A 57,671-nucleotide genomic window follows, 5' to 3' on the forward strand; every position below is an offset into this window, starting at 1 on the left:
GCAAAGTCAGTATCTTGAATACGGCTACGTGATGCAGATACGTTCTCAGAAATATTAGCAAGGTTACTAATTGTATGACCAAAACGGTTTTGCACCGCACCCAAGTCAGCACGCTGACTATCAATCATTGCAATTGCACCATCAATTACATCTAACGCATTTTGAGAACCCGCTTGCGTTTCAATATTCATCTTACCAACATTATCTAAAGTAGATACATCACCAGTTGTATTAGCACCTAAAGTAGTATCACCAGACGTAACTGAGAATGCCTGCGTAGAGGATAACCTTACTGTACCAGCTGTCACAGCCTTATCAGCTCCACCGCCAGTTAATGTAATACCTGTAGTCGCACTTGTTGTGCCATCATAATCGACACCAGTAACAACTATTGTCCCAGCTCCAGAAGCTCCGCCCTTGAAGTCTGTTATTTCAATATCATCACCAGACTCATCTGTTAATATCATTTTCCCGGCTTCAGATACCGCAGCAGAGATACCGGTTTCACCTGAACGCTCGTTAACGGCACTTGCTATAGCAGCCATATCAGTACCCGACGAAGGGTTTGCTGAAATAACACTACCATTTAACTTAAACGAAAGTGCGCCACCGCCACTTAATGTAGATAGCTCAACTTGCGTTCTCGCATCGGCAGTTACACCTGTAGATGACTGTGCTGCATTTATTGAATCTGCAATTTCTGCAGCACTTGCACCAGCAACATTCCCAATAAGTGTATCCTCACCATTCTTACCTACTAAGGTCAAACCACCTGATGTAACACTATTTGCAGTTGCTGTAGAGGTTAATGCTGATGCTTCACCTAAGCCCGCAGATGCACCTTCAAGGTCAAAAGATTGAACACCAATATCGCTAGCAGCAATACTATTTAATGACACAGAAATAGTTTCGTTTGCATTGGCGCCCACTTGAAACTGCTTAGTACCAAAATTGCCATCTAGCAATTGTTGCCCACCAAACGATGTTGTGTCAGAGATTCGTGTCAACTCAGTTTGTAAAGCTGATACTTCTTTTTGCAGTGCATCACGGTCAGTTGCAGAGTTTGAACCATTTGCCGATTGCAGAGCAAGCTCTCGCATACGTTGTAGTATGTTAGTAGACTCATTCATTGCGCCTTCAGCGGTTTGCGCCATTGAGATACCATCGTTAGCATTTCGCTGAGCAACGGCTAAGCCATTAATTTGCGATGTTAAGCGGTTTGAAATTTGCAGGCCTGCGGCATCATCTTTTGCGCTGTTAATACGCATACCCGACGATAAGCGCTCCATTGAAGTAGCTAAGCCTTCGCCAGATTTAGTTAAGTTACGTTGTGCGTTTAGTGACGACACATTAGTATTTACTGTTAATGCCATTTTACCATCTCCTAGGTTTAAACAGAGTGTGGTTCAACACGATTTAACAGGAACCACTGTTCGATAATTTCTTAAAATAAGAAAAGCATTTACTGTGCCAACTTTAATTTATTTTTAAGATGTTGTTTTTAAATGAAAATATATAATTTATTGAATTGTAAATAAAGAGTGAAGTTGTTTAGAAAGGAGTGACAATTTTTTGCCGCTTTAAAAGTAGGTAAAGCGGCAAGGTATTTCTGCTTATAAGTAATCGAATAATGAAAGGTTAGTTAAACGGCCAAAAGTAGCTTGCGATGCTTGCAGTGCCGTTTCTTGTTTGGTTAGTTCGCTAATAGCTTCTGCCATATCAACTTCAACTAAGTTAGAGCGATTACTTTTATTTTGAATATCGAGCGCTAAGTTTGAATCGCTTACTCTTTCAAGTGCGTTCATACGTCCACCTAAACTTGCTTGGGTAAACACGACTTGCTCACTCGCGTTTTGTAATTGCACTAAGCCATCAGCAAGTACTTGCTGAAAGTCATCACCTTCAAGTGCGCCATTGTTAAGGCCGGTAATAAGTGCTTGCAGTGTATTAAGTACGTTTTCTTTATGTGGTTTTTCAAGGCTAAAATCGAGTTGACCAGGCGCACTACCCTCAAATTGAATTTTCATACCTGCAAATTCAATTGTATCATCTGTAACTTCACCAGTTTGAGGCGGGGTAAGCGACATACCATCTTGTAAAATTTCATATGTATCTGGATCGTTTGTTGTTGCACCAGCGGTTGTGACTACACTAAAAGTATTTGCTGTAGGTGAAACTGGAGTCGCTGGATCGGCATTGTATTGAGCTTGATGGAACTTATCGAACTCGGCTTGGCCATCAACATAAACAGTGCCTTTAGTAATATTATTTGCAGGTGTTGTTGTTGGTATGTCTGCTTTATTATCGAGTACATTTAGTCTGGCATCTGTTTTTTCAAACGTATCAAAGCCGTTATCACTCGCTTTAATTGATACACCTTCTGCTATAGTTATTTGGTGCTGACCTTGATCGCCTTTATAGTTATATTCACCTGATTCGAGCTGATAAGGCTGCGTGCTGTCTTGGTAGCCTGAAAATATAAATTTTCCGTCTTCTGATCGGGTATTCATTAAGTTAGCTAGCGTTTGTTGAATGCCACTAAGTTCTGATGCAAACGTTTTTAAATCGTCTTTAGTGTACACACCATTACCAGCTTGAATAGTGAGCTCTTGCGCTTGTTGAATATTACTGTTTATACTTTGTAATACGCTTTCTTCAGTTTCTAGGCGGCCATTTAGCTGGTTAATATTTTTAGTGTATTGCTCATTCGTTTGTATTTTATTTGAGTACAGCATAGCTTGGGAAATAGCAGCTGGTGCTTCTGAGGTGGTTAAATACTTTTCACCTGTTGTTACTCGCTCTTGAGCATTTGCAACACCTTGTTGGTTGTCGAGTATTTTATTTATGTTGTTTTGGTACATTAAATTATTAGATAAACGCATAATTACCTCGCCGCATTTAATAAGGTGTCAAAAATTTCTTGAGCTGCTGCTAAAACTTGTGCTGATGCTGAATATGATTGTTGAAAACGCAGTAAATTCGCGGCCTCTTCATCAAGGTTTACTCCAGATAACGACTCGTACCATGCCTCAGATTGCTGTGCTAGTGCGTCAAATGCAGCCCCACTTGTGATTGCTTGGCCAGTTATAACACCTATATCACTCACTAATCCTGAATAAGCTTGGTTGAACGTTTTATGGTTGTCGGCCGTTGCTGTTGTTTCTACATTTAAACGGACTAACTCGCCATTTTGTAAGTCAGCTAATTTTAAACCATTACGGTTATCATCAAAGCCGCCTTCGTTAAACTCAAGTGTAAATGTGTCGCCTGTTGCTGGTGTTCCTTCTATATCAAAGTCAAAACCATATGAATCATAAGGAGCGCCCAGACCTGCTAAAACATTTTTACCCGGTGGCGCTATCGTTACTGCCACATCAGTGCCACTACCATCGCTAATTAAATAATCATTGGTACCTGTAGCTTTAACAAGTGTTATTTCACCGTTTGTTAAGCCTGGTGCTGAAGTAAAACCACCGGAGGTAACACTTGTTACTTCTCCCGCTGAAATAGTAGCGGTGCCTATATTATTTAAATCGTTAGCAGTACGGATTGGCGATGCTAGTGCTAAATCTTCTGTGCGCCCTGTTGCAAGTGTAATACTTGAAGCGGCATCTGAATTAAGCTTTATTTGAAACTGATCTCCCACGTTACCTGTTTTGGTTGTATCTATATTTAATTGTAGTCCGAAAGAGTCTTTTACCGTTGCTAACACTTCTGGTGTTGTAGCTGTTGCCGCTTGATAAGGGACTGCATTTCGAATATCGTCTGCATTTATGATCCCATCAGCTGGGATATCTGCAACTGATGGATCACCTAGCGGCTCGCCTTTATTATCTACTGGTTGAATAGAAACCGATGTTGCACTGGTATAAGTAATAATAAAGTCACTAGCAGGAAGTTCACTGCCTTTACCGGGCTCTACCGTTGCAGTCATACCAGCATCACCAGTATTCGCTTGATACGCATAAGCGCCAACGGTAGGTATATTAAAAATATTACCACCTAGCTGACCTGTTGCATCCATACCCAATTTGTTTTGTTCGTTAAATGCATCAGCTATCGCTAAGCCCATTTGGCCAATTTGGTTTTGCGCAGGGACTAATATGTCATCTCTAAAAGCAAGTAAGCCGCCAATTTTTCCTTTAAGCTTGCTTACATCAACTTCAAGCGGCACTGCTTTGCCACCATTAACGTCAAGCGTGAATTCTTTAAAATTAGGATCGGGGTCGCCTGTCATCGAAAATAAGTTAAATGCACCATTTTGCATAACCACTGCTTCGCCTGTGCCCATAAAAACGAGTTTTTCGCCATTTGGACCATCAAGCGTTTCTATGTCTATTAGCTCTGATAAGTCGCGTATTGCTTTATCGCGTTCGTTATAGGTAGAGCTGGCATCTGCGGCGTTATTAGTGCCATTAACTGCCGCAATATTTTGATTTAGCGTACTAATACTTTGAATTAGTGAGTTTGCTTCATCTGAAAATATTTCGAGCTGCTCGTTCACTACACTTTTTTGATCAAGCACGATGCCCGAAAGCCTATCCATTTGATCAATTAAGCTTTGCGCATCTGTCATTACTAATGAGCGGGCAACGTTAGATGACGGCTGATTTAGCGCTTCTTGCACGTTATTAAATAAAGAGTTAATTCCGGTCGAAAGGTTGTTCGACTCTTCAGAAAAAATAGTATCAACTCTATTTGCCTCAGTAATAAACTGATCGAAAAACGATTTATTAGAGGTGTCACGATTTAGCTGTGACTGAGCAAACTCGTTTAGTAATCGGTATGTTTCGCCTCGCCCCACTTGGTTATCAACCATAGTGGTAAACTCTGTACGCTCACGCACATAGCCTACGGTATTTACATTGGCGATATTTTTACTTGTCGTTTGCAGTAGCTCCGAGCTTGCTCTAACCCCAGAACTGGCAATGTTTAATAAATTAAACGACATGTTACTCTACTCCTTGGCGGATCACGTTTGCCGCAATGTCTTTTAGCTGACTGCTATTGAGCACTTTTTTTATTTTGCTGGCATAATTTGGATCGGTTGCATAACCTGCTTTTTGTAATGAATCTAAAAAGTCGTTTGGTTTTGCTGTATTTTGTAATGCTTCTTTGTAGCGTGGGTTTTGCGTTAAAAAATCAACGAAGTCGTTCACGCTATCTTTAATTGAATCGTAGGCTCTAAAGCTGGCTTGTTTTTTAACGGGTGTGCCTTGTTCAAACTCAAGCGTTACTTTACTTGCTTTGTCACCTTCCCAGCTTTTATCTGACTTAATATTAAATAAGTTATTTGAGCTGCCACCGTCACTTTTATTAATAATGTGTTTACCCCAACCGGTTTCAAGTGCCGCTTGTGCAACCATTACTGCAGGGTTTAAACCAATTTTTTGCGCTGCAGTTTTAGCGTGTTCCCACACTGAACTTACAAACTCTTCTGCATTTTTAAATGTTGGGCTATCGGTTTTAGGCTCTGCAGTATCGACTTTAGGCTCAGCAATATCGGCTTTAGTACTCTTAACGATAAGATCGGGTTGCTTATTTTTTTGCTCATGAGGAAGCGCGGATCCGACTTGTGTATCGCTAAAAATATCGTTGGTTGTTCTAAGCACCGAGCCTGGCATAAAGTTTTTAGACTCAGGCGATAACTGCTGAACAATTAAATCGGCAAGGCCTAATGAGCCATTTGATGAAAGCTCTGTTGAAAGTTGCTGATCGTGCATTTCTTCAAAAAACTTTACGCCACTTGAATTAAATGGACTGTCTTTATCTTCAAATGCTTCGTTAGCTTTGCGCATTCCTTTGAGCAACATTTGCGTAAAAATAGCTTCAAATTGTGCGGCCGCTTTTTTGAGCGCAGCTTTGGAAGCATCAGTTGATGCATCGCCACTCGTTAAGGCTTCTTTACGAAGTGAATCTAAGTTGCCTAAATCAAAAAAGTTTTGTTTATCGAGGTGATTAGTTTCCATCGGCTTTTTGACACAAAATGAATAATGCAGTTAAAAATGCAAAAATTGAGCCACTACCGATAAAACAAGGAAGATAAAAATAATAAACTTAAGTTGCTGTAAATAAAAAGCCCTACATATAGGGCTTAAGTAATACGTTATTTATTGGCTTGGGTTATTTATATAACAACGAGCTGTCCGTTAATTGCGCCGGCTTCTTTTAGTGCTTCTAAAATAGCCATTAGGTCACCAGGCGCTGCGCCTACTTCGTTAATTGCGCGAACTAAATCGTCAAGGCTTACACCTGGATTAAATACAAAGGCGCGCGAGTCGTCTTGGTTTACATCAATAATACTTTGCTGTGTGACAACTGTATCACCGTTTGCTAGCGGGTTTGGTTGTGACACATTTTGTTGTTCTGCAATTGTTACTGTTAAGCCACCGTGAGTTATAGCCGCAGGCTGAAGCTTAACGTTTTTGCCAATGACAATGGTACCGGTGCGCGAGTTAACTATAATTTTAGCGGCCATGTCAGCTGGTTTAAATTCTAAGTTTTCGAGTGTCGATAAGTACGATACACGCTGGGATGCATCGCGTGGTGCTATAACACGAATAGAAACAGAATCTATTGCTTGTGCGCTATTTGGGCCAACTAAGTCATTAATTGTTTTTTCTAGGCGTTTTGCCGTTGTAAAGTCTGGGCGGTTTAAGTTGAAGGTAATGTAATCGCCTTGCATAAATGGGCTTTCTACAGTGCGTTCAACTGTTGCGCCATTTGGTATACGACCAACTGTAGGGGTGTTAATTACAACCTTACTACCATCAAGGCCTTGTGCGCCTAAGCCACCGACAATTAAGCTACCTTGTGCAATAGCGTACACGTTGCCATCTACACCCTTTAAAAAGGTTTGTAGTAAAGTACCGCCACGTAAACTGCCTGCACTACCAATAGAAGAAACCGTAATATCTATTGTTTGTCCGGGCTTTCTAAATGCAGGTAATTCTGCATGCACAGCAACAGCGGCAACATTTTTAATTTTAGGACTTTGAGTTGAAGGTAGCGTAATACCAAAGCTGTTCAACATGCCTCTAAAACTTTGTTGTGTGTATGAGTTTTGCTCGCCAGTACCTGGTAAACCAACCACTAAGCCATAACCAACTAATTGGTTAGAGCGTACGCCTTCAACCATAGACACATCTTTTATGCGCTCAGCACTGGCAGTAAACTGCCAACCTAATAACACAACTAAACATAAAGCTTTAAGGCTATTCATGTTGTTACCCTCTAAAATGGAAACAGCGAACTGCTAAAGAAACGTGTAAGCCAACCAGGACTTTGCGCTTCTTGCGTTTGCCCTTTACCTGAGTATTGAATACGTGCATTAGCAATACGGTTTGATTCAACCGTATTATCGGCGCTTACGTCTTGAGGGCGTACTAGCCCTTCTAAACGAATAAACTCTTCGCCGGTATTAAGCGTTAGCCATTTTTCACCGCGAATAACTAAGTTACCATTAGGTAAAACGCGCATTACATTAACCGAAATATCGCCCACTAAGCTGTTTGACTGGTTTGATTTTGAATCGCCCGTAAACGACGAATCGCTACCAATGCCAAACTGAATACTATCGCCACCTATATTTACAGGTAGACCACCTAATCCAATAACGGGGTCTAAGCTTGCGTCGGTTTCTTTGTCTGTTTCTGTTTTAGCGGCTTTTGTTGCTTGAGTAGACTCTTGCAATTTAACCGTAATTATATCGCCAGTACGTAGCGCTTTTTTATCAGAATATAAGTCGTTTGATGTATGAGTATTAAACAATGAACCTGTGGCTACCAGCGGCTCTAAAATAGGCTCAGGGTACATAGGTGCGTAGTAAGGGTCGTCCTGCACTACTTCACTATTTTGCGTAGACATACAGCCACTTAAAAATAATGTGCCCGCTGTAAATAAAATAATATTACGCATAATTCCCCCTACTCTATTAAAGCTGTTGATTGATATAACTCATCATTTCGTCAACGGCCGAAATTACTTTTGAGTTCATTTCGTAAATACGCTGAGTTTCTATTAGATTTACTAGCTCTTCAGTTACATTTACGTTTGATGTTTCGAGCGAGCCTTGAATAATGCTACCTAACCCTTCAACGCCAGGATTACCTTGTACCGGCGCACCACTTACAGCGGTTTCGGTATAAAGGTTTTGACCAATTGGCTCAAGACCCGATGGATTAATAAAATCACTAATAGTAAGCTGACCAATGACCACGTTATCGGCTTGGCCTGCAACACGTACAGATACTTCGCCGTCTTGCGAAACCGTAATTGATTGCGCGTCATCAGGTACATTCATTTCTGGCTGAATAACGTAACCTGCGCCCGATGTTACAATTCGGCCATCGCCATCGGTAGTAAACTGGCCGTTGCGCGAGTAAGCAATATTGCCATCTGGTTGCAGTACTTCAAAAAAGCCTTCACCAGAAATCATCCAATCTAGTGAGTTTTCGGTGGTCAACATGTTGCCTTGCGTAAACTCTTTTTGGTTAGCTACAACTTTAGCACCCGCACCTAACATTAAGCCCGATGGCATTTCGGTATCTTGCGATGAACGACCACCTGGTTGATTAATATTTTGATAAAGTAAATCTTCAAATATAGCGCGGCTTTTTTTGTAACCTACGGTACTCGCATTCGCTAAATTATTTGAGATAACCGATATATCGGTTTGTTGAGCGTCTAGCCCAGTTTTACTGATCCACAATGCTGGATTCATAATCGTGTCCCCATTTTAAAGTTAAACTATGCGTAATAACTGATCTTGACGCTCGTCAATTTCTTCAGCTGTTTTCATTAATTTCACTTGTAATTCAAATTGGCGCTGGTGGCTTATCATGTCGACCATTTCGTGAACAGGGTTCACATTCGACATTTCAAGCGAACCACTTAAAACTTTTACATTGGCAGAGGTATCTACAGTTACATTTGCTTTTGGTCTAAATAAACCATCGTTACCTTTTTCGAGCTGTGAGCTATTTGCTTCTACTACTCTAAGCGTGTCTATTTCTTCTAAAAAGTTAGCTGGAGCGCCTTGTGGTCGAACTTGAATAGCGCCATCTTGGCTAAACCCTATTTTTTCGACTGGGACGGGTAAAATAACAGGTCCCCCTTCGCCAATAACTTGACGACCATGGCTGGTTACGAGCATGCCTTGAGCAGTAACGTTTAACGTACCCACTTTTGTGTAAGCTTCATTACCGGAGGCATCTTGCACAGCAAGCCATGCGTTATCGCTCATCGCGATATCTAAGTCGCGCCCGGTTTGAACAATGCCACCCGATACCATGTTTGAACCCGGACGCTCTTGCATTGAAAATACACGTGTAGGCAAACCTTCGCCAAACGCTTGCATTGAACGCGCCTGCGCAAAGTCAGCTTTAAAACCCGTTGTATTTGCATTTGCCAAATTATTGGCTTTTAAAGCAAGCCCTTGTAGGCTTTGCTTAGCGCCAGAGGCCGCAATGTAGACCATTTTGTCCATAGTATCGACTCACATAAAAAATCTCTGAACTTATAAATGCAAAATAGGTGCCAGATTAAATTTGACGCAACATTGAGAGGTATTTAGAAGGGCTTACAAAGAGGACTTATAAAAAAGGCTGCAAAAATGCAGCCTAATATATTTAATGGGGTTTAGCTTATCGAATCTGCAAAATACTTTGCTGAATAGTTGAGTTAACTTCAAGCGCACGTGAGTTTGCTTGGTAATTACGCTGTGCAGTAATTAAGTCTACGAGTTCATTAGTAAGGTTTGTATTTGATTGCTCAAGCGCTGATGAGTTAATTCCACCAAATGTACCCGAACCAGCTTCACCCGCTACAGGTTCACCTGAATCAATACTTTGCTTCCAGCTTGTATCACCTACTTGTGATAACCCTTGTGAATTTGGAAAACGTACCATAGCCACTTGGCCTAGGAATGTTGAGTCACCATTACTGTAAGAAGCGACAATTTTACCGTCTGTTCCTATATCAATTCCGGCTAAACGACCAACCGTTGAGCCATCTTGATCGAGTGCTTTTACTTCAAAACCACTTGAATACTGAGTTGGGATACGTCCTGCCGTGTTATTTTCATCGCGCCAGTTAAGCTCAATACCAGTACCAGGGAAAGTTGCACCATTGTCTAGTAATGTTGATAAACCAGCGCCAGAACCCGCTGGTAGTAATATTTCATCAAAAGTAGTTGTATTTGTATTTGCCACACCACCTGTTGTTGATGGCAAACCACTTGAGTTAAAACCTAGGGTAGTCAGTGGTGTATAAGGTGTCGTTGTTTGTTCTCCACCAGTTGTGCCATCAACTACTTTGCCATCGAGTGTTGCGTATACTTCCCAACTGTTATCTGTACCACCTGCTGCGGCATCATCTTCTTTAGCAAAAAAGTATTGTAAGATGTGCGGCTCACCTAGTGAATCATATACTGTTGTTGACGTAGATGAGTTATAAGTACCACTAGACGTAGGGTCAAAATCTAGACCTGATGGATCCGCCGTTGCATCTAAGTTAAACGACAAAAATACATTTTCTGTTGCGCGAGGAGAACCAGACGAATCAGGGATTTGAATTGGATCAGTTGTGCTCAAACTTACCGACGTTGTATCACCTGTAGATGAATCAACAGGGAATGCTTGTAAAAAGTTACCTTTTGCGTCAACCATAAAGTTATCTTGGTTAAGCTTAAATGCACCCGCACGTGTATATGTTAAATCTTGCGAAGATAAATCGTCGGTCATCGCAAAATAACCTTCACCAGTGATTGCTAAATCAAGTGAGTTATTTGTAAATTGTAGTGAGCCTTGGTGAAACTGCTGCGCAACCATGGTTGTTTGCACACCGTCACCATTTTTAGTCTTACCAGAGCTAAACACTGATGAAGCGTAAACATCGGCAAACTCAGCGCGTGACTCTTTAAAACCTGTGGTATTAACGTTTGCAATATTATTTGCCGTTACGTCTAAATCTTTTTGCGCGGCAGCAAGGCCGGTTAATGCAATATTGAAGCTCATAATTCACCTCTAACCTGTTAGTCTGTGGCCTGCTAGCAGGCGAAAAATACTAAAATTTATTACGCGATTTCTGCTACATCTGTCAGCCTAACCGCACCTTCTTTAGTGTTAATAATAATGCCACTTGAGCCATTAATATTAACGCTTTCAATGTTCTTGAATGTAGCAATGGGCAAGCTTGAAAATTCGCCGTCAGTACTTCCTTCGGCGGTTACTGAGTATTCACCTTCAGGTAAACGCTCACCGGCTTCATTTTTGCCATCCCACGCAAAACGTACTGCACCTGCTGATTGAGAACCCATATCAATAGTTCTCACTAGCTGACCTGATGCATCTGTCACTTTAATTTTTAAGTTATCAACGGCTTCTTCTGCCACTGCAGAGCCTCTGGCATCACCCGTTTCATTTAAATCCAGGGTGTTTGACTCAAGTAAAGCTTGCTTGCCAACAAGTGTTGATGCTTGCAATGCTGAATTTGATGTCATAGAAGACGCTAAGCTATCAAAATTTGAATTTAAATCGCTGATGCCTTGCGCCATTGTGAAACTAGTCATTTGCGCAATCATTTGATCGTTATCCGCAGGGTTACTGGGATCCTGAAACGATAATTGCTGAGTTAACAAAGAGAAAAAGTCTTCTTGTGTTAACGCATCACTCTCATTGTCGCTGGTCGCTACTTGCGATTCTTGCCAGCGTATAGAGTCTAAATAGGATGAAGATGTACTAATATCGTTACTCATAACCTACCCTCGGTTACCGCTGCCCTAGCAACAGTGTTTTACTTAGCATTTGCTTTGCTGCATCAGCAACTTGCACGTTTGTTTGGTAAGAACGAGAGGCAGAAATCATATTTGCCATCTCCTCTACAACATTGACGTTGGGTTTATAGATATAGCCATTTTCATCCGCACTTGGATGGTTTGGGTTATATTCAATTTGTAATGGTGCATTACTTTCAACAATGCCCAAAACCTTAACACCAACTGCGGAGCCCTGTTGGTTACTTACTGATGCTGAAGCCTTTGTTAGCTCAGCCGCAAATACAGGTTGGCGCGCTCGGTACGTTTTGTCTTGAGATGAACTAATGGTATTAGCATTAGAAATATTACTAGCTGTAGTATTTAAGCGAACGTTTTGTGCGCTCATACCCGAACCTGCAATATCGAAAACATTATATAAACTCATAATTTTTATCCTTGACTACCGAGAGCTTTATTCAGGCCTTTAAATTTGCCGCTTAAAAATTGCAAGCTGGCCTGATACTCCATAGCATTCTGTGTATACAAGTTTCGTTCCACTTGTATATCAACCGAGTTACCATCACCTGTATCTGATTGATTTGGCATACGAAATGATTCTGAACTGCCCATACTATGAGTACCTCCACCAATGTGTTTATCATTAGTTCTTACCATAGTATTGCCGCTTTGCTGGGTTGACCTTGCCGCTTTTAATGCAGAGGCAAAATCAATATCTTTTGCTTTATAGCCAGGCGTATCAGCGTTAGCTATATTAGTTGCAATTAATTCAGCTCGCTGTGAACGGATCAACATGGCTTGCGGATGCACACCTAATGCTTTATCAAAACTGATAGCCATAACCTTCTCCAAAAAATTGACTTACCCATGAATAAAGCAAAAAATAAGCCATTAATATTAGGAAGTGTTATATTTTTATAAGACTATGTATCTAAATAGAAAAACGACGCTTGGTGCGTCGTTTTAGGGAAATGAATTAACTTAGTTATTTCTTTTGATAAATGATACCGGGGTTGCATCTAACCATATCAAATTCAGTACTTAGACCAGTTAGGGACTCTGACGCTCCTAAAAATAAGTACCCTTTTGGGTTTAATGCTTGTGCAAACTGATTAATAATTTTAGCTTTTATTTCAGGCGCAAAGTAAATAAGTACATTACGGCAAAAAATAATATCAAACTTGCCCATTAACGCGTAAGAATCAAGCAAATTCAGGTGCCTAAAACTAACTTGTTTTTTTATTGTATCGTTTACTTGTGCCATACCATTGCCGCTGTCTTTAAAAAACTTTTTACGACGCTCTGCAGATAACCCTCTGGCAAGTGCAAGCGCGTCATATTCTGCATTTTTACACATATCAAGCATGGTATTAGATATGTCGGTACCAATAATTTGTGCACCCATACGAAGCACACCAGGTTGCTTAGTATTAAATTCAGCTACTGACATAGCTATTGAATAGGGTTCTTGTCCTGATGAGCTGGCAGCAGACCAAATTTTTAAAGGCCTTCTTAAGTCTTTAAACTCAGGAAAAAGCTTATTTTGGAGCAACTCAAACGGGTATTGATCTCTAAACCACAACGTTTCGTTTGTGGTCATTGCATCAACCACTGCGGCTCTTAATTGCCGCTCGTGAGGCCCGAGAGTTTTACTAACCAACTCCGATAAAGATCCCACATTAAATAGAGTCATTAACGGAGCAAGTCGGCTTTTAACTAAATACTGTTTGTTTTCACCTAAAACAATGCCGCATTGCTGCTCTAAAAACGAACGAAACTGGTCGTATTCACTTTGCTGCAAATCTTTATTATTCAAGTTAGTAGCACCTATTTTTGTTAATCACAATGAACCCACTTTTTAACCGCTGTTGCTAATTCGTCTGGGTTAAATTTAGCAATAAAGTCATCTGCCCCGACTTTTTCAATCATAGCCTGGTTAAAAACACCACTCAAAGAGGTATGCAAAATAACATGCAAAGGTGCAAGTTTGGGATCTGCTTTTATTTCAGCTGTTAAGGTATAGCCGTCCATTTCTGGCATTTCAACGTCTGAGATAAGTAACGCTACTCGCTCAGTAATATCGTTTTTACAATCAAGCTCTGCTATTTCTTTTAATCTTATAAGTGCTTCTTTACCATTTTTGGCAAGCTCTGTTTGCACGCCTAACGGCTCTAGGGCACGTTTAACTTGATTACGCGCAACAGCAGAGTCGTCTGCAATAAATACGATACGTTCGCCTAAATCTTTTTGAATATCGCCGCTTTGTGCAACTTCAGCACTTACTTCTGTGTTTACTGGGCAAATTTCGTTGAGAATTTTTTCTACATCGAGAATTTCGACTAATTCATTTTCGATTTCGGTCACTGCTGTTAAATATGAATAACGTCCGGCGCCTGATGGCGGTGGCATTATTTTTTCCCAATTCATATTTACAATACGTTCAACTCCGCCCACTAAAAACCCTTGCACAGAGCGATTGTATTCAGCAATGATTATAAAGCTGTCTTTAATGTTGTCGATTGGGCGCCCACCTACAGCCATTGATAAATCAATAACCGAAATAGTTTGACCACGAATATGTGCAACACCACGAATATACGGATTAGATTTTGGCATGCTTGTTAGTGGAGGGCATTGCAGCACTTCTCTCACTTTAAATACATTAATACCAAAACGCTGACGCCCTCTGAGCTTAAATAAAAGTAATTCTAGGCGGTTCTGCCCAACCAACTGTGTGCGTTGGTTTACTGAGTCTAAAATGCCTGCCATTCAAATCTCCTAAAGAAAACAAATAATACGGAACGATAATTGCTTTCTATTTATAAAGCTACATAACATCGCGGGTGCGTCTACTTTTTGACGCAAAATATTTATACCCTGTTTTAAACCATAAGCATAGTCGAAACATTATGAGTTTGTTAAAAAAAATCAGAAGATACAGTGTTTTTTATTTTGTTACTAGCTTGTGCTTTGTATTCCCTTTGCAAGCTAAAGTGTTTAGTAAAGATTTATTACAAGACATGGCCGTTGCTTATATAGCTAAGCAGATTGGTACATTGCAAAATACTAATACTCAATTAAGTGCACTGCCTTTAGATAGTCGCATTCCTGATCGTGTCTGTAATACTGAGCTTGAATTATCAACATCCGATGAGCCACCATTTAACCGCCAAGTAACCTTACAAGCCAAGTGCAATGATGCGCAAACGTGGGCTCAATACGTTCATGTAAGAGTTGTTGAAATGGCTCCAGTTGTTGTTGCTACTGCTAATTTAACCCGCGGTGAAGTAATAACTAAATCGCATTTAAGTATTGAAATGAAACCAACTCACTTTGTACGAATACAGTACTTAGATGACCCCACAATGCTAATAGGCAGCAGAAGTAAACGAAATATTAGAAGTGGTATGCCAGTATTACTAAACCAAATTTGTATGGTGTGTAAAGGTGACTCTGTTAATATTTACGCCAACCTAAGAGGCCTTAGAATTAAGACCACTGGTATTGCTTTAGAAGACGGTACTTTGGGCGAACAGATACAAATAAAAAACAAAAAATCAGGTAAAGTTTTAAATGCGCGAGTAGATGGTGTAGAGTCTGTCCAGGTGAATATTTAATTTAGATTTATACTAAAGTATCCTACGTATATGCCGATAACATGGCATAAGTTGGGTAATATACGGGTTTATTATTATGGTTAATCAAGTTAATGGCAGTAATCAACAAGCTAATGCGTTAACAAATGCAAAGCAACAACAAGTTGATTTAAAAAAAGATAACGCAAATACACAAGCGACGCAGACTCCTTCGCCTAAAGCAGCAAGTGACTCTGTAAGCTTGACGCCGCAAGCGCAGCAATTAAAAACGCTTCAAGATAAAGCACAGCAATCGTCTGGCTTTGATAGCGATAAAGTTGCTGAGCTTAAAAAAGCAATAACCGAAGGTAAATATCAAGTGGACAGTGAAAAGCTTGCTAAAAACTTAGCTGATTTTGAGTTTAACGTGTATGGCTGATCATAATAGTTTAATTAGCGTAAAACTAAACCAACAAGTAAGTTGTTTAGACTCTTTGCACGCGCTATTAAACGACGAGCTTACTGCTATTGCCTCACGACGTGGTGCTGGTTTAAAAGAAATTACCCAACAAAAAATGTCTTTTTTAACTAAGTTAAGCACTCTAGATAAAGAGCTAAGTAAGCTAATTGCCAGTAACGATACACAAAATCCTGAAATATCTGAGCTAATAAGCCAAGTTAAAACTCAACTTGCGCAATGCCAAAAACAAAATAATGTTAATGCTCATGCTGCCCGTCAAGCGCAACTTAGTGTTAAACAATTAAAAGAGATATTAATTGGCGCACCAACGTCAATGACCTACGACCAAGCCGGTAAATCTGTAAATACCGAGAGTAAACTGGTTCGTAATTTAAAAGCTTAAGCCCAAGATTTTACATTAAAAAAGCCTTATTGATTTATCAATAAGGCTTTTTTAATGTCCTTTATTCTTAAATTTCGTCATAAATAATATCAATTTTCTTAATAATGTAAGCCCCCTTAATAAATAATTAAGAGGGCTCTATTAATATTAAATATCCGTTTGATTATTACTACTTTCAATTAAGTGTTTAATCATCTCTTCCGATTGATTTTGTACATCAACCGCAGGTGCTGCTGCATCAATGCTTCCCCCGCTTTGGGCTGGAGTATAAGCAATTGCAGAGCCTTCATCCTCAACCAGTGTATTTAGCGCTATAAGCTGCTCTGCATCTTCATCAATGATTACGTCATTAATATTAAGCGGTTTTGCACCGTTTGATCTGGTGTTGATAGACCACTCAAGTTACCTAAATCAATCGTGTCAGTACTTAATACGTTGTTGCTTGAAAGCAGGTAAAACCTTTGTTATTGAACGATCTAAAATAAGTGGCAATAAAATACATCTGTTGAGCACTACGCAATCTGCTTAAAAATTAATCCTAACAACAGCATAGCACTCAATATAAGAGGATAAGATATTTTGAATAACTTTTTTAATGATTAGTAATAAGTTACTTTTTTAACTTCGCGTGGCTTTACTTCACCTATGTATAAATCGTGCACACGCTTCATATTAAGCTCAAGCTCGGTCACGTAAGTGTCATCTACTGCGTAAGTTTTAATTATTTGTGCACCTTTAATAAGCCCCTGCACTTTACTTTCTAAGTAATCGTCTTGAGCAATTGAACCTTCCACCGTTGTTCCGGCGGTAATTTTTTGCCCATATACTTGCTCAGTAAGCTCGCGGTAAGCCTCAAGCTTAGAAGCCTTAATTGCCATAAGTTGTTTTTGCGACGCGTTAGCGCCTTTTTGCAAGCTAATAGGTGCATACCCTATCGCTTTTAAAACGGGGTAATTATTTGGCTCTACATATTTATATTCAACATGCTTATCAAAAACGCTGCTACAACCACCTAAGGTTAAACACCCAAGTGTAATAAGTAATGAAATTGCTCGCATAGCATTTAGCCCTTGTATAGTAATTAGCAGTACATATGCACGTTTAATGCCATTTATAGCATTACTAATAATTACCAAATAACATTGGTACAGTCCTTGCTATACCTGGTTAATAGCTAACGTTTAATTGGAGTAAAAGTATGAAGTCGTTTTTATCATTGGCATTTGCAGGGTTAAGTGCAACGGCATTATTAACTTTCTCCCCTTTTACTAAAGCGCAGTGGTATGAATCAACAGGCCATGCGAACGTTCAAAATGGTGATACGAGCGCAGCTAAATCTGCCGCTATAAAAGATGCGATTACACAAGCGCTAGTGTTCTCTGGCGCACGGGTTAGCTCTGTACAAACCCTGGTAGATGGCGTGTTAATGCAAGATCAGCTAAAAATTAGCAGCCACGGCGAAATTCAAAAAATTGAACTGATCAGCGAAAATAAATACGACAATAAATTTGCCGTTACATTACGACTCGATATTTTTTCTCAAACAGAGCAATGCCCACAAAATAGTTTTAATAAGTTTGTGGCCGTTACACAAAGCCAACTTGTTCATCGTGAACACGCCAAAATGGGTCAAATATTTGACGTAAGCAAAGCGATTAGCAAAAATATTTTTACTTCCCTGCAAAAATCAAAAATGAGCGCAGTACCTATTGCTTACTATAATAATGCAATAAGCGTTGATAAATACTTTTCGCAGCAGCACGACTATTCAAATGCCCAATTAGAAGAAATATCTTCGCGCAGTAACGCTCAATATGTTCTGCTTAGCCAAATAACCAGCCTTTCGACTAGCGACAAACTCAATAACGATTATGCATTTTGGCAAGACGAGGCGTATGAGCGCAGTTACAACATTGAGTTTGCACTGTTTGATGGCACTACCTATGAGCAACTTTGGCAAAATAGTTACCATACTCAAGCAATTTGGCCATTTGAAAAAACAACCATAGTTGATGTTAATAGTGATAGATTTTGGCAATCGCCTTATGGGCAAAGCATAACCGATATCAACCAAGCAGTAAGTTATGACATTCAAGCAGCCATGGCGTGTTTACCTACTCAAGGTAAAATAATGCATATGGAAAATAGCAAAATCGTTATTAACTTGGGTAAAGCTCATGGGTTAAAAAAAGGCCAAATGCTAAGCATTGCGCACCATAACTATTTAACCGACGCGGCAGGTAATGTTATGCCGCACACCATCACCACGCTTAATAAAATTCGCGTAGAGCAGCTTTATCAGCAAACCGCAGTAGCAGTCAGTATTGATGACAAACCGCTACCTGGCGTGCAAATTAACGATGTAGTAGAAATAATCAGCCAAGATCTTTAGAGTTTTTTACTCAATTTAGCTTTTAAATTAGGGTGAGCCGATAACCACTCGCCCAATTGTTCTACACCTGATAAATGCGGATAATGCTTTCTGCATGCAAACACCACATTACGCTGCTGATTAGGGAATATAGGCAAGTAATCAATCCCTACACGGTCGGTACATGCCAACTTTGGTACAAATGTAATACCGTCATCCATAGCCACTAACGCTAATAATGTTTCTAAACTATTACCTTTATACTGGTTAGATACATCGACTCCTGCAGAAAAACAAAACTTTTGGGCTTGATCTTTAAAGCAATGGCCATCACTTAACATTAATAGGCTGCATCCTTGAAGATCGCTCAGCGCTACTTTTTTATGCTTAGACAGCGCGTTATCGTGTGATACCGCCACTAAAAAATCTTCTTTGTATAAAGCAACCGTATGGTAATTAATAAGCTCTGGCACATCGGCTAAAATAGCAAAGTCGAGTTCACCCTTGTTTAAAGCTTCTAAAATTGTTGCTGTTTGCATCTCAATAAACGAAAACTGGCTATCAATAAATGCCGCTTTCATCGATGTTAGTAACGCAGGCAACAAGTAAGGCGCAATGGTAGGAATAATACCAATAGTTAATTTACCTTGTAGAGGCTCGTTAGAAGTAGCAGCAAGTTCTTTGAGTATTTGCGTTTGCTCTAAAATAATCTCTATTTGCGTCAACAAACGTTCACCTTTTGCTGTTAAGGTAACTTGCTTGGTTGAGCGATCAAACAAAGTAACGCCAAGCTCATTTTCGAGTTTTTTTACTTGACCACTTAATGTAGGCTGGCTTACAAAACATGCATCGGCAGCTTTGCGAAAATGTTTATATTGCGCTATTGCTTTTACATATTCAAAATCTTTTAAGTTCATATTCAGCTCTACGTGATAGTTTATAACTATCAGTTTAATACAAACAAACGATTGGAACTATATTTAATTATTCACCATAATGGCTATCAACAAATCAAGAGGAACAAAAATTATGTTAAACAATATCGAAGGTCAAACAATCCCAAGTGTTACATTTGCAACTCGTCAAAATAACGATTGGAAATCAGTAACAACAGATGACATTTTTAAAGGTAAAACTGTTGTAGTGTTTTCACTACCAGGTGCATTCACACCAACATGTTCATCAACTCACTTACCACGTTACAACGAATTAGCAGGCGTACTTAAGCAAAACGGCGTTGACGAAATTGTATGTTTATCAGTAAACGATACCTTTGTAATGAACGCATGGGCTGAACATCAAGAAGCGCAAAACATTACTTTATTACCAGACGGCAACGGCGAATTTACTGACGGCATGGGCATGTTAGTAGACAAGAACGACCTAGGCTTTGGTAAGCGCAGCTGGAGATACTCTATGCTTGTTAAAGATGGCGTGATTGACAAAATGTTCATCGAACCAGATTTACCAGGTGACCCGTTTGAAGTATCTGACGCAGACACAATGCTTGATTACATCAACCCTAAGCAAGCTAAACCAGAACCAGTAAGCATCTTTACTAAACCAGGCTGTCCTTTCTGTAAAAAAGCAAAAGAGCTTCTTGCAGAAAAAGGCTTCGCATATGAAGAGATTGTTATGGGTGCAGGCGCATCACTAACAAGTCTAAAAGCTGTATCTGGTCGTGACACTGTTCCACAAATTTTCATTGGTGGTAAACACATCGGTGGTTCAGACGACTTAGAAAAATACTTTGCTTAATTAATAAGTAAATTAAATACCTAACGTTAGTAGGTAAAAAATAGGGGCTTTTATGCCCCTATTTATTAGAGGAAAAAATACTATGAAAGAATTGCAAACCGATGTTGTTGTTATAGGCGCAGGCACTGCTGGTTTAAGTGCTTATCGTAATGCTAAACAGTTCACACAAAATGTATTAATGATCGAATCAGGCCCATACGGCACCACATGTGCACGTGTTGGTTGTATGCCAAGCAAGTTATTGATTGCAGCCGCAGAAGCTGCACACGCAATTGAAATGGCACCTGCATTTGGTGTTCATAGCTCAAAGCCTGTCATTGATGGCAAAGCAGTTATGGCACGCGTTAAAAGTGAACGAGATCGTTTTGCAGGATTCGTAGTAGAAGCCGTAGATGAATTACCAGATGGTGATAAAATTCGTGGTTACGCTAAATTTTTAGACACAAACCGCGTACAAATAGACGACCACACAATTATTACAGCAAAACGCTTTGTAATTGCTACCGGTTCACGCCCTTCGTACCCTGGCGTATTTAATAACTTTGGCGACAAACTTATTATAAACGACGACGTATTTGATTGGGATGATCTACCAGAATCAGTCGCTGTATTTGGCCCTGGTGTAATAGGTCTTGAAATTGGCCAAGCACTTAGCCGACTAGGCGTAAATGTAAAACTATTTGGTGTAGGCGGCGCAATTGGCCCACTTACAGATCCAGTCGTAAAAGACTACGCAAATACTGTTTTTGCTGAAGAATTTTTTGTAGATACCGACTCAAACGTATCTGACATGATGCAAGTTGGCGACAAAGCACAGCTAACTTACACCGACAAACAAGGTGAAAAACACACCGAACAGTTTGACTACGTACTTGCAGCCACAGGCCGAGTACCTAACGTAGATAAACTAGGCCTTGAAAACACAGGCATTGAACTTGATGAACGCGGCGTACCGCACGCAGACACACATACAATGCAGTGTGGTGAGTCAAATATATTTATAGCAGGCGATGCGAGTAACATGCTCCCATTGTTACACGAAGCATCAGACCAAGGTGCTATTGCAGGTCAAAATGCCGGGCGCTTCCCAGATGTACGTATAGGTCTGCGCAGAGCTAAAATTGCAGCTGTATTTAGCGACCCACAAATAGCAATGGTAGGCGAAAGCTACAAGCAAATTACTGACCGATTAGGCCCATGCGGTTGTTTTGAAGTAGGCGAAGTCAGCTTTGAAAACCAAGGCCGTAGCCGAGTAATGCTTAAAAACAAAGGTCATATGCGTGTATATGCGGAGCAAGGCACAGGCTTATTTTTAGGTGCAGAATTTATTGGCCCACAAGCCGAACACATCGCTCACTTACTAGCATGGGCTGTACAAAACAAAATGACCGTACCAGAAATGCTTGATATGCCATTTTACCACCCAGTAATTGAAGAAGGGTTACGTACCGCCCTTCGCGACTTAAATGCCAAACTTAAATTTGGCCCAGACATTGTAAATTCATGTATGGAATGTGGTCCAGGCGCATAACCTATTTACTACACATACAAACTTGCTAAGTAAAAGCCAAAACTAACGTTTTGGCTTTTTTTTATAATTTTTTTAAGCTGACCTCTCAAAAAAAAATTTAGCTGTTACACTTAATTGATAATTCAATTAAAAAGATGGAATAGCTATGCCCAATAATAAATTTAGACTAGTCACTCGCAGCGATTTTGATGGCTTAGTTTGTGCCGTATTGCTTAAAGACTTAGACCTAATTGACGATATTTTATTTGTTCATCCAAAAGACATGCAAGATGGCAAAATAGACATTACCGAAAACGACATTACGACCAACCTCCCCTACGTTGCAGGTTGTCACATCGCATTCGATCATCACCTTAGCGAAACCGTTCGTAACTCTAGCGACATAAAAAATCATATTATTGATCCAGAAGCCCCATCAGCAGCTCGCGTAGTTTATGACTATTATGGCGGCGCTGAAAAACTTTCAAATATTTCTGTTGAAATGATGGACGCGGTAGATAAAGGCGATGCTGCTCAGTTTTCAAAAGACGAAATATTAAACCCAACCGATTGGGTATTAATGAACTTTATTATGGATGCTCGAACTGGCCTTGGTCGTTTTCGCGAGTTTAAAATTTCAAATTACCAATTAATGATGAAACTGATTGATGCGTGTAAAGATCAAAGCATCGAAGAAATCCTACAAATGGAAGACGTAGCCGAGCGTGTTGCTTTATATAACGAGCATAACGAAAAAGCTAAAGAGCAAATTTCTCAATGCGCTACCGTTCATAAAAACTTAGTGGTTCTTGATTTAACTCAAGAAGAAACTATTTACGCCACAAACCGATTTGTTATTTATGCAATGTACCCCGACTGCAATATCTCGATTCATAAAATGTGGGGCCTTAAAAAACAAAACGTAGTGTATGCCGTTGGTAAATCAATCACTAACCGCAGCTCAAACACGAATGTTGGCGAACTGTGCCTTAAATACGGCGGTGGTGGTCATTTAAATGCAGGTACTTGCCAAGTAGAAACAAGTAAATCTGAAGCAGTGCTTAGTGAGTTAATCGATACGATTACAAGTGATGGCTAATATTAACTTACAATAACCAGAGTCATATAATAGCTCTGGTTATTTTAGTAGAGTGAGCTTTAATCGCTCTCCTTTTCATATAAATTTCTGTAATAATAAAAGAAATAATGACCTCATGTTAGATACTAAAAACTTCGAAAAAACACTTTATCAAGATACCAAAAAAGCGTTTAAAAACATTATACAAAAATACGGTAACGATCTTTATGTAATGGGCTTTTACCACACAGGTAGCTACTCACTACTTCCAATGTTTAATACCTTATCGGATTTAAAAAAAGTATTTGAAGAAGAGTACGGCAATGATGTAAGTAGTTTCTACATGGCTAAATGGAATCCAGAAGACTACCCCACGTTTGAGGATTATTCCGAATACTTTGATGAAACAACTCTAGAGTGTCAAAAACTAGAAAACAGCATTGATTTGTTTCAATCAGATATAGAAGCAATGGATAATTGGCATCAATGGCTTACAACCATGGAGAAAGTGCTCATACAATTAGATACCGAAGGAATATTTTCAAATGGTATCGAACGCGAAAAAATTACTTTAGCAATACTCGCCTATGATGAAGAAGAAAGTATTCAATTTAAAAGAATCAAACGACTTAACCCACCAGCTGTTCTAGCACAAATTCAAACTGACTTTGAAGCCATGATTACAGAGCGTGAAAAATGCGAGCAAGAAGCTTTAAACGCCTTCAATTAAAAAGTGCAACACTACTACATATACGCTATACACAAAGTATAAGGGAGGGAGGTTAAAATATAACTCATTGATTTAATTGGTAGCCCCTGCAAGAATCGAGCTTGCAACTGCCCCTTAGGAGTGCATTTTATTAATGTATTCCTATAAACCCCAATGAACAATCAAAAACAAAAACACAATTAACCTGTTGTTTTATATTAATTAAAAAACACAAAAACAATACACTATTGTTCTTCCTTGTTCTTTGCGGCACAATGCACCTGCTACATATGTGCTACACAGGAAAAGCCGCATGCCAATCAAAGCAAAAATAACATTGTCGAGTATTAAAAGCTTAACGCCAGCAGATAAACGATTAAATGATACAGAAGTCACAGGTTTCCATGCGCGCATTTCGAGTATTGGAGCAATATCCTACTTCTTGTTTTATAGGCACAAGGGTAAACAAGTAAATTATCACTTAGGTTATGATGGGCAAATTACTCCAGCACAAGCTAGAGACTTAGCTAAAAATAAAATCGCTGAAGTAACTCAAGGGATTAATGTTCACGAAGTAAAAAAGCAAGACCGCATTAAAACTAAAGAATCAAAGCTATCTACCTTACAAAACTTTTTAGAAGAAAAGTACTTTCCTTGGCTTTTATCTCGTAACCCCAAAACAGCAGAGAAAACAAAAAAAGCATTCCTGTCAGCATTTAACAAATTTATGGAATTTCAACTTTCAGCGATAACAGCATGGGAAGTTGAAAAGTGGCGTAATAAACGTTTGGCTGATGGGATTAAACCAGCAACTACAAACCGCCAAATAAATTTAATTAAAGGCTGTTTGAGTCGCGCTGTTGAATGGGAAGTAATTGATAGCCACGATTTACAAAAGGTTAAAGCTCAGACCGTAGATAACGCAAAAGTGCGCTATTTATCAAAAGATGAAGAATACCGCTTGCGTGAAAGCCTTGCTAAGTTCGATATTAAGCATCTAACGACTATCGTTATTCTTGCTATAAATACAGGTATGCGTAAAGGCGAAATTCTATCGCTTAATTGGAATGACGTTAACCTAGAAAATAAAGTGCTGACTGTAGATTTTCAAAATGCTAAATCTGGTAATACTCGCCACATACCTTTAAATACGCAGGCGTTTAATGTTTTGAGTGATTGGCAAAAGCTATCGGGGAATATTGGCTATGTGTTTAAAGATAGCAATCAGCAACGGATACTAGATTTTAGATACGATTGGGCGACTTTATTGGAAGATGCAAACATTACCGATTTTAGGTTTCATGACTTACGCCACCACTTTGCAAGTAAGCTCGTAATGGCAAGCGTAGATTTGAATACAGTTCGAGAGTTGCTAGGTCATAGTGATTTAAAAATGACGCTAAGATATGCACATTTAGCGCCAGAACATAAAGCAGCGGCAGTTAATTTGATTGGATAGGCATATGATTACTTAAATATTTACTATTATTTAATACGTCTTTTTATAGAGTATGCAGCCATATTCCATGATTGATATTTATTTAATGCTGTCTCCACTATTTTATCAATAGCGGCTCGTTCATAATTATCTCTATAATAATCAACATCTTTTTTTCCTTCAATTTCAGAATTTAAACAATGTGCAATCATTCGAGGGTTAGCAACGCCTCTTGTCGTCCATTTTTTTATGCAATACGGATAAGCTATAAGAAAATAAAACTCTCTTTCTGAATACTTTTTATTGAGCTCATCTACCTTGTCAATTCCACTAAGCTGCCCTTTTAAACAATGCTGATACATTCGATTATCTAGCTGGCCTCGTTTAGTCCATTCCTTTTTACATATTGCCATACTATTTGATATATAGTTATTGCTTGGTAGAGGTTTTTGATAGGTTAATCCCATTTCATTAGCCTTTTTAGCCCGACGCACTTCTCTTGCTCTATCTTCAAGTACCGCGATCTCTTTGGCTTTTTTCAGTAATGCCTTTTCTTTGGCTTCTCTTTCTAACGAAAGCTGCCTTAACTCTGTTTTTCTTACCAACCTAAGATATTCTAGATGTTCTATTACTTCCTTGTTTATTTTATTGAATTGATCTTTTTGAGTCGCCTTTTGTTCATTACATTTAACGAAAAGTTGAAAGCTTTTGTTATTTGATAATTTTTTAGGTCTGCATTCTTTAGATGGTTTGTAATAATTTTTCCAATCAAGTTCAATTTGCTTGGTTATCTGCTCTATATTCGAAGAGTTATTTAAGTTTTCGACAGCGTAAGTTTGATTAACGGTGAGCGTAAGAGCACACAAATAAATTAATTTATATTTAGAATATGAGATCATTATTCGTCCTTGATCAATAAAAAGAGAAATCTAACAAAGTAAATTATTACTATACCCTAACAACTCAGGGTACTAAGAAAAAATTGTAAAATATTAATTGGCATAACTATCTTTATTACTGGTCATAAATTCAAAGATAGCAATCAACAACAGATATTAGATTTAGATATGATTGGGCGGCTTTGTTGGAAGATGCAAACATTACCAATTTTAGGTTTCATGACTTACGCCACCACTTTGCAAGTAAGCTAGTAATGGCAAGTGTTGATTTGAATACAGTTCGAGAATTACTGGGTCATAGTGATTTAAAAATGACGCTAAGGTATGCACACTTAGCGCCAGAACATAAAGCAGCTGCGGTTAACTTGATTGGTTAAGGCTAATACGTAAAGTTGCGTTAAATTCACCTACTTAATACAATTTCAGGGTTTTTTCCAAACGCTGAGGGGTTATAACTATTAATAATTTTTCTCAGCCATTCAGGGTTAAAACTAATATGTTCTAGTAATTCATATCTCTCAACCAACAATCTGAAATTATAATAATCGTCACTATCATCAAAAGCTATACAATTAATTGCGAGCAATTGAGTTATTTCTTTATTGAGAAAAGAACGAACAATATTAGAATAAAACTTTTCAGTTGCAGTTACCTCGCACTTGATAGCATCTTTAAAATTAAGAGGTGTACTTTTAAAAGAGTGATTTAATAAAATAAACTTAAGTAAGTGATAAAGTATTCTAAAGTAATGACTGCAATCAATTGACTCTTTTCTCATCATAGTCACCTGTTTTTTTATTTGTTCCTCATCAGATATCTGCGCATCAAAGCCTGCTCCATTTTTTATAATTTTAGTGTATAGACTTTTTATTTTTGAAGGTTGAGGTATACCTTTAAATATCGTTGTTTCATTTAAAGACTCAAACACAATATTAAATTGGCCAAGCAATGAATGAAAAGTATCTTCGAAGCGTTTCTTCTCTTGAGTTATAGCCTGTTCTTTTTGAACAGCTTCAGTTGCCTTTAAAACACTCTGCGTCTCTGATAGTTCTTTTTTCTGGATAAGAATTGACTGAGTTAACCAGTAAAATGCAAACAACGCTATAACAGGACTCAATATTCCACCAAAAAAACTACCAAAAGCTCCCCAGTCCGCCGAGTTTAAAGATATCGGCTGCTGGTTTTTTAAATAAAACCAACAAAAGTATGATAGTGGGACTAAGAATATTACTGCTATTGAAATATTCTTAGCTATCTTCACGCCTTTTTCTAATTTCTCTTGATCCATGTTATTTATCCGTCTAGATATGAAGTAATTCCTTATTATTTTGATATTATTGCATTAGTTTATTAAGTAACAAAGTTAAAAGGACTTAGATTGTGATTGAGAAAGAATATTACCGATTAGATGAACTAGAAAAACGGTTCGATTTATCCTTTAGTGATGTGCTTTATTTAGTTGAAAACTCAAAGCTCGATTTAGCTTTTAGACTCGCTGATAATAAATTCATTATCGGTGGCTGGGCGAAGGGTAATAGCTTTATTGGGTATGCCTCTGTCAAATATAGTGGTTTTGCAAGTATCACTCAGAAGGATCAGCTAATACTCCTCTCAAAGCATAAAACTAACTGTAAATACTTTTGGTTACTGAACAAAGATAAGATAGTTAGCGCAAATTATGACTATCCTTTTGAATCAAAAACACCTAATGCCTTTTTGCATACATGGCAACCAAAACAGCCAAGCGATATTAACTGGGACAAAATTCCTGCAAAGCTGTTCCCAAAAGAGCAAGAACACACTCTCCATTCGTTTAAAAATGCGATGACTAATACTTTTAAAGCATTAGGTGCAGAACAATCTAAACCAAACGAATATGAAAAAGAATTTGATGCCAGAATACCGAAAGTACAATTTTATTCAGAGGGAATTAATTTTGAGTTAGCCGATATTTGTATTTTACATTCTGAACTAGTCAAAGCGGGTATTGCTGAATCGAAAAAAAATATACCACAAGAAATAACACCACCACTTACGATACCTAATCAAACTCCAAAAACACGTTCTGATGATTTTTACGATTTATTAATTAGGCTTGTTGGTGCAGAACCAGAACTCACAGCAAAAGGCTATTGGCGTAACCTTGAGCGCGAATTAGATGACCTTCAAGAGTACAGAGTATTTGATAAACATAATTTGCTTATTGAAATATCAGCCACTCATATAAATTGGAAAGATAGAAGTGGTAAACCAAAAAAGCCAATGAGCTTTAGTTCTTTCTCAAATAGGCTAACTAAAGTTAGAAAAGAACTTTTTCCTAACAACAACATTTAAAATTCCCGTATAAGCTCATTCAATTCCTGAATTAGCTCATTTAAAAAAAACTGCATTGTAAAACACCTCCTGAAACGTTAATAACTCAGGAGGCACTTATGCCAACCACCACAAACAAACGCGCATTATCAGAAATAGAAACAGCCGAATATATCGGTATGAGTCGCTCTTTCTTACGTCAATCACGTATGGAAGGAAACCGCACTAACAGAACCCCTGCCCCGCCATTTATTAAAATTGGCCGTACTGTTCGTTATTTAAAAGATGATTTAGATAACTGGTTAAATAACTTTTGTCGCTTAGAGCATTTAGGTCAAAACCCTAATGGAGGTAATCATGCCTAAGTTAACTAAAGAACAAACTCGACTACTAATTTGGTTATCGTTAGAAAATACTTATTTCGAAATTTGCCGTGAAATTGGTTATTCATATCGGCAAAAGAATGGGCTACATACCTATGTTAATAAGCATGGCCAGCCATTTAAATTTGATACGCGTACACTTGATAAACTCGTTGATGAAGAGCTTGTAACAAGTGAAATAATTTATCATTTTGGTGTTAAATATGAACATTACTTTTTGACCAAAAAGGGTCGTGTTTTTGTGTTTGCTTACGCTAACCCTAAATAACCAATGAGTACCTTTAGAGAAACATTAATTGCAAAAGCGATTAATGAACAAGACGATATTTTAACGCCGTATTTAGAACTCGTTGATAAGTACGATGCGGCGTTTTTAACGAAAAGATTAGCACCATTTTCCAATAAAATTAAAAGCACAATTTTAACTGATGCTTTTAACAAGCCTAATAACTTTGAGCGCAATCGCCATGTTTTAGATACGACGAATAAGCTTTATAAACTCTTACCTAAAAAACTCGCTCACCTATTTTTTTGCTTTGATGATGATATTAATAACATAGCGAAAAAGTGTGCAAACTATTGTCGCCAGATTGCTATTAACCCCGAAAAAGTTAACTTCCTTTACTACCAAGCTAAAAACAAACAGCGAAATGATAGCGAACTAGAGCGAACCGTTTCGCATGAGTTTCGTAGTAATGAAATGATTGATAGCGAAACCAATAGCGAAAATTCCGCTGTGTTTCGCTCTGCTAATACCGAAATTAATAGCGAATTCGCTGATGACAAGCAAAAAGCCCTTTTTGATTTTTTATCAAACTACGCAATTAAGTTTGGTGTTTCGCCTATAGAGCCTAAAAACAACATAAAAATATCAGGCTGTATAAAACGCTATATCGATAACCGTTGGTGGCTACGAAAGTTTCGTAAACTCATTACTCAAGCAAACGAAAAAGCAGCCCTGCATTTAAATTTCGTAAACAGAAAAAGAGAAATCTATGCGAGCAATATAACAACTCAAAACCGCATTACTCAGCGCCAACGAAATGACGAACTACTAAGTTCAACTTACATACTTAACGAGCATGGGCAACGCTACTCGTTAAAAGAAATATCCGACCTAAATGTATCAAACCCAAAGATACGAAAAGATGAATTACTATGTCGTGCAAGAGGTTTTGAAGACCTAGCGAAAGAGCTAGGTCATGAAGCACTTTTTATTACGGTTACATGCCCTTCTAAGTACCATCGTGCTTTTTCTAAATCAGGAGCTGCTAACCCTAAGTGGGAAGGTTTTATGCCTGATGAAGCAAATAGCTATCTAAACCACCAATGGCAAAAAGCCCGTGCAGAGTTTAAACGTCAAAATATTGCGCCTTATGGTTTTCGTGTAGCAGAGCCACAACATGATGGTACACCGCATTGGCATATGCTGTTTTTTATTGAGAGCGAAAAGCTAGACGCATTAAAAGCAATTATTCGCCATTATGCGTTAGAAGTTGATGGTGACGAAAAAGGCGCAGCGGAAAATCGTTGTGACTTTAAACAAATAGACCCAAACAAAGGCTCTGCAACTGGCTATATTTTAAAATATATAGCGAAAAATATAGATGGTGAAGGTGTTGGCGAAGATAAATTCGGTAACGATTCGCTACTGGTAGCGCAACGTATTGATGCGTGGGCATCGTGTTGGTGTATTCGCCAGTTTCAGCAAATTGGCGGTGCTAGCGTTTCTGTATGGCGCGAATTAAGACGTTTACGCTCTATGTTTAATGACAAAAAAGATAGCCTATTAGAACAAGCTCGCTTTGCTGCTGATAACAGCGATTGGAAAGGCTACATACTTGCTATGGGTGGTTTACACACAAAACTAAAAGATAAACCTATCAGGTTGCATTACGATTTAAACATCGTTGAGGAAACTGGCGAATGCTTACAAAGCTATTACGATGGTGAACTCATACTCAAAGTAAAAGGCTTGTGGTTCGCTGGTAAAGCTATAATCACAAGGCACTATTCATGGAAGGTAGAAAAAGCATAACCTAAAGCTAGAACGAGTTAGCTAAAGCTCCGTATTATCTAAAAAGAGCTAAAGCTATCTCATTTAGATAAAATTACAGTTAGATACAACATATCAAATAGCTAAAGCTACATATTGAGCTTTAGCTCATATCAAACACCAATTCAAAGCCAAAATAACATTTAGCTAACCACTTACCAGAATGGCAAAAAGGATCTTACTTGGAGTTCTGTAAATAACTGTACTTATATAATAAGCAATGATATTTGTAGTATCACTGGATACTAAATGTCAACATCAACTAATATAAGGATTTATTGTGTTAGACCAGTCATTTTCAGCTCAAAATTTTTATACAATATATAAACAGGAGAATAAAAAGGGGAAAAACATTATCGCTGATTTTTTCCCTGAAGCGGCTGCTTATCACCTTAAAATAAAAAGAGTACGCAATCTAATAAGTAAATCGTACTCAAATAAAAGAAGCTCATCCCTCCCTTGGTTTGAAATACGCATTAGTAATCTGTATTTACTTTTGAAACTATTGAAAAAGAAACGTAATACGATAATTATGGATTGTCTCAATGAAATATCTTGTAATATCGCATCAAAAAAATCAGACTTCAGAGTTAATAAGTCTTTAAAAAAAAGAAATGAAAAGGATACTTATCAACTAGATGGAACGGCTGAATCATTCTTTACAGAAAAACAAATTCAAAGAAACATCAAATATACTTACCAAGTAAAACAGAATGACAGGGATTTAATAATCCCTCAGCTTAAGTCATGTCTTAATAATAATTATCCTATGTATATAATACGAACAGACATCAAGTCATTTTACGAAACAATAGATCGTGAGATTTTATTAACTAAATTAAATAAGAGCTCAATTTTAAGCCTAGTTAGCAGAAAAATAATAGCTAAATTATTACATTCATACGGTGTAACTTCAGGTGAAGACAATGGAATACCTAGAGGGCTTGGTATTAGTGCTTACTTATCGGAGCTTTATTTAAAAGAATTCGATGAAAAAGTTAGAGGGATTAGCAATTTAATTTTTTATTCACGCTATGTTGATGATATTGCGATAATAATTTCACCACATCCTACAGATAATAAAGAAAACTACTTACAACTAATTAAGGGATTTTTGAACGATGACAACCTCTCAATTAACATCCAAAAAGATAAAACAGCTCTATATTCAATTCCAGAAGATAAGTATGACTTTGATTACTTAGGGTATAAATTTCAAACTAATGGAAGAAAATTAAAGCTTAGCATCTCTGATAAGAAAAAAGAAAAATATATTAATAAAATAAAACAAATATTCGATAAATATAATAAAAGTTGCATTAGGACACCTGAAAAATCCAGACGAGAATTATTGTTAAGACTAAATTTTCTTACTTCTAATACAAGGCTTTCGAACAATAAAGGTAATGCTATTGTTGGTATATTTAATAGCAACAAATGGGTCACAGATACTACTTTCCTTAAAGCTTTAGACGGTGAACTTTCCAAAGCTATCTCTGGTATTAACAACAAAGGTTTGAAAACAAAGTTATATAAAAAATATAAATTTGTTAACGGTTTTGAAAAAAGAAAATTTGTTAACTTTAGTTCTAAGGACTTTTCAATTATCACTAAAGGATGGAAGTGATGAAAAAATCACTAAGAATCAAAAACTCAAAAGTACGTGCAATTTTATCGGACACTTTACCTTATGAAACACCCATAACATTTTCAAACAGATTTTTTTATGATTTCATTCATAAGCACCACCTTGCAATTGAAAATAATGAAGCTACTTGGACTAATACTTGTGAAGCCTTAGACAGTTTAATTTGTATTTTTCTAGGTATCGGTTTTAATGAATTCACTAATTTTAATGGTATTAAAAAGGTAAAATATTCAAAGCAAAAATTTGTTACAATTCCATTTGCATATGGTATCAGACATAAAGATAAGAGCTTTCGCAGACTATCCATTATCCACCCCAGAAACCAGCTTGAAGTAGCTAATTTTTATAGTAAATATAAAGAGTTAATTATATATAACTCAAATATTTCCAACTACAGCTTAAGAGCCCCAGCAAGAGTTGCAAGTACAAGGTTTTATGATGATGAAAAAAAGAGCGCGTCTGTTATTTTATCAAATACAATGGATCGTAATAATGATAAAAATTATAAAAATTTAAAGTCATTTTTTGGATATAAAAAATTGAATAATATTCATCAATTTTTTGAATCTAATGAATACCATAAATGTGAAAAAAAATATAACCATATGTCTCAATTAGATATTACCAAATGCTTTGACTCTATTTACACTCACTCAATAGCTTGGGCTGTTCTTGGTAAAAGTAATGTTAAGCATTCAATGGCAGAATCTGGTGGTCAGTCAGTATTAAGTAACACTTTTGCTGACGATTTTGATCGGTTGTTGAGGACTCAAAATTATAATGAAACAAACGGAATACTAATCGGCCCTGAACTATCTCGAATTTTCGCTGAAATAATCATTCAACGAATTGATTTTAATCTAGAAAAAGAGCTTAAAGAAAAAGGATTCAAGCTGGGTATTGATTATAATATATATAGATATGTTGATGACTATTTCGTTTTTTATAATGAGGAATCTACTTACAAAGACATCTTTTCTACGCTAGAAATGATGTTAAGTGAATATAAGCTTTTTATAAACCCAGAAAAAGAAGTGGTTTACAACAAACCTATAATTACTGAAACAACTATAGCTAAAAGAAAGATATCACAATTTTTGAATGACAAGATCAAACTGGAATTGATTGAGTCTGAAGTCACAGATACTACACAAGAACCCATATTGACAGCCAAAATAAATATCATATCAAAGACCCTAATTACTGATTTCAAAATGATCATTGCTGAGAGCGGTGCAGAATATAAAAGCGTAATTAATTACACATTAACAATAATAGAGTCTGGGCTAAAAGCAATTTTAACTAAGTATGATAAAGCGACATATTGTCAGAATAGCTACAGATACCTTTTATCTTCTATTCACTCATGCATTGAGTTTTGTTTTTTTATTTACACAGTCGCACCTCGAGTAAATACAACAATAAAGCTAAGTCGCATATTGAAGTTAATTATTGATTTTTGTAGGAGTGACCTTATTAAGTTTAATGACATGCATCAAGTATTTACTTTGATTTCTGAAAATATACATTTTGTGATTGAAAAATATGAAAGTAAAACTTACACCCAAGTTGAGACCCTTTATCTGTTAACTGTAATGTCTGAATTAGGTAAAGACTATTGGTTAGAGGAAAATTTACTTATAAAGTATTTTGGTGGTACTGCACAAAAAGATAAAAGCGACGGCTTTCTTTTTCAAACAAATTTGAACTACTTCTCTTTAATGGCAATTGTATTTTATACTAAGAATAAAATTAGATACCATAAAATTAGAAATGCAGTAAAGGTAACCATTATTAAAAAAATTCGCTTGAGCAAACCAGTTTTGAGAAATGACACTGAATCTTTTTTACTATTGATGGACAGCTTGGCTTGCCCATATTTCAACCGATATTTTAAAATGTATATTTTAAAGCTTTATGGGGTTAAGAGTATCTCCTTGAGGAAAAAGATAATTGCACAAGATAATCAATGGTTCACTAAGTGGAATAAATTTGAGTTTGGAAAAGAACTTGACGCGAAGCAAAGCGACAACGTATATTAATTAGGCTCTACATCACTCCTACCGTTAAATTGCTGTAGGCAGCGCCACACACTCGTAGAGTACAGCTTGGGTCCTATGTATGGAGATAGTTGTTTTAGCGGTTTAGGAGTGAGCCGCTAAGTTAATTTTAACTTATAGTTACGAGTATAATTATCTTACGCTTTATCTTAAAAAATTTATTTACGTACTCCACAATATTTTTACAGCAATTTACCCTCATTTAAAATCTCCCCGCAGTAAATATAAAAGCTTATAAGTGAATTGCGCTGCATCTCAAAAATCTTACATATCTATCTGTAATACTCAAAGTGTTATGAATGGAACTCATAAGTTTAATTTAGTTTTGAAGATATCAATGAAGAAATAAAACTCTTGGTAAAATTTTTTAATCAACTTGCTACATATGTGCTACACAGAAATTAAAGAAAGAGACTGAAAAACATAACTCATTGATTTTACTGGTAGCCCCTGCAAGAATCGAACTTGCAACTGCCCCTTAGGAGGGGGCCGTTATATCCATTTAACTAAGAGGCCACAAACAAGCTGTGTGCTTAGAGGTGTGAATTATAACGGCATCTGGTTTTTTATATCAAGCGACAACTGAACTTAATTGCTTGATAAGTATATATCTTCTTTATTTAGTACATAAATTGGGATTAGTTTTCGACTACTCGCGACGATTTTTTTTGTATGCGCGTTAATTACACGTGTATTTACAACAACAGCATCATGGCGATAAATTAATGTACCCGCTAATACATGGCTCGCCATTTGCTCTTCACTAAGATTTTCAATATCACGTGAAAAAGCAAAATCACCACGGCTATTTACATCTATTGTTTGGGTTGTTTTAAAATCAACCACGCCATAACCAAACTTTTGTAACTGATGAATTAACGTCTCAGATATTTGATTACCCAATTGATTGCTTTTAGTAAGCGATGAATCAAGATCGACCAAGGTAGTAACGGCAATATTAATATTGGCGTCGGTATCACTTTCAAACTCAAGCGTATCAACCAAATCTAGTGCCATTTGCTCTACATAGTTAGCAAGTGTTTTATGGTGCTTAAGTGGTGTAAATTGATTGCCGTTAACATCATCTTGAGTTGATTGTTGCTCGGCTGTTTTAAGCATGCTTGCTAGGTCATAATTTACTTGTGTGGTTGAAGATGCATTCATTTCAGCACTTTCACTATTTTGAGTAAAGGCACAACCAGTTAAGTTAGCTAAAGCAGAAAAAATGATAAAGCGGTTAAATAATTTACTATACATAATTATCTCACTTGCTTGCTTGTTTTAACATTATGCCATCAGTGCGATAGCTACTATTAAGCGCATCAACAACCGACTGTGGAATAAACCCTTGTGCAGAACCTACCACGGCCTTACTTTCTAGCCCAACAATACGTGCATTGACAAGTACACCACCTTGATGGTTTACAAGCGTACCGGCTAGTACATACTTAAAGTTTTGATCTTGATTTAGCTCTAAATAGTCGCGACTAAATACAAAGTCGCCTGTTGAGGTAACACGCATATAATCAGTTGTTTTAAAATCAATAACTGGTACACCAAAGCTGTGTAATTCATGCATGAAGCTTTCTGCAATTTGGTTTCCTAGTAAGCTACCATCGTTGTAGTCTTCATCTAAAAAAATAAAACTCGAAACAGCTAACGGTGTTTGTTCACTTACGTACTGTAAGTTTTCAACCATGTCTTGCATTATGCCGCGCACATAATGGTTAATATTTTTGCGCATTGGCGGTGTTGCTTTTGTGTAGTTATCTTGTGGAGCCATTCCTGACTGAAATAAGTTATCGTCAGAAACAGGTGCTGCAACGTCGCGTTGGTTACTCACCAGTTGGTTGCTTTGCTCACTTTGTGGTGTTGTGGTGTCTGTATTCATTGTGCCTAGTATTTGAGAGCAACCAAAGCCCAGTGGTAAGCATAATGTAATTAATAGGTTTTTCATTTTGTGCTCCAAATTAGTATTCGCTTCGGTATAAAAGTCCGTCACGCTGCTGAATTTTCTCATTGCCCCACATTACATTAATTGGGATCTCGGTACTTCCCGCAGAGAGCACCTGTTTATTTTCTATATTCACAAGCCGTGCATTAACTATGTATGCATGCTGCTGGCGAGTCACTGTTCCTGTGATAACTAAGTCAATATTTTGGCGATTACGTAATTTACTTAAATCGCGACTTAAAATACTGTCTGAGTTTTCTGATAAAGAGAGGTTATTCCCAAGTCTGTACTCAACGGTGTGATAACCCAGTTGAGTAAATTGTGTAAGCAGACTTTCTTGGATCTGCTGACTTAAGCCTGAGGCCTGCCCTATCACTAATTTTGTATCTAGTGCATCTGCATAAAAGAAGCTACTAACGCCAACACGTGCATTAGCATTTAATGCTCCGTTTAGGTGGTTAAGTTGCGACGTTAAATTAACTACATAGTCATTAACCGTAAAAGGAGCCATGGCTGCTTTAGGTGCATCTGTAGGCACACTTAGTTCTGGCGGTGGCACCAAGTTACAAGCAGCTAAATTTAAAAATAATAAAGGCAGTAAAAGGCGCATAATTGCCATCCTCTTCAAAACATACTGAGGATGAAGCAATTTGTATGCCGACTTAACTATTGTGCGATAAAGGGCTGATCTACGTAATAGCTAACTAAACAATTTATATTTTGGCTCTTTAAATTTTGACAGTCAGCCATAGCGTTTTTTTTGTCTATGTATGCGCCTAGCTTTAAGCGGTTATACATAACTCCTTTTACATTTATTGTTTCAACATTCATCACAAAGTTATCGCCTAGTAAGCTAGGAAGCTTTTTCTGTAGTTGCCTAAAAGCTAAAGAGAGTTGTTCTTTTTGCGTTATTGAAAGCACTTGTAAAGCAAATCTGGGATTAACTGGTTTTGTTACTTGTAAATTGGATCGATTAATTGTGTTGGTATTAACGATTTCTGCTTTTATTACGGGTGTGTTTTTCTGCTCATTTTCTTTAGCTATTGTATTGAGTTGCGATATTAGTAAGCTTAAGTCGTCTTCAATAAGTAATAAACGCGCAAGTTCTGGCTTCATATTTTGCCACTGCTGGGAGCTCATTTTTAGAGTTTCAAGTTCTTGCTTTGTTATTTTTACGTAGCTTTTTTCGTCAGTTACGTTGGTCTGAGTAGCACTACCATCAATTGCTTTATTATTCGCACAACCATAACTTAGCAACATTGCACTGATTATAAATATACATTGAACTCTTTTCATCCTAATTCCTTTAATGGAGTATTTTATGTGTTTCAACAACACACTTTAATCCTTGCGCTTTTACTGAGTCGCATACAGAAATAAGCTCTGGCGAACTGTTTGTTGCGTACGCTAAGGCTAAAATAAATTTATTTTTAGCTTTATCATGCATATAAAAAGCTTCTTGCTGCTCTATTCGTGGTGCTATTAAACGGTAATAAATTTTTAAGATATTTAACGAATTAAAACTTCCTGCATTGGCAATGCTTCCAGTTGTTGCACTGAGCGCCTTTAATGTTAAATCAACACCCATTACTACATCTCCTTGAGGCGATAAATTAACTATTATATTTTGAGTGTTTTTTAGCTGCTTGCGTTGTTTATATTCATCATCAATTACTGCTTTATACTGCCCCGGTTTAAGGTCTGTAAATAAATAATAGCCATCATATGCTGCTTGAGTTTGTGCAACTTGATCCCCTTTCTCATTCAACAGCGCTATATTTGCAAAGGGTTGGATCTGTGTTGTATCACCTTTTTGTTGATAAACAACTCCCTCCACTTCACTTGCATTATTTAATGCGAAGTCCATATTCTCTACAAAACCAGCCCTTGGGGTAATAGAAAAACCCTCATTGGCTGGTATTAAAAACGGATCTTCAAAACTATTTCTATCAAGTATTATATCTGTTGTACGATTTGCTGGCATTGAAGTTAATAGCGCAACGCCGTGTTCGTCTGTAATTGCTTGACGATAATTGTGAACGCCTTTTACTTTTACGCCGGCAACGCCGTGCTCATCATCATCCATAATACCGTTATTATTTTGATCTAAGAATACGCGTAACATTAAGCTACCCGTGTTAGTTAAGCTGCGCTTAGAGACAAAATATGTATTGTGTTCAACATCAAAACCTAAGCTAAAACGGCTATAAATACCGAGCCGCCAATCATCGTTACTGTTGTAGTTTAAGTTACTCGTTAAACTAAACTTGTCGCTTTGCCAATTGAGCCCTAATTCGGCCGATTGAATATTATTACGAAGTGAATCAGTTAAAGTAAGTTCCGCTTGTAAATCTCGGCCCAAGTTGCGGCTAAACTCAGCCTCGTAACTAACAAGCTCACTTACTGGCGATATACTATAATCTATACCAAACCTTGTGTAGGTTCTCCCAAAGCGCTTTTGAAAACGTGTTGTTCCAAAAGTACTCTTAGAGCTATCGTCTTGTTGCCACAGCAATTGGTTACTTAGTGCAAATCCTGAGTATGAGTAGTTGAACTGGTTGCGTACTTGTTTAAAACGCCCTCTAATATCACTATCGTTATATAGGACGTTATTTTGATAAGAAAGGCGTCCATAGGTATTATTCATTAGCCCACCAGCTAAATTTATTTGGTAGCTGTTAAAATCTTGCTGCTGTTCGTCGGTACGATTTGTAGCGCTAAAAAGTAGTGATTGTTCGGCAATTTGAGTTCGGGCTGTAAATTCAAATTCTTGTTCATTGTTATTATTTTTTTCAACATTCGCATTTAATAATAATCGGTCAAACAAGCTTATGTTGGTACCAAATGCATACTTAAGTAGATCGTCATCCGTGTTTTTTTGACCTGATGTAGCAGTGTATACAGATATATTATCTGTAAGCCCTTGCTCATATCTACCCGCAACTTGCCAACCCTGACCCTGCGAGCTTGAAACATTGTTATTTAGTAACTGCTTGCCTTGTTCAGTAACCGACAATTCATAGTGACCTTGTCCCTGCTTAAGTTGATTTCCGTCCACAAAGTAATATTCACTTTTACGCTCAACTTGACCTTGAGGCCCATAAAAAATAAGCTCAAAATTATTAGCTCCAAATAATAGGTTTATATTATCAAAAATATAACGCCCATCTGCGAGGCTAAGCTGCTGGTCTATTAATATTTCATTACGATACAGCTCTACATCCCAACCTGGCTGTATAGCACCGCTTAAGTTAACTTGATTATTGACTATTTTTCTATTGGTTACATTATTAGAAACTTTAACACCTCGGGCATACTGACTACTGTAGCTATTACCCACTTGCGTGGCGATAACATCACCAAAAGATATTTCAGTAGGCATGAAGCTGTTTTTTATTTCTTTGTCTAAGTTTTGCTTTGTAAACGTTAACCTAGAGTTGGTAAGTAAGTCAGTACTTCGTCCAGACAAAAAATACTCTGCAGATAAATACGCAAAGTCTTGAGTGCCTAAAAGTGAATAGTTCGTAGAATGTCTATCATCGCTCGCGGTAAAATTTAGTTGTAAGTCGGCAACCGGAGAAGATAGCGCTTTATATGGGCTAGCTTTCCATGGCAGCGTAGGTGGCGATCTTTTGTTAGGTGATTTAAGGTTGCGCGACTGTCTGTATCTTTGTTGTTCAACCGGTAAGGGGCTCTCTGAGCTTATAAGTAATTCTAAATCTGGGTAATCAATATTAAACTCTAGATTTAAAGCATTATGTAAACTTTGAATATCTACATAAATATCATCTTCAATGGTAATTTGATTTTTTGCTAATAAGTAGCTCTGTGTAGGACTAGTAAATACAGCGGGTGTAACCGCTGCATTTAGAAAAAGAGGTTGTTGATTTGCTCCAACACCTTGAGCAATTCGATTGCTAGCATCAACATTCATTGCAAATTGTAGAATATCAAATAAGTCGCTTAAACTAACTTGTACACTTTGCTCGCTTTTAATTGCTGCAACTTCACCTAAGTAGTATGAGTTTAAATAAAGCGAAAGTATTAATAACTCGCCTGTGGCGATTCGCTGTTGCTGATTTTCTTTGTTTTTATAATCAATTACTTCAACGGGCTTAGTTAGCTTTAGTTCAATTGCGCGTAGTGTTGTTAAAGCATCCCCCACGGAAGAATTAGGATTAGCTATTACACTATTACTAAGCAAACTACTTATGCTTAGTAATAGTGCATACAATAAATTATTTAGCGTCATTCACTGTTAAAACATTAAGTGATTGTGAGGTTAAAGGCAGAGTGTATTGTGCAAATGTAAGGTCTTTATATTCTTGACTGCCTTCATATTTAAAAATGACTTTTCCTGCTTTATCTAAATTTTTGTCACTAAATAAACTAAGGGTTACAAACGCATTATCCACTTCAGGATAAATACTTAAATTACCAATTTCTGCAATTTTAACTTGCTCGTTATTACTATCAACAAAGTAAGCACTTAATTTACCGTAGCTACTAAACTTACCTTCTCGTTTTATATTCAATAAAAACTGAGGACGTTGATTGCTTTCATTTAGCACTAGCTTAGCTTGCTCTATGGCAACTTCTGGCTGTTTCATGCCTTTACGTAACAAAATAGGAATGCTGTAGCTCATAATCATATTAACTTTTATTGAGCTTGTTTTATTAGTATTTTCACCAGGCAATGCTTGAAATAGAAGATGAGAGCGGTACTCACCAGAAGCTAGGCCTTTAGGTTTACGTATTGCTATTTTTACTGTTTGTTTTTCACCAGGTGCTAAACGCATTTGTTTTGGTGACAAACGTGCCATTGAACTTAAACTTTCGCTTGTAGCCTCTGCCAACTGTATGTAGCCACCGCTAGGTTGCGCTTGCTTCTCACTCCATAAAACACGATATGTTTGATATTCATCACCCGTATTAATTACGGTAACTTTAGCGGTTCGTTGACGTTCATCAAAACTAATACGGGTTGGAGAGATAAGTAAATTTGCGTATGCATTTTTTCCTAAAATACATACACTCAGTGCGAGCAGCACTACAACTTTATAAAGCATGTTTTTCCTTTAGTAATCAATCGTAATTTCTAATTGGGTGTCAGTAATAAAACTACCATCTAAGTAACTTTGGCTAGTCCCTGTCGTTATTAAACGGCCACCTACTTTGAGTAAAAGCTCTCCAAACTCATCGCTAGTTTGCGTTCTTGGTAAATCCACTAATACAACCGAAAACTTGGCACTATTAGCTCCAAGTACTTCACTTTGCAATGTAGAGTCACTCATTTTGTTAAACGATATTTGAGTAAGCGGAGGTAAATCGGTAAATAAAAGTTCTGCGGGATTCCCCTCAGTTAATACGTAAATACTACCAAATGTGGTTGTTTCACCTTCATGGCTAATGGTTATAGAGCTTAAAGTATTATTTTGAGGGATAACTAAAGTGCCAAAATTAAGCGCTTCTTGTTGTATGCTTGCGCTATAGGCTTGCTCGCTAAACATTAACGAAAGCCAAGCAGAAACATACAAAAAGCGCATTGTTTGTTTAAACACTAATTAATATGACACTTCAATATTAAAGCTACCAGAATACTCACCATCAGGGTAATCCACACTTGATGCGTTTGATGAAGTAGAAAGAGTCGCGCCTATATTAAATGATACAGCGCCATCAACGCCAGCTTGTAGGTTGGGCGTAGCACTTGTATATAATCCACCAGCATTAGTACCGCTCGTTATAAAGTAAGTCCAAGCACCTACAGTAAAATCAGGTTCATTCAACCCTTGACCAGCTAAAGGTTGTACTAAAGTATTTACTGGGTCGCTAATGGTTAAAATAGAATTTGGTACTACATCTGACACACTAAAAGCACCCGCTTCACCACCTTCAATTATTGATATAGTTGCCACATTACCAGCAGCGTCTTCTTGCGAGGTAACATTAGTTGCATCAGGATCAGGATGAACTGTAAGCGTAGCTTGCAGATTGCCTGATGGATCTGAAATAGCACGAATAGTACCAAAATTTAAATCGTTATCTTTTGTGAGTACTACAGCATTTTGTACTGTTACTTTCGCTTCAAATGACTCTGTAGCAGCATAAGTGCTAAACGAGCTGACCACGGTGGCTACAGCTAATGCAGATAAATAAAACTTCATGCTAAATCCTTATAAGAAAATGGGCTTTATCAAATATTTGCCCAACTATAGTTAGTATCGACTATTAGTACAAATACTTTAATACTATATAAGTTTAAAAGGCCTAATTTATTAATTATATTGGTTTTCCGACAAAAGCAGCAATATTACATGCTTGATCAAGCTGATTAGCTAAATAACAAAACGCACTTACTTGAGCATCGTTTTTAAATGGACCTACACGTAATCCATACAAAGTCATATTATTATTTTTACGTTCAAACATAGTAAAATTAAATTGAGTAAATGCACTGGGGTATAATTGCTTAAGCCTTTCGACTCTTGCTTTAACAAGCTCTGGCTTTAAATACCAACCAAGCTGTGCTCCAATTTTAGTTTCATCTGTTAAGGTGAGTTCTGAATTTTGTAAGTTTGGTGTTTTTACTTCGGGAGTGTTATTTAGTGCCGTCGGTTCCAAATTCTGTGAAGGCTGATTACCATAGGTGATATCGGTTTTACTTTGCATGAGTAAAGGAGGGTTTTCAGTTAATTCACTTCGAGACGATAACGCCATAATTAACAGCTGTAAATCATCTTCCATAGCAGTTAAACGACCAATGCTTTCTTGCTGTAAGTGCCACTGCGAAACATACTCTTTTACTTGTTTATCAGTTATTAAAGAATGCTGCACGCTCTCGTTATTTACAGTTGCGCTGCTACATCCATATAAATAAAAAGATAAGAATAAAACTGATATTAAATGACAAGACTTAAAATACCGCATTGCAAAAGCACTCTACTAACCAAGATAATAAATCAAAGCAAATTTTGCGCCACTTTATAGCAACTTTTTAATTAAGTAGTCTATTTTGAAGTAAGAAAAGCCATATCGATAATAAGGCAAAATTTCATCATTTAGTTGGTATCACTAATTGCTGCTGCATTGCTCTACCTCCTGCATTCATGCAGTCGTATATCAAAAATTATTAGCAAAGTTAGCGTCAGGTCTAATCCTTCAAATTGATTAGGTATTATTGCAGATTGATATTACATACTGTGAGCTACAGCTTTACTGGCTTATCGGTGTAGTTACTTACTATGCAATCGAGTTTATATAACTTGAATACGTCACAGTCTGCTTTTGCATTTTTAAAGTTTTGGTAAGAGCCAAGTTTTAGCCTGTAAAACATTTTGTCGTTTATTTTGGCGGTTTCTACGTTAGTCAATATTTTGTCTCTAAACAACGGCGCTGCTTTAGTATTTAGCTCTTGCCATGCTTTAGCCACACCTTGCTCTGAGTCAACCGAAGCTACCTGTAAAGCAAATACATGTTTAGGTTTATTTAATTTTACAGTTTGTTTTTTATTACTGTAATTTTGTTTAACTTGTTGGCGTGATTTAACATTACGTGTGTTTCGTGGTGAGCGTACAGACTTGCTGCTATACCCTTGATTAGACTGCGCAATAGCTTTGCTGTTTATAATATCAATATGATTTACGAGGTAAGTTATTTCTTTTTCTAATCTTAAAATTCGCTCTATGCCTTCACGAGCTTGTTGCCACTGCATTGCGGCATCTTTTAGCTGAGCAAGTTCAAGGGCTGTAATTGATACGTAGTCAGGCGAGTTACTTTGAGGTTGTTCATCAATGGTTTTTATTTCAGGCGAGACGCTGCATGCTGTACCAAATAAAAGCATTAGCAAGCTAAGTAAAAGCCCAATGTTATTTTTTTTATATATAAACATGTATTAGTTGTCCTGAAAGCAGTGTTTTTACACTACATTTCAGTTAAACATTCTCACAAGAAAGCGTTTAACTTTATTTAAGCTGTGAGCTATAAAACTTAGCTCTTCGCATGCTTGTCAGTATTTCGTAAAACACAATGCTGCATACTCCACCCCTTCCTTGAGAGCATTATTTAATACAAATTCAATGCCAATTAACACAAACTTTACAACATAAATAACAATATGTCTGTAATGACTTAAAAACTTTTATTTTAGAGCTATTCCTTTCCTTACTTCTATCCTAATAAAACTCATGAAAAAGGCGCCGATATAGGCGCCTTTCATGTTTTCGTTAACTGTTAAATCAGTTTTTTAATAAATGATTTTAATTCATCGGCAAATTCATCGCGACGAAGTGCAAACTCAATCGTTGCTTTTAAGTAACCAATTTTACTTCCACAATCGTGGCTACGGCCTTTTATAGCGTATGCATCTACTTTTTCGTGTTCCATTAACATCGCAATTGCGTCAGTTAATTGAATTTCGTCGCCTGCACCTTGCGGAGTTTTTGCAAGTAACGGCCAGATATTTTCGCTTAATACGTATCGACCCACTACAGCTAAGTTTGATGGAGCTTCATCTACTGGCGGCTTTTCTACCATATTAAGAATTGGCGAGCTTTCACCTTGCTTTAAGTCAACATCACCTAAATCAACCACACCAAACTGGTTCACTTGTGCCATTGGTACTGGTTCTACCATAATTTGGCTGTGCTTAGTTTTCTCAAAATTAGCGATCATTTCTGCTAAGTTATCTTTTTTAAGATCGCTCTCTACATCATCAATAATTACATCTGGCAAAATAACTACAAACGGTTCGTTACCAATAATAGGCGCTGCACAACTAATAGCATGGCCTAAGCCTTTTGCTTCACCTTGGCGTACGTGAATAATGGTTACGTCTTTAGGGCAGATTGCTTGCACTTCGGCAAGTAGTTGCCGCTTAACACGCTTTTCTAAAGTAGCTTCTAGTTCAAAACTTGTATCGAAGTGATTTTCGATTGAATTTTTACTTGAGTGCGTTACTAACACTATTTCTTTAATTCCTGCAGCAACGGCTTCGTTTACTACATATTGAATTAAAGGACGGTCTACCACTGGCAGCATTTCTTTAGGAATTGCTTTAGTGGCTGGTAACATACGAGTACCAAGGCCAGCTACTGGGATCACTGCTTTCATTTTATGTTTTCCTTAATCTTTTATTATACTGAAAATGGATATTGAATCGCTTCGTGGCATTGATAGCCTATTACTTCAAAGTCGTCTCGTGTTACCCACGTTTCTATGTCTTCTAATGATTTAATTTTTGGATTAATTTTTAACTGAGGTGATTCAAATGGCTCACGCGTTAACTGCACGTCTCGCATCAGTTCAAGTTGGTTTTCGTAAATATGTGCATTAGCAATTTTATGATACGCCTTACCCGCTTTGTGGCCGGTAATTTGAGCCACTAACGCAAGCAACACAAAACACTGAATTTGATTGAAATTAAGGCCGAGCGGTACATCACAGCTTCGCTGGTATGACGTTAAATATAGCGTATCGCCAAGTAGCGAAAAAGTGTGCGTATGCATACACGGGCGCAAACAACCAAGCTCAAACTCACCTGGATTATAAAACGTGATTATTTCACCACGGTCATCAATGCCATTTTTTAAGTTATTAATAACTTTGGAAAGCTGATCAAGCGTTGAGCCATCTGGACGTTGCCAACCACGGCCTTGTACGCCATAAACACGGCCCATGTCGTCCTCGCCTTTACGGTGAGGATTATTAAGCCATGCATTGTTATCATTTGCGTTAGCATCCCATGTTTTACAGCCAATCTCACGAAACTGCTCAGCGCTGTCGTAACCACGTAAATATCCTAGTAACTCAGCAATCGCTGCTTTGTAGTAACTTTTGCGCGTAGTGATCATTGGAAACTTATTATTAGCCACATCGTATTCTAAATCGGCATTAATAACGGTTAAACAACGCGTACCTGTACGTTTGTTTTCGACCCACTGACCTTCGTCAACAATACGCTGACATAATTTTAAATATTGTTTCATGCTTTTCTTATTATGCCTTAGCTGTTTTAACGTGTTGTGATTGCTTATATGCCCAAATTAATAAACCTAAACCACCCACTATCATAGGAAGTGAAAGTATTTGTCCCATTGAAATAAAGTCGGCAAATAAACCGAGTTGTGCATCGGGTTGGCGGAAATATTCAATACAGAATCTAAACACGCCGTAACCTAATAAAAATACACCGGCTACGCTGCCTGCTGGACGTGGTTTTTTAATAAACCATTGCAGGATTAAAAACAGCACTAAGCCTTCAAAAAATGCTTCGTATAATTGCGATGGGTGGCGCGCAAGCGGACCGCCCGTTGGAAATACCATTGCCCATGGCACGTCGGTAACTCGGCCCCATAACTCACCGTTTATAAAGTTACCAATACGCCCTGCTAAAAGCCCTACAGGAACCAGTGGTGCAACAAAGTCGCCTACTTGAAGCAGTGACTTTTTACGCGTCCACGAAAAAATTGCGACGGCGGTTATAACGCCAAGTGTTCCACCATGGAACGACATACCGCCCTGATCTATCCTAAATAAATACAGTGGGTTTTCTATAAAATAACTAAACTGGTAAAACAATACGTAGCCAATACGCCCACCTAGTATTACCCCTAACATGCCGTAAAACAGTAAATCGCTTACTTGGTCTTTAGTCCAACCCGAATTTGGCTTTGACGCTTGACGATTAGCAAACCACATCGCAAATGCAAAACCTATTAAGTACATTAAGCCATACCAACGTACGCTTAGCGGTCCAACAGAAAAAATAATTGGATCAATTTGAGGAAACTCAAGTGCCATAAAAAATAAACCTTTAGCTAAAAACCATTTTAATTGCGATAACTACAAGCAGCACCGCGAAAACTTTCTTAATTGTATTAACAGGTAAATAGTGAGTTGCTTTGGCGCCAATGGGCGCAACAAACCACGAGGTAATAACAATCCCAAATAATGCAGGTAAATAAACAAACCCGGCAAAACCATGCTCTAAATCGGTAACATGCCAGCCTGCGCTGATGTAACCAATAGAGCCAAATAATGCAATAACAATTCCGCACGCTGCCGCGCAGCCAATTGCTTTTTTTATATCAACCGAAAAATAATTAAGCATCGGTACTATTAAAGCTCCGCCGCCAATCCCTATTAAACCTGATAACCCGCCCATTATTGCAGAAACGCCCCCTAAAATAGGACCAGCCGGCAACGGTTTTTCTGACATCGGTTTATTACGCGCGGAGAGCACCATTCTTGCTGCAATAAATACAACACTTATAGCAAACACTGTACGTAATATTTGTTCAGGGATTAAACTTGCTGCAAAGCCACTAATAAGTGCACCGAAAGCCACACCCGACATAACCCACGGGGCGATTGCCCAAGGCACATTATCATTTTTATGATGAGCCAGCGCTGAAGACGTTGAAGTAAATAAAATAGAAGCGAGTGAGGTTGCAATAGCAATTACTAATACATGATCAGCCGACGTTACATTAAATGAGAGTAGCAGAGTGGTTAGTACTGGAACGATAATTAAACCGCCGCCAATGCCTAGTAACCCAGCTAAAAACCCAACAATACAGCCTAGTAGGGCGCAGCTTGCGACTAACAAACCTAAGTCATACATAGTAATCTCAAATACCCTTTTAAGGTTTATATATTAAAGGATTATAAAACTAATAGCATCTGTGTATTGCAATTAATTAGGTGTACAAGCTTATTTTGGGGTGTAAAACAAATCACCTAATTTATGCTCTAGCATAAAGCTTCGCGTTAAACGTAGTACTTGTTTGGCTGTGGATTGCGCTAAACATTCACTTAGTAGTTGTTCCATGTCACTGACATTTAAACGCCTAAGTACCCACTTCACTTTATTAAGCGATGATAAATTCATACTCAGGCGTCTGTAACCCATGGCAATAAGTAAAATAGCTCCTTCAGGATCGCCGCCTAGTTCACCACACAAACTAAATGGCAGTTCATATTGCTCACATTCGTGCGCCACTTTATTTAGTACTCTTAGTACACCTGGGTGATAAGGGTTAAAAAGTTCGGCTACACGTGCATTGGCCCTGTCTACTGCTAATAAATACTGTGTTAAATCGTTACTGCCTACTGAGCAAAAATCGACTTTTTTTGACCACTCTGGAAGCATAAATACACTTGAAGGTACTTCCAGCATTATTCCTATGTCGGGTCTTTCTATGGTTTGCTCTGGGTATTTTTCACTTAACTCAAAATAAGCCTGTTCAAATAACGCAAGTGACTCATCAACTTCTTCAGTGCCACTGATCATAGGGAGCATTATTTTTAAATTACCCAAACCAATATTTGCTTTAAGCATCGCTTTTAGTTGATCTAAAAATAACTCTGGATGATCAAGGCTAATACGAATACCACGCCAACCTAAAAATGGGTTTTCTTCGGTAATATTAAAGTAATCAAGTACCTTATCGCCCCCAATATCCAATGTACGCATAACCACAGGATTAGGATGATAGCTAGTTAGTACTTCTCGGTACCAATTTTCTTGCTCTGATTGCGAAGGAAACTGACCCTTTTGCATAAACCACGCTTCGGTTCGATAAAGCCCCACACCGTCACAAATATGAGCACTACTTTGCTCAGTATTAAGCTCAAGGCCTGCGTTTAATAATAAGCTAACATGTTCACCGTCAAGCGTAATTGATTCTGAGTCTTGCTCAGCTAAAAAGCGGTTATTAAGTAGGTTATCTTGATGCTGTAACTCTGTGTATTCGTCCATCAGCATTTGTGAAGGCGATATATATAAACGCCCAGCAAATGCATCTAAAATCATCGGTTTGCCATTAAACTGCAGTAGAGGTAAATCCTCTATACCCCAAATAGCAGGAATGCCCATCGCACGCGTTAATATAGAAGCATGGCTATTTGCAGAGCCATTTACGCTTACAACGCCTGTTAAATGACCTTTTGGCACTTCAGCAAGCATGGCGGGTGTTAAGGTATTAGCAATTAAAATAGTGTTGGCCGGATAATTTTTAACAGCGTGCTCGGTATTTACAAGGTGGTGTAATACGCGAAGACCAATGTCTTTAACGTCAACAGCACGCTCTTTTATATAAGGGTCTTGCATGGCATTAAATTGAGATATTAAACGCTCTATTACAATTTTTAGGGCGCTTTTAGCACACCACCCTTCTTGTAATTGCATTTCAACATTATGCCCTAAACTTTTAGCATCAAGCAGTTGTTGATACACATCAAATACCGCAAGAGCTTCGTGCGGAATAGAATCGCTTAGCGTCATCGATAGGGTATTAAATTCTTTGCGCGTTGCAGCTACAGCTTGAGTAAATAAACGGCGCTGCTCAGTGACGTCACTGTCTTTTAAAAGCTCAATAGATTTAAAATCAAGTTTTGGTAATACAACAAATGCTTGTCCTATACCTATTCCTGGCGCGCTCGATACACCTTTTAAAACAGACGTTTGATGAGATGATTCATCTTGGCGTAGTATTTCTTTAATTTCAGCATGCGCTAACTGTGAAGCAAGTTGAGCAGAAAGTGTTATTAAAAAAGACTCTTCGTCTTGGCTAAATACACGTGCCATTTTTTGTTGGACAACAATAACGCCCAGTACTTTTTTTTGATGAACAACGGGTACAGATAAAAAAGCGTTGTAGCCTTCTTCGTTTACTTCGGGGGAGAGCTTAAAACGAGGATGCGATTTAGCAAATGCAATATTAATAGGTTCTTCGCGTTGCGCTACTAGGCCAACTAAACCTTCGGTAAAACCAATTCTAAACTTACCTACCGCATCGGGGTTTAGCCCTTCGGTTGCCATAAGTACAAAATTGTCCTGGCTGTAATCTGCAAAATAAATGGAGCAGCACTGGGTTTTCATGGCATCTTTAACCATTTGCACAAAGCACACTAATGCGCTGTCTAAATTCGCTTGTCGCGATACAGACTCCGCAATAGATCTCAGTGTAGCCAGCATGTCCTGCTCCTTTATTTTATTCTGAATTAACTACCTTTTACTTCGCCAATGATCTTTATGTTGTTCTCTCTTATTAAAAGGCATGGCGAAAGGAGCAAACTCTTTCATTACACGTCGATAAACATCCCGTTTAAACGATACAACCTGTCTTACAGGATACCAATAACTTACCCAGCGCCAATCATCAAATTCAGGATGATGGGTTTTAAGTAAATTTACATCTTCGTCTTTACAGCGTAATTTTAGTAAAAACCATTTTTGTTTTTGCCCAATACACACCGGACTAGAGTCTCGGCGGATTAATCGTTTGGGTAATTTATAGCGTAACCAATGTTTTGAGCTTGCGACTATTTCTACATCTTCTGGTCGCAACCCTACTTCTTCGTGTAATTCACGGTACATGGTTTGTTCTGCAGTTTCGCCATCATCAACACCACCTTGGGGAAATTGCCAAGAGTGTTGACCATAACGTCTGGCCCAAAAAACCTGTCCCTGATTATTGCAAATCACAATTCCGACATTGGCACGAAAACCTTCGGCATCAATCACCTTAGTGCCTCATTTGTAAGTCGATTTTTAATGATTGTTCCACATTAGCCGCAATACGGCAAATACTATTATACCCAACCCGATTAGTAAGCTAAGTTTGAGCTTTTAGTACATTGATAAATTATGGAGAGTGGGTAAATATTTGGAAAATAACTTAACAAGGCTATTGCGGTTCTTGTTTTCCTCTAGTTACTCACAGTTTGTGCATAACTTTTGTAAAACACGCTCATTTTGCAAACAAATCCACAATATTAGATCTAAAAACTTGGCTTCTCCACAGATTCTGTGGATAAACATGTTCATATAGTTGTATTTATCCTTACAACTTTTAAATTGCTTAATCAAAACTGAATGTACAACATTAAAAAAACCAACTGAGTCAGTAACTTAAAGTAAAGCAGCTTAATTTCAATATGTTCAAAATTAACCCAAACAACAAGCGAGCAAAAAACACACAACTCTAGTGATATCCACGGCTTAGCCTATTTGCTATCATGGCTATGATATTTATACAACCGAAATTAAGAATACTAATTACGTTGCATTGATATTTATAATCGCAATAAAAAGTAGCTCAATAACAAAAAACTATCATATGCAGTTTCTCCGCATAAGTAATTTCAACGTAGTTAGTGAGTTGTTAAACCTCTATAATATTCATATTTTAATAAAATTGGCATGACATGCGACCTACAAAACCACACTCAATAAACGATTTAATGCAACGCGTTAATAATATTGCCGGATTAACTCTAGGGCAGCTTGCTAACAAGTATAATTTTAAAACGCCAGATGATTTACTGCGCGAAAAAGGTTGGACTGGTCAGTTAATTGAATATGTATTAGGCGCTACTGCGGGCTCAAAACCACTTCCGGATTTTGAAGATTTAGGAATTGAGCTAAAAACACTCCCTATTTCTTATAAAGGTAGGCCACTTGAAACTACGTTTGTATCGGTTACACCTTTAATGAACGTTACAGGAATGACTTGGCATACCAGCTCTGTACGTAAAAAACTAAATCATGTTTTATGGCTGCCAATTTTAAGCGAACGTGATATTGCCCCGTTTGATAGAACCATCGGCAGCGCCTTTTTGTGGCAACCCACGTTTGAACAAGACGCTTTATTACAACGCGACTGGGAAGAGCAAATGGAGCTAATTGCACTAGGTAGAGTCGACGAAATATCAGGCCATTTAGGCGATGCGATGCAAATACGCCCTAAAGCTGCTCATAGTAAAATAGTGACTGATGCTATTGGTCCAAATGGGCAAATAATTAAAACCCTACCCCGTGGCTTTTACTTAAAAACCAGTTTTACAGGTGATATTTTAAAGCAGCAGTTTCAGCTTTAACTGTGTTATAAAATATTAATTGTTGAGCCATTTTTGTGGGTACCCTCTTTTTGCACTACGTGCGCGCGCCAGCAAGCTTAACGCTACAACTTATTCTCATCTCTTTGAATAAAAGTATCAGGCATAAAAAATCCCCGCTTGTGCGAGGATTTTATCATCTAAAATTAAAAATTAGATTCTATATAAAATAGAATTACTGACCTTTAACTTCTTTAAGACCGTTGTACGGTGCTTTATCACCTAATTGCTCTTCAATACGTAGCAATTGGTTGTACTTTGCAACACGGTCAGAACGGCTCAATGAACCTGTTTTAATTTGACCTGCAGCAGTTCCAACCGCTAAATCAGCAATTGTTGAATCTTCAGTTTCACCAGAACGGTGAGAAATAACAACAGTAAAACCAGCGTCTTTAGCCATTTTGATTGCAGCTAACGTTTCAGTTAGTGAACCAATTTGGTTAAACTTAATTAAGATTGAGTTAGCAATACCGTTGTCGATACCACGTTTTAAAATCTTAGTATTTGTTACAAATAAATCATCACCTACTAATTGGATTTTATCACCCATTAGTTTAGTTTGATGTGCAAAGCCATCCCAATCAGACTCATCAAGACCATCTTCAATAGAAACGATTGGGTACTGATTAGTAAGATCTTGTAAGAAGAAGTTAAATTCTTCAGAAGTGAATTTTTTGCCTTCACCCTTAAGGTCGTAGATATTTGCTTCTTTGTCGTAGAACTCAGATGCAGCACAATCCATCGCTAAAGTAATATCTTTACCTAGCTCGTAACCTGCGTTTGCAACAGCTACTTTAATTGCAGCAAGAGCCGCTTCGTTAGATGCAAGGTTTGGTGCAAAACCACCTTCATCGCCAACCGCTGTTGAATGACCATCAGCTTTAAGTACTTTAGCAAGGCTATGGAATACTTCAGCACCCATACGTAGGCCTTCGCGGAAGTTTTTAGCACCAACAGGTTGGATCATGAATTCTTGAATATCTACAGAGTTATCTGCATGTTCACCACCATTGATGATGTTCATCATTGGAAGTGGCATAGAGTAAACACCTGGCGTGCCGTTTAAGTCAGCGATATGTTCATAAAGCTCAACTTTTTTAGACTGTGCAGCTGCTTTCGCGGTTGCTAGTGATACAGCTAAGATTGCGTTTGCACCTAATTTTTCTTTATTTTCGGTACCGTCTAAATCTAGCATCACTTTATCTACAGCGCTTTGATCTAATGCACTTTGGCCTTTTAAAGCATCAGCAATTTCGTTATTGATATAACCAACTGCTTTTAATACACCTTTACCTAAGTAACGTGATTTATCACCGTCGCGTAACTCCAATGCTTCACGAGTACCAGTAGATGCGCCTGAAGGTGCTGCTGCACGACCCCAAGAGCCATCTGCTAAATGTACGTCTGCTTCAACAGTTGGGTTACCACGCGAGTCCATAATTTCGCGACCGATTACTTTTACGATTTCTGACATCTTGATTCCTCTATATTCCCAAAATGGTGAGTTCAGCTAACTTTACTACGTTTTATATAGCTTAGTCAGCCCTTAAAACAAAAAAGCCGTGCAATATGCACGGCTTTTAAAATTACGAATTCGCTTTTTGGTGGATATGCGCGGCTGCTACAAACCCTTCAAACAACGGATGACCATCACGTGGAGTTGACGTGAATTCCGGGTGGAACTGCGCGGCAATAAACCATGGGTGATCTTTATTTTCGATAATTTCTACCAGTTTTTTATCTTCTGATAAACCAGTAAAGCTTAAGCCTGCTTTTTCAAGTATTTCTACAAAGTTATTATTTACTTCGTAGCGATGACGATGACGTTCAACAATTTCGTCGCTGCCATATACTTCGCGTACTTTAGAACCTGGTGTTAAATGACATTTTTGTGCGCCTAAACGCATAGTGCCACCTAAATCAGATTTTTCGCTACGTGTTTCAACATTACCTTCAGCATCTAGCCATTCAGTAATTAAGCCAACGACTGGCGCTTCTGAATTTGCATTAAACTCTGTAGAGTTTGCATCCGTTAAACCTGCAACATTACGTGCATATTCAATTAATGCTACTTGCATACCTAAACAAATACCTAGGTATGGTACTTTATTTTCACGTGCGTATTTAGCCGCTAAGATTTTACCCTCAACACCACGTCCGCCAAATCCACCTGGTACTAAAATAGCATCTAAGTGTGAAAGTAATTCAACACCTTTGTTTTCTAAATCTTGTGAATCTACGTATTGAATATTAATTGTTAAACGGTTTTTAAGGCCCGCATGCTTTAATGCTTCGTTAACCGATTTGTACGCATCTGGTAATTCAGTGTATTTACCAACCATACCAATTGTCACTTCACCCGTTGGGTTAGACTCTTGATAAAGTACTTGTTCCCACTCAGCTAAATCAGCTTCTGGTGGATCTAAGTGAAAACGACGACATACGAAGTTATCTAATTCTTGCGTTTTTAATAGCGCTGGAATTTTATAAATGCTGTCTACGTCAGGTAATGAAATAACCGCTTTTTCTTCTACGTTTGTGAATAATGAGATTTTTGCACGCTCATTATTAGGTAGTTTACGGTCTGAACGACAAATAAGAATATCTGGCTGAATACCTACTGAGCGTAACTCTTTAACAGAGTGCTGGGTTGGTTTTGTTTTAACTTCACCTGCAGGGCCTAAAAATGGCACTAACGTTAAGTGAATAAATAGCGCGCGTTCGCGGCCAATTTCAGTTCCCATCTGACGAATTGCTTCAATAAACGGTTGTGATTCTATATCACCTACAGTGCCGCCAATTTCTACAATAGCAATATCATAACCTTCAGCACCGTCGTATACACGTTGCTTAATATCGTTAGTGATATGTGGAATAACCTGAATAGTAGCGCCTAGGTATTCACCACGGCGCTCACGACGTAATACGTCTTCATATACACGGCCTTGTGTGAAGTTATTACGACTAGTCATTTTGGTACGAATAAAACGCTCGTAGTGACCTAAATCAAGGTCAGTTTCTGCGCCGTCTTCTGTAACGTAAACTTCACCGTGTTGAATTGGGCTCATTGTGCCTGGGTCAACGTTGATGTAAGGATCCAGCTTTAAAATGGTAACATTTAAACCACGGGCTTCTAAAATAGCGGCCAGTGAAGCTGCGGCAATACCTTTACCCAACGAAGAAACAACTCCGCCAGTAACGAAGATAAATTTTGTACTCATGCGAACCCTAGAATATCAGGAATTAAAAGGAATATAACACCCAAAGAAGAGCCTAAGGGTATATCATCAAGACGGGGCGAAATTGTACCAAAACACTGCTTATCAATCCAGCTAAAATTAGCTAATACGCGCACAAAAAATGTGCACTATTTAACATTAAGCCTATTTTACTTTTTTAATCGCATCCCACGCACTATCCATCTCTTCAAAGGTGGCTGTATCTAAGCTTTTACCTTGCGCATGCAAATAGGCGTTTACCTTTTCAAAACGCGCTGAAAACTTATCATTAGCGCTACGAAGCAGTTGTTCGGGATCTCGTTTAACATGGCGTACAACATTAACAGTGGCAAAAAGTAAGTCGCCGAGCTCTTCCGCTGTATGATCAGATAACGGGTCTTGCTCAATCGCTTCTTTTACTTCAAGCACTTCTTCGCTCACTTTATCAAGTGCACCGTGATACGTTGGCCAATCGAAACCAAGTGCGCCAACGCGTTGTTGAATTTTTTTAGCTTTACTTAAGCTTGGCATATTGGCAGGAATATCTTGCCAAAAAGAAGGTGATTCTGTTTGCGCTCTAGCACTGCGTTCTTGTGCTTTGATTGCTTGCCACTGTTGCGATAATTGATCGTCTGTTAGCTCTTTTTTTTCACCAAACACATGCGGGTGACGACGGGTAAGCTTATCGTTTAATTGCTCTACTAGATCATTAAAATCAAATAGATTTTGCTCTTGTGCAAGCTGCGCATAAAAAATAATTTGAAATAACAAATCACCCAATTCACCTTTAAGCTCATCTAAGTTGCCTGACTCAATACAGTCGGCAACTTCGTATGCTTCTTCTAGTGTATGCGGCACAATAGATTTAAAATCTTGTTTGAGATCCCACGGGCAACCGCCCTTGGGATCTCGCAGTGTTTTCATTATGCTAAGAAGTTGTGTAAGCGCTGCATTATCATTCATGATTAATGACCACGCTTGGCATCGTGTACACCTTCAATTTGGTGTAACTTAGAAAGAACACGGTTAGTACCCGATAAGTCATGTACTTCTATTTGCATCGTAAATATAGCTAACTGATTATCTTCAACCGTATTTACGTTCATATTTAAAACATTTACTTTTTCGTTAGCAAGTACTGAGCTTATATCGCGTATTAGCCCTGAACGATCGGTTGCTTCTATTTTAATACTTAGTGCGTACGAGCCGTTGATATCATCAGACCAACTTACCGAAATAACACGCTCTGGATGCTGATTTTTTAAGTTATTAAACGAATCACAGTCTTCCTTATGAACACCTATCCCTCGACCTTGCGTTATATAACCTATTATTTCATCGCCAGGGACAGGACGACAGCATTTTGCTACATGGCTCATTAAGCTACCAACGCCATCAACCACTATGCCGTTTTTGTCACCGGTTACTTTGCTAGGCGCTTTAATACGAATAACCGGTTCATCTTCTGTCCGATCACTTACAAAGTTAAGCATTTGATTGAGGCGTACATCGCCCGCACCAATTGCAACCATTAAGTCATCAAGTTCTTTAAAATTAAAACGCTTGATGGCTGGCTCTAAATCTTTGTATGTTAAATTAAGCTTTTGTAATTCACTGTCGAGAATTTCTTTCCCCGCACTTAAGTTTTTGTCGCGGTCGAGCTGTTTAAACCAGTGATGAATTTTGGCTCTAGCGCGCGATGACTTAATGTATCCTAATGACGGGTTTAACCAATCACGACTTGGATTTGGTTGTTTTTGGGTCAGTATTTCTACCTGATCCCCAGTTGTAAGTTGATGCGTGAACGGCACTATTTTGCCGAAAATTTTTGCGCCAATACAACGATGCCCTACATTTGAGTGAATGTAGTAAGCAAAATCAAGTGGTGTAGCGCCAAGTGGTAAATCGATAATATCGCCGCTTGGGGTAAATATGTATACGCGGTCTTCTACTACTTGGTTTTTAAGCTCTTCTGCTAAATCGCCACCATCAACCACTTCTTCTTGCCATTGAAGTAACTTACGCAACCAGCTAATTTTTTGCTCATAACCCGAGCCGCGTCCCGGTAATGCACCTTCTTTGTACATCCAGTGTGCAGCCACACCCAACTCAGCATCTTGATGCATATCGCTGGTACGAATTTGTATTTCTACTGTTTTACCTTC

General features: G+C 38.0%; 55 protein-coding genes and 1 tRNA gene (1 of these 56 running past the window's edge). 17 read left to right on the forward strand and 39 right to left on the reverse strand.

The window, feature by feature from the left end:
- The 14 genes from GQR45_RS21525 to GQR45_RS15995 all read right to left on the reverse strand — a co-directional run.
- On the reverse strand, positions 1-1,373 hold a 1,373-nt coding region (locus GQR45_RS21525), incomplete at its 3' end, for a flagellin (RefSeq protein WP_165726466.1).
- A gap of 240 nt (positions 1,374-1,613) precedes the next feature.
- Positions 1,614-2,882 carry a flagellar hook-associated protein FlgL gene (gene flgL, locus GQR45_RS15935; protein ID WP_165726467.1) on the reverse strand — a complete coding sequence of 423 codons (1,269 nt, stop codon included), beginning with the start codon at positions 2,880-2,882 and terminating at the stop codon, positions 1,614-1,616.
- Positions 2,883-2,884: 2 nt separating this feature from the next.
- Positions 2,885-4,951: a flagellar hook-associated protein FlgK gene (gene flgK / locus GQR45_RS15940; protein WP_165726468.1), complete on the reverse strand. Its 2,067-nt coding sequence runs from the start codon at positions 4,949-4,951 to the stop codon at positions 2,885-2,887.
- A gap of 1 nt (position 4,952) precedes the next feature.
- Positions 4,953-5,969 carry a flagellar assembly peptidoglycan hydrolase FlgJ gene (gene flgJ, locus GQR45_RS15945; protein ID WP_007581865.1) on the reverse strand — a complete coding sequence of 339 codons (1,017 nt, stop codon included), beginning with the start codon at positions 5,967-5,969 and terminating at the stop codon, positions 4,953-4,955.
- 158 nt (positions 5,970-6,127) lie between these two features.
- Complete coding sequence (locus GQR45_RS15950; protein ID WP_024592771.1) at positions 6,128-7,222, reverse strand: flagellar basal body P-ring protein FlgI; 1,095 nt, start codon at positions 7,220-7,222, stop codon at positions 6,128-6,130.
- An 11-nt stretch (positions 7,223-7,233) separates the two neighbouring features.
- Positions 7,234-7,917: a flagellar basal body L-ring protein FlgH gene (flgH, locus tag GQR45_RS15955; RefSeq protein WP_010553251.1), complete on the reverse strand. Its 684-nt coding sequence runs from the start codon at positions 7,915-7,917 to the stop codon at positions 7,234-7,236.
- 16 nt (positions 7,918-7,933) lie between these two features.
- Entirely contained in the window at positions 7,934-8,722 is a 789-nt protein-coding gene (flgG, locus tag GQR45_RS15960) for a flagellar basal-body rod protein FlgG (RefSeq protein ID WP_002959420.1), read from the reverse strand.
- Positions 8,723-8,743: 21 nt separating this feature from the next.
- Positions 8,744-9,487, reverse strand: coding sequence for a flagellar basal body rod protein FlgF (locus GQR45_RS15965; RefSeq protein ID WP_007581863.1), 744 nt, complete (start codon positions 9,485-9,487; stop codon positions 8,744-8,746).
- A 157-nt stretch (positions 9,488-9,644) separates the two neighbouring features.
- Positions 9,645-11,015, reverse strand: a complete 1,371-nt coding sequence (gene flgE, locus GQR45_RS15970) for a flagellar hook protein FlgE (RefSeq protein WP_007581862.1) — start codon at positions 11,013-11,015, stop codon at positions 9,645-9,647.
- 59 nt (positions 11,016-11,074) lie between these two features.
- Positions 11,075-11,755: a flagellar hook assembly protein FlgD gene (locus GQR45_RS15975; RefSeq protein WP_007581861.1), complete on the reverse strand. Its 681-nt coding sequence runs from the start codon at positions 11,753-11,755 to the stop codon at positions 11,075-11,077.
- A gap of 13 nt (positions 11,756-11,768) precedes the next feature.
- On the reverse strand, positions 11,769-12,200 hold the full coding sequence (flgC, locus tag GQR45_RS15980; RefSeq protein ID WP_007581860.1) for a flagellar basal body rod protein FlgC: 432 nt from the start codon (positions 12,198-12,200) through the stop codon (positions 11,769-11,771).
- A 5-nt stretch (positions 12,201-12,205) separates the two neighbouring features.
- Positions 12,206-12,613 carry a flagellar basal body rod protein FlgB gene (gene flgB, locus GQR45_RS15985; protein WP_149591732.1) on the reverse strand — a complete coding sequence of 136 codons (408 nt, stop codon included), beginning with the start codon at positions 12,611-12,613 and terminating at the stop codon, positions 12,206-12,208.
- 145 nt (positions 12,614-12,758) lie between these two features.
- Positions 12,759-13,589 (reverse strand): protein-glutamate O-methyltransferase CheR, encoded by an 831-nt coding sequence (locus GQR45_RS15990; RefSeq protein WP_165726469.1) that lies wholly within the window; start codon positions 13,587-13,589, stop codon positions 12,759-12,761.
- Between the two features lie 20 nt (positions 13,590-13,609).
- Positions 13,610-14,542: a chemotaxis protein CheV gene (locus tag GQR45_RS15995; RefSeq protein ID WP_007581858.1), complete on the reverse strand. Its 933-nt coding sequence runs from the start codon at positions 14,540-14,542 to the stop codon at positions 13,610-13,612.
- 140 nt (positions 14,543-14,682) lie between these two features.
- Here GQR45_RS15995 and flgA point away from each other — a divergent pair, with 140 nt between their 5' ends.
- The 3 genes from flgA (at position 14,683) to GQR45_RS16010 (ending at position 16,211) form a co-directional block, all read left to right on the forward strand.
- Positions 14,683-15,390 (forward strand): flagellar basal body P-ring formation chaperone FlgA, encoded by a 708-nt coding sequence (gene flgA / locus GQR45_RS16000; RefSeq protein WP_007581857.1) that lies wholly within the window; start codon positions 14,683-14,685, stop codon positions 15,388-15,390.
- A 76-nt stretch (positions 15,391-15,466) separates the two neighbouring features.
- On the forward strand, positions 15,467-15,787 hold the full coding sequence (gene flgM / locus GQR45_RS16005; RefSeq protein ID WP_007581856.1) for a flagellar biosynthesis anti-sigma factor FlgM: 321 nt from the start codon (positions 15,467-15,469) through the stop codon (positions 15,785-15,787).
- The gene (locus GQR45_RS16010; protein WP_165726470.1) at positions 15,780-16,211 is read left to right on the forward strand and encodes a flagellar protein FlgN; all 432 of its coding nucleotides are present in this window, start codon (positions 15,780-15,782) and stop codon (positions 16,209-16,211) included. Before flgM ends, GQR45_RS16010 begins: the two co-directional genes overlap by 8 nt.
- A 599-nt stretch (positions 16,212-16,810) precedes the next feature.
- On the opposite strand, the gene GQR45_RS16015 is transcribed toward GQR45_RS16010, so the two are convergent.
- Positions 16,811-17,269, reverse strand: a complete 459-nt coding sequence (locus tag GQR45_RS16015) for an LPP20 family lipoprotein (protein WP_008168853.1) — start codon at positions 17,267-17,269, stop codon at positions 16,811-16,813.
- Positions 17,270-17,409: 140 nt separating this feature from the next.
- Here GQR45_RS16015 and GQR45_RS16020 point away from each other — a divergent pair, with 140 nt between their 5' ends.
- Positions 17,410-18,603, forward strand: a complete 1,194-nt coding sequence (locus GQR45_RS16020; protein WP_165726471.1) for a flagellar assembly protein FlgT — start codon at positions 17,410-17,412, stop codon at positions 18,601-18,603.
- Here the strand turns inward: GQR45_RS16020 and GQR45_RS16025 are convergent.
- Positions 18,600-19,499 (reverse strand): LysR substrate-binding domain-containing protein, encoded by a 900-nt coding sequence (locus tag GQR45_RS16025; protein ID WP_010553232.1) that lies wholly within the window; start codon positions 19,497-19,499, stop codon positions 18,600-18,602. The two genes, GQR45_RS16020 and GQR45_RS16025, sit on opposite strands and share 4 nt — an antisense overlap.
- Positions 19,500-19,611: 112 nt before the next feature.
- On the opposite strand from GQR45_RS16025, the gene GQR45_RS16030 reads away from it, so the two are divergent.
- The 5 genes from GQR45_RS16030 to GQR45_RS16050 all read left to right on the forward strand — a co-directional run bounded on the left by GQR45_RS16030 (position 19,612) and on the right by GQR45_RS16050 (position 25,096).
- Positions 19,612-20,340, forward strand: a complete 729-nt coding sequence (locus tag GQR45_RS16030) for a glutathione peroxidase (protein ID WP_010553231.1) — start codon at positions 19,612-19,614, stop codon at positions 20,338-20,340.
- 82 nt (positions 20,341-20,422) lie between these two features.
- Complete coding sequence (locus tag GQR45_RS16035) at positions 20,423-21,871, forward strand: dihydrolipoyl dehydrogenase (RefSeq protein ID WP_024593171.1); 1,449 nt, start codon at positions 20,423-20,425, stop codon at positions 21,869-21,871.
- A 145-nt stretch (positions 21,872-22,016) separates the two neighbouring features.
- Positions 22,017-22,949, forward strand: a complete 933-nt coding sequence (locus tag GQR45_RS16040; protein WP_165726472.1) for an exopolyphosphatase — start codon at positions 22,017-22,019, stop codon at positions 22,947-22,949.
- Positions 22,950-23,064: 115 nt separating this feature from the next.
- Positions 23,065-23,658 carry a DUF4303 domain-containing protein gene (locus tag GQR45_RS16045; protein ID WP_165726473.1) on the forward strand — a complete coding sequence of 198 codons (594 nt, stop codon included), beginning with the start codon at positions 23,065-23,067 and terminating at the stop codon, positions 23,656-23,658.
- 292 nt (positions 23,659-23,950) lie between these two features.
- Positions 23,951-25,096: a site-specific integrase gene (locus GQR45_RS16050; protein WP_165726474.1), complete on the forward strand. Its 1,146-nt coding sequence runs from the start codon at positions 23,951-23,953 to the stop codon at positions 25,094-25,096.
- 26 nt (positions 25,097-25,122) lie between these two features.
- On the opposite strand, the gene GQR45_RS16055 is transcribed toward GQR45_RS16050, so the two are convergent.
- A complete protein-coding gene (locus tag GQR45_RS16055; RefSeq protein ID WP_165726475.1) occupies positions 25,123-25,974 on the reverse strand; it encodes a hypothetical protein in 852 nt (283 codons plus the stop codon).
- A 185-nt stretch (positions 25,975-26,159) separates the two neighbouring features.
- Between GQR45_RS16055 and GQR45_RS16060 the strand changes: the two genes are divergently transcribed.
- On the forward strand, positions 26,160-26,351 hold the full coding sequence (locus GQR45_RS16060; protein ID WP_240920258.1) for a tyrosine-type recombinase/integrase: 192 nt from the start codon (positions 26,160-26,162) through the stop codon (positions 26,349-26,351).
- A gap of 26 nt (positions 26,352-26,377) precedes the next feature.
- On the opposite strand, the gene GQR45_RS16065 is transcribed toward GQR45_RS16060, so the two are convergent.
- Entirely contained in the window at positions 26,378-27,262 is an 885-nt protein-coding gene (locus tag GQR45_RS16065; RefSeq protein ID WP_165726476.1) for a putative phage abortive infection protein, read from the reverse strand.
- 92 nt (positions 27,263-27,354) lie between these two features.
- Here GQR45_RS16065 and GQR45_RS16070 point away from each other — a divergent pair, with 92 nt between their 5' ends.
- The 6 genes from GQR45_RS16070 (at position 27,355) to drt3b (ending at position 34,416) form a co-directional block, all read left to right on the forward strand.
- Positions 27,355-28,308 (forward strand): hypothetical protein, encoded by a 954-nt coding sequence (locus GQR45_RS16070; RefSeq protein ID WP_165726477.1) that lies wholly within the window; start codon positions 27,355-27,357, stop codon positions 28,306-28,308.
- Between the two features lie 98 nt (positions 28,309-28,406).
- A complete protein-coding gene (locus tag GQR45_RS16075) occupies positions 28,407-28,652 on the forward strand; it encodes a helix-turn-helix domain-containing protein (protein WP_165726478.1) in 246 nt (81 codons plus the stop codon).
- Positions 28,645-28,938 carry a hypothetical protein gene (locus tag GQR45_RS16080; protein ID WP_165726479.1) on the forward strand — a complete coding sequence of 98 codons (294 nt, stop codon included), beginning with the start codon at positions 28,645-28,647 and terminating at the stop codon, positions 28,936-28,938. Before GQR45_RS16075 ends, GQR45_RS16080 begins: the two co-directional genes overlap by 8 nt.
- A 3-nt stretch (positions 28,939-28,941) precedes the next feature.
- Positions 28,942-30,708, forward strand: a complete 1,767-nt coding sequence (locus GQR45_RS16085) for a replication endonuclease (RefSeq protein ID WP_165726480.1) — start codon at positions 28,942-28,944, stop codon at positions 30,706-30,708.
- A 298-nt stretch (positions 30,709-31,006) separates the two neighbouring features.
- Positions 31,007-32,353, forward strand: a complete 1,347-nt coding sequence (drt3a, locus tag GQR45_RS21405; protein ID WP_165726481.1) for an antiviral reverse transcriptase Drt3a — start codon at positions 31,007-31,009, stop codon at positions 32,351-32,353.
- Positions 32,353-34,416: an antiviral reverse transcriptase Drt3b gene (drt3b, locus tag GQR45_RS16095; protein ID WP_165726482.1), complete on the forward strand. Its 2,064-nt coding sequence runs from the start codon at positions 32,353-32,355 to the stop codon at positions 34,414-34,416. The genes drt3a and drt3b overlap by 1 nt, the downstream gene beginning before the upstream one ends.
- 459 nt (positions 34,417-34,875) lie before the next feature.
- Here the strand turns inward: drt3b and GQR45_RS16100 are convergent.
- The 17 genes from GQR45_RS16100 to rppH form a co-directional block, all read right to left on the reverse strand.
- A tRNA-Arg gene (locus GQR45_RS16100) sits at positions 34,876-34,950 on the reverse strand.
- Positions 34,951-35,022: 72 nt separating this feature from the next.
- On the reverse strand, positions 35,023-35,691 hold the full coding sequence (locus tag GQR45_RS16105) for a FlgO family outer membrane protein (RefSeq protein ID WP_165726483.1): 669 nt from the start codon (positions 35,689-35,691) through the stop codon (positions 35,023-35,025).
- 7 nt (positions 35,692-35,698) lie between these two features.
- Positions 35,699-36,391 carry a FlgO family outer membrane protein gene (locus tag GQR45_RS16110; protein WP_007583141.1) on the reverse strand — a complete coding sequence of 231 codons (693 nt, stop codon included), beginning with the start codon at positions 36,389-36,391 and terminating at the stop codon, positions 35,699-35,701.
- Between the two features lie 13 nt (positions 36,392-36,404).
- Complete coding sequence (locus tag GQR45_RS16115; protein ID WP_165726484.1) at positions 36,405-36,998, reverse strand: FlgO family outer membrane protein; 594 nt, start codon at positions 36,996-36,998, stop codon at positions 36,405-36,407.
- Between the two features lie 56 nt (positions 36,999-37,054).
- A complete protein-coding gene (locus tag GQR45_RS16120) occupies positions 37,055-37,684 on the reverse strand; it encodes an SPOR domain-containing protein (RefSeq protein ID WP_165726485.1) in 630 nt (209 codons plus the stop codon).
- Positions 37,685-37,694: 10 nt separating this feature from the next.
- The gene (locus GQR45_RS16125; RefSeq protein WP_206008687.1) at positions 37,695-40,592 is read right to left on the reverse strand and encodes a hypothetical protein; all 2,898 of its coding nucleotides are present in this window, start codon (positions 40,590-40,592) and stop codon (positions 37,695-37,697) included.
- 34 nt (positions 40,593-40,626) lie between these two features.
- Entirely contained in the window at positions 40,627-41,457 is an 831-nt protein-coding gene (locus GQR45_RS16130; RefSeq protein WP_165726486.1) for a fimbria/pilus periplasmic chaperone, read from the reverse strand.
- Positions 41,458-41,466: 9 nt separating this feature from the next.
- On the reverse strand, positions 41,467-41,949 hold the full coding sequence (locus tag GQR45_RS16135) for a DUF4402 domain-containing protein (RefSeq protein WP_165726487.1): 483 nt from the start codon (positions 41,947-41,949) through the stop codon (positions 41,467-41,469).
- Positions 41,950-41,952: 3 nt separating this feature from the next.
- Positions 41,953-42,555 carry a DUF4402 domain-containing protein gene (locus GQR45_RS16140; protein ID WP_165726488.1) on the reverse strand — a complete coding sequence of 201 codons (603 nt, stop codon included), beginning with the start codon at positions 42,553-42,555 and terminating at the stop codon, positions 41,953-41,955.
- Positions 42,556-42,670: 115 nt separating this feature from the next.
- Entirely contained in the window at positions 42,671-43,225 is a 555-nt protein-coding gene (locus tag GQR45_RS16145) for an SPOR domain-containing protein (protein ID WP_165726489.1), read from the reverse strand.
- A 370-nt stretch (positions 43,226-43,595) separates the two neighbouring features.
- Entirely contained in the window at positions 43,596-44,279 is a 684-nt protein-coding gene (locus GQR45_RS16150; RefSeq protein ID WP_024592961.1) for an SPOR domain-containing protein, read from the reverse strand.
- A gap of 341 nt (positions 44,280-44,620) precedes the next feature.
- Entirely contained in the window at positions 44,621-45,499 is an 879-nt protein-coding gene (gene galU / locus GQR45_RS16155) for a UTP--glucose-1-phosphate uridylyltransferase GalU (RefSeq protein WP_007583126.1), read from the reverse strand.
- Positions 45,500-45,522: 23 nt separating this feature from the next.
- Positions 45,523-46,374, reverse strand: coding sequence for a thymidylate synthase (locus GQR45_RS16160; RefSeq protein WP_101217579.1), 852 nt, complete (start codon positions 46,372-46,374; stop codon positions 45,523-45,525).
- 10 nt (positions 46,375-46,384) lie between these two features.
- A complete protein-coding gene (lgt, locus tag GQR45_RS16165) occupies positions 46,385-47,188 on the reverse strand; it encodes a prolipoprotein diacylglyceryl transferase (protein WP_165726490.1) in 804 nt (267 codons plus the stop codon).
- A 13-nt stretch (positions 47,189-47,201) separates the two neighbouring features.
- Positions 47,202-48,011: a sulfite exporter TauE/SafE family protein gene (locus GQR45_RS16170; protein WP_165726491.1), complete on the reverse strand. Its 810-nt coding sequence runs from the start codon at positions 48,009-48,011 to the stop codon at positions 47,202-47,204.
- 90 nt (positions 48,012-48,101) lie between these two features.
- Positions 48,102-50,366: a phosphoenolpyruvate--protein phosphotransferase gene (gene ptsP / locus GQR45_RS16175; RefSeq protein WP_007583118.1), complete on the reverse strand. Its 2,265-nt coding sequence runs from the start codon at positions 50,364-50,366 to the stop codon at positions 48,102-48,104.
- A 30-nt stretch (positions 50,367-50,396) separates the two neighbouring features.
- Positions 50,397-50,915 carry an RNA pyrophosphohydrolase gene (rppH, locus tag GQR45_RS16180; protein WP_002958704.1) on the reverse strand — a complete coding sequence of 173 codons (519 nt, stop codon included), beginning with the start codon at positions 50,913-50,915 and terminating at the stop codon, positions 50,397-50,399.
- A gap of 683 nt (positions 50,916-51,598) precedes the next feature.
- Between rppH and mutH the strand changes: the two genes are divergently transcribed.
- Positions 51,599-52,270, forward strand: coding sequence for a DNA mismatch repair endonuclease MutH (gene mutH / locus GQR45_RS16185; protein ID WP_165726492.1), 672 nt, complete (start codon positions 51,599-51,601; stop codon positions 52,268-52,270).
- 193 nt (positions 52,271-52,463) lie between these two features.
- On the opposite strand, the gene eno is transcribed toward mutH, so the two are convergent.
- From eno to relA, 4 genes are all read right to left on the reverse strand, one after another.
- Positions 52,464-53,762: a phosphopyruvate hydratase gene (gene eno / locus GQR45_RS16190; protein ID WP_024589994.1), complete on the reverse strand. Its 1,299-nt coding sequence runs from the start codon at positions 53,760-53,762 to the stop codon at positions 52,464-52,466.
- A gap of 112 nt (positions 53,763-53,874) precedes the next feature.
- Positions 53,875-55,509 carry a CTP synthase gene (locus GQR45_RS16195; RefSeq protein WP_010553216.1) on the reverse strand — a complete coding sequence of 545 codons (1,635 nt, stop codon included), beginning with the start codon at positions 55,507-55,509 and terminating at the stop codon, positions 53,875-53,877.
- A gap of 162 nt (positions 55,510-55,671) precedes the next feature.
- The gene (mazG, locus tag GQR45_RS16200; protein ID WP_165726493.1) at positions 55,672-56,469 is read right to left on the reverse strand and encodes a nucleoside triphosphate pyrophosphohydrolase; all 798 of its coding nucleotides are present in this window, start codon (positions 56,467-56,469) and stop codon (positions 55,672-55,674) included.
- 2 nt (positions 56,470-56,471) lie between these two features.
- Positions 56,472-57,671, reverse strand: the 3' portion of a protein-coding gene (gene relA / locus GQR45_RS16205; protein WP_010553214.1) for a GTP diphosphokinase. Its footprint extends 957 nt past the window's final position; the window shows 1,200 of its 2,157 coding nt (coding positions 958-2,157); its start codon lies off the right edge, out of view; its stop codon occupies positions 56,472-56,474.

This window comes from Pseudoalteromonas sp. SA25 (assembly GCF_011378705.1).
GTDB classification, from domain to species: Bacteria; Pseudomonadota; Gammaproteobacteria; order Enterobacterales; family Alteromonadaceae; genus Pseudoalteromonas; species Pseudoalteromonas arctica.

Coding starts and splice junctions, on each gene's coding strand:
- flgE (WP_007581862.1), bottom strand. CDS start 11,015: ATGAGCTTCAATATTGCATTAACCGGCCTTGCTGCCGCGCAAAAAGAT.
- GQR45_RS16040 (WP_165726472.1), top strand. CDS start 22,017: ATGCCCAATAATAAATTTAGACTAGTCACTCGCAGCGATTTTGATGGC.
- GQR45_RS16140 (WP_165726488.1), bottom strand. CDS start 42,555: ATGAAGTTTTATTTATCTGCATTAGCTGTAGCCACCGTGGTCAGCTCG.
- GQR45_RS16045 (WP_165726473.1), top strand. CDS start 23,065: ATGTTAGATACTAAAAACTTCGAAAAAACACTTTATCAAGATACCAAA.
- GQR45_RS16195 (WP_010553216.1), bottom strand. CDS start 55,509: ATGAGTACAAAATTTATCTTCGTTACTGGCGGAGTTGTTTCTTCGTTG.
- drt3b (WP_165726482.1), top strand. CDS start 32,353: ATGAAAAAATCACTAAGAATCAAAAACTCAAAAGTACGTGCAATTTTA.
- GQR45_RS16080 (WP_165726479.1), top strand. CDS start 28,645: ATGCCTAAGTTAACTAAAGAACAAACTCGACTACTAATTTGGTTATCG.
- ptsP (WP_007583118.1), bottom strand. CDS start 50,366: ATGCTGGCTACACTGAGATCTATTGCGGAGTCTGTATCGCGACAAGCG.
- flgB (WP_149591732.1), bottom strand. CDS start 12,613: ATGGCTATCAGTTTTGATAAAGCATTAGGTGTGCATCCGCAAGCCATG.
- GQR45_RS15995 (WP_007581858.1), bottom strand. CDS start 14,542: ATGGCAGGCATTTTAGACTCAGTAAACCAACGCACACAGTTGGTTGGG.
- flgA (WP_007581857.1), top strand. CDS start 14,683: ATGAGTTTGTTAAAAAAAATCAGAAGATACAGTGTTTTTTATTTTGTT.
- mutH (WP_165726492.1), top strand. CDS start 51,599: ATGCGACCTACAAAACCACACTCAATAAACGATTTAATGCAACGCGTT.
- GQR45_RS16015 (WP_008168853.1), bottom strand. CDS start 17,269: ATGCGAGCAATTTCATTACTTATTACACTTGGGTGTTTAACCTTAGGT.
- GQR45_RS16020 (WP_165726471.1), top strand. CDS start 17,410: ATGAAGTCGTTTTTATCATTGGCATTTGCAGGGTTAAGTGCAACGGCA.
- flgL (WP_165726467.1), bottom strand. CDS start 2,882: ATGCGTTTATCTAATAATTTAATGTACCAAAACAACATAAATAAAATA.
- flgG (WP_002959420.1), bottom strand. CDS start 8,722: ATGAATCCAGCATTGTGGATCAGTAAAACTGGGCTAGACGCTCAACAA.
- GQR45_RS15950 (WP_024592771.1), bottom strand. CDS start 7,222: ATGAATAGCCTTAAAGCTTTATGTTTAGTTGTGTTATTAGGTTGGCAG.
- mazG (WP_165726493.1), bottom strand. CDS start 56,469: ATGAATGATAATGCAGCGCTTACACAACTTCTTAGCATAATGAAAACA.
- flgH (WP_010553251.1), bottom strand. CDS start 7,917: ATGCGTAATATTATTTTATTTACAGCGGGCACATTATTTTTAAGTGGC.
- flgM (WP_007581856.1), top strand. CDS start 15,467: ATGGTTAATCAAGTTAATGGCAGTAATCAACAAGCTAATGCGTTAACA.
- GQR45_RS16030 (WP_010553231.1), top strand. CDS start 19,612: ATGTTAAACAATATCGAAGGTCAAACAATCCCAAGTGTTACATTTGCA.
- GQR45_RS16035 (WP_024593171.1), top strand. CDS start 20,423: ATGAAAGAATTGCAAACCGATGTTGTTGTTATAGGCGCAGGCACTGCT.
- GQR45_RS15975 (WP_007581861.1), bottom strand. CDS start 11,755: ATGAGTAACGATATTAGTACATCTTCATCCTATTTAGACTCTATACGC.
- GQR45_RS16115 (WP_165726484.1), bottom strand. CDS start 36,998: ATGCGCCTTTTACTGCCTTTATTATTTTTAAATTTAGCTGCTTGTAAC.
- GQR45_RS16120 (WP_165726485.1), bottom strand. CDS start 37,684: ATGAAAAGAGTTCAATGTATATTTATAATCAGTGCAATGTTGCTAAGT.
- GQR45_RS16085 (WP_165726480.1), top strand. CDS start 28,942: ATGAGTACCTTTAGAGAAACATTAATTGCAAAAGCGATTAATGAACAA.
- GQR45_RS16160 (WP_101217579.1), bottom strand. CDS start 46,374: ATGAAACAATATTTAAAATTATGTCAGCGTATTGTTGACGAAGGTCAG.
- GQR45_RS16170 (WP_165726491.1), bottom strand. CDS start 48,011: ATGTATGACTTAGGTTTGTTAGTCGCAAGCTGCGCCCTACTAGGCTGT.
- GQR45_RS16025 (WP_010553232.1), bottom strand. CDS start 19,499: ATGAACTTAAAAGATTTTGAATATGTAAAAGCAATAGCGCAATATAAA.
- lgt (WP_165726490.1), bottom strand. CDS start 47,188: ATGGCACTTGAGTTTCCTCAAATTGATCCAATTATTTTTTCTGTTGGA.
- GQR45_RS16010 (WP_165726470.1), top strand. CDS start 15,780: ATGGCTGATCATAATAGTTTAATTAGCGTAAAACTAAACCAACAAGTA.
- eno (WP_024589994.1), bottom strand. CDS start 53,762: ATGTCAGAAATCGTAAAAGTAATCGGTCGCGAAATTATGGACTCGCGT.
- GQR45_RS16150 (WP_024592961.1), bottom strand. CDS start 44,279: ATGTTTATATATAAAAAAAATAACATTGGGCTTTTACTTAGCTTGCTA.
- GQR45_RS16105 (WP_165726483.1), bottom strand. CDS start 35,691: ATGTATAGTAAATTATTTAACCGCTTTATCATTTTTTCTGCTTTAGCT.
- GQR45_RS16050 (WP_165726474.1), top strand. CDS start 23,951: ATGCCAATCAAAGCAAAAATAACATTGTCGAGTATTAAAAGCTTAACG.
- GQR45_RS16065 (WP_165726476.1), bottom strand. CDS start 27,262: ATGGATCAAGAGAAATTAGAAAAAGGCGTGAAGATAGCTAAGAATATT.
- GQR45_RS15965 (WP_007581863.1), bottom strand. CDS start 9,487: ATGGACAAAATGGTCTACATTGCGGCCTCTGGCGCTAAGCAAAGCCTA.
- flgC (WP_007581860.1), bottom strand. CDS start 12,200: ATGAGTTTATATAATGTTTTCGATATTGCAGGTTCGGGTATGAGCGCA.
- flgK (WP_165726468.1), bottom strand. CDS start 4,951: ATGTCGTTTAATTTATTAAACATTGCCAGTTCTGGGGTTAGAGCAAGC.
- GQR45_RS16055 (WP_165726475.1), bottom strand. CDS start 25,974: ATGATCTCATATTCTAAATATAAATTAATTTATTTGTGTGCTCTTACG.
- GQR45_RS16075 (WP_165726478.1), top strand. CDS start 28,407: ATGCCAACCACCACAAACAAACGCGCATTATCAGAAATAGAAACAGCC.
- galU (WP_007583126.1), bottom strand. CDS start 45,499: ATGAAAGCAGTGATCCCAGTAGCTGGCCTTGGTACTCGTATGTTACCA.
- flgJ (WP_007581865.1), bottom strand. CDS start 5,969: ATGGAAACTAATCACCTCGATAAACAAAACTTTTTTGATTTAGGCAAC.
- GQR45_RS16110 (WP_007583141.1), bottom strand. CDS start 36,391: ATGAAAAACCTATTAATTACATTATGCTTACCACTGGGCTTTGGTTGC.
- GQR45_RS16130 (WP_165726486.1), bottom strand. CDS start 41,457: ATGCTTTATAAAGTTGTAGTGCTGCTCGCACTGAGTGTATGTATTTTA.